General features: G+C 43.2%; 54 protein-coding genes and 3 pseudogenes (2 of these 57 running past the window's edge). 38 read left to right on the forward strand and 19 right to left on the reverse strand.

Annotated elements, in window-relative coordinates; genetic code table 11:
• Positions 1 to 215, reverse strand: the start of a protein-coding gene (slmA, locus tag OCV56_RS00800; RefSeq protein ID WP_004741428.1) for a nucleoid occlusion factor SlmA. The gene continues 376 nt to the left of window position 1, outside the view; the window shows 215 of its 591 coding nt (coding positions 1–215); its start codon is at positions 213 to 215; its stop codon lies off the left edge, out of view.
• Positions 216 to 354: 139 nt separating this feature from the next.
• On the reverse strand, positions 355 to 1596 hold the full coding sequence (gene coaBC / locus OCV56_RS00805) for a bifunctional phosphopantothenoylcysteine decarboxylase/phosphopantothenate--cysteine ligase CoaBC (RefSeq protein WP_086711731.1): 1242 nt from the start codon (positions 1594 to 1596) through the stop codon (positions 355 to 357).
• Positions 1597 to 1820: 224 nt separating this feature from the next.
• Here coaBC and radC point away from each other — a divergent pair, with 224 nt between their 5' ends.
• The 7 genes from radC to OCV56_RS00840 all read left to right on the forward strand — a co-directional run bounded on the left by radC (position 1821) and on the right by OCV56_RS00840 (position 7593).
• Positions 1821 to 2495, forward strand: coding sequence for a RadC family protein (gene radC, locus OCV56_RS00810; protein WP_086711734.1), 675 nt, complete (start codon positions 1821 to 1823; stop codon positions 2493 to 2495).
• Positions 2496 to 2786: 291 nt separating this feature from the next.
• Complete coding sequence (gene rpmB / locus OCV56_RS00815) at positions 2787 to 3023, forward strand: 50S ribosomal protein L28 (protein WP_004728407.1); 237 nt, start codon at positions 2787 to 2789, stop codon at positions 3021 to 3023.
• Between the two features lie 13 nt (positions 3024 to 3036).
• Positions 3037 to 3204, forward strand: a complete 168-nt coding sequence (rpmG, locus tag OCV56_RS00820) for a 50S ribosomal protein L33 (protein ID WP_002535344.1) — start codon at positions 3037 to 3039, stop codon at positions 3202 to 3204.
• Positions 3205 to 3439: 235 nt separating this feature from the next.
• Positions 3440 to 3928 (forward strand): hypothetical protein, encoded by a 489-nt coding sequence (locus tag OCV56_RS00825; RefSeq protein ID WP_086711737.1) that lies wholly within the window; start codon positions 3440 to 3442, stop codon positions 3926 to 3928.
• 108 nt (positions 3929 to 4036) lie between these two features.
• The gene (locus tag OCV56_RS00830) at positions 4037 to 4630 is read left to right on the forward strand and encodes a hypothetical protein (RefSeq protein ID WP_086711740.1); all 594 of its coding nucleotides are present in this window, start codon (positions 4037 to 4039) and stop codon (positions 4628 to 4630) included.
• Between the two features lie 57 nt (positions 4631 to 4687).
• A complete protein-coding gene (gene mutM / locus OCV56_RS00835; RefSeq protein WP_086711743.1) occupies positions 4688 to 5497 on the forward strand; it encodes a bifunctional DNA-formamidopyrimidine glycosylase/DNA-(apurinic or apyrimidinic site) lyase in 810 nt (269 codons plus the stop codon).
• 101 nt (positions 5498 to 5598) lie between these two features.
• Entirely contained in the window at positions 5599 to 7593 is a 1995-nt protein-coding gene (locus OCV56_RS00840) for an LTA synthase family protein (protein ID WP_086711746.1), read from the forward strand.
• Between the two features lie 32 nt (positions 7594 to 7625).
• On the opposite strand, the gene coaD is transcribed toward OCV56_RS00840, so the two are convergent.
• On the reverse strand, positions 7626 to 8120 hold the full coding sequence (gene coaD, locus OCV56_RS00845) for a pantetheine-phosphate adenylyltransferase (RefSeq protein WP_086711749.1): 495 nt from the start codon (positions 8118 to 8120) through the stop codon (positions 7626 to 7628).
• A gap of 106 nt (positions 8121 to 8226) precedes the next feature.
• Between coaD and OCV56_RS00850 the strand changes: the two genes are divergently transcribed.
• Positions 8227 to 9261, forward strand: a complete 1035-nt coding sequence (locus OCV56_RS00850; RefSeq protein WP_086711907.1) for a glycosyltransferase family 9 protein — start codon at positions 8227 to 8229, stop codon at positions 9259 to 9261.
• Here the strand turns inward: OCV56_RS00850 and OCV56_RS00855 are convergent.
• Entirely contained in the window at positions 9230 to 10018 is a 789-nt protein-coding gene (locus OCV56_RS00855) for a glycosyltransferase family 2 protein (protein ID WP_086711751.1), read from the reverse strand. The genes OCV56_RS00850 and OCV56_RS00855 overlap by 32 nt on opposite strands.
• A gap of 3 nt (positions 10019 to 10021) precedes the next feature.
• Positions 10022 to 11065 (reverse strand): glycosyltransferase family 9 protein, encoded by a 1044-nt coding sequence (locus OCV56_RS00860; protein WP_086711754.1) that lies wholly within the window; start codon positions 11063 to 11065, stop codon positions 10022 to 10024.
• A 102-nt stretch (positions 11066 to 11167) separates the two neighbouring features.
• On the opposite strand from OCV56_RS00860, the gene OCV56_RS00865 reads away from it, so the two are divergent.
• From OCV56_RS00865 to OCV56_RS00875, 3 genes are read left to right on the forward strand one after another with little or no spacing between them, the layout of a single operon-like run.
• Positions 11168 to 11554 carry a diacylglycerol kinase gene (locus tag OCV56_RS00865; protein WP_086711757.1) on the forward strand — a complete coding sequence of 129 codons (387 nt, stop codon included), beginning with the start codon at positions 11168 to 11170 and terminating at the stop codon, positions 11552 to 11554.
• A 9-nt stretch (positions 11555 to 11563) separates the two neighbouring features.
• Positions 11564 to 12280, forward strand: a complete 717-nt coding sequence (locus tag OCV56_RS00870) for a 3-deoxy-D-manno-octulosonic acid kinase (protein WP_086711760.1) — start codon at positions 11564 to 11566, stop codon at positions 12278 to 12280.
• A gap of 30 nt (positions 12281 to 12310) precedes the next feature.
• Entirely contained in the window at positions 12311 to 14149 is a 1839-nt protein-coding gene (locus tag OCV56_RS00875; RefSeq protein WP_086711763.1) for a DUF3413 domain-containing protein, read from the forward strand.
• A 423-nt stretch (positions 14150 to 14572) separates the two neighbouring features.
• Here OCV56_RS00875 and OCV56_RS00880 read toward each other — a convergent pair whose 3' ends face one another.
• Positions 14573 to 15319 carry a methyltransferase domain-containing protein gene (locus OCV56_RS00880; RefSeq protein ID WP_086711766.1) on the reverse strand — a complete coding sequence of 249 codons (747 nt, stop codon included), beginning with the start codon at positions 15317 to 15319 and terminating at the stop codon, positions 14573 to 14575.
• 2 nt (positions 15320 to 15321) lie between these two features.
• Positions 15322 to 16464 carry a glycosyltransferase gene (locus OCV56_RS00885; protein WP_228761220.1) on the reverse strand — a complete coding sequence of 381 codons (1143 nt, stop codon included), beginning with the start codon at positions 16462 to 16464 and terminating at the stop codon, positions 15322 to 15324.
• Positions 16465 to 16696: 232 nt separating this feature from the next.
• Between OCV56_RS00885 and OCV56_RS00890 the strand changes: the two genes are divergently transcribed.
• The 16 genes from OCV56_RS00890 to OCV56_RS00965 all read left to right on the forward strand — a co-directional run bounded on the left by OCV56_RS00890 (position 16697) and on the right by OCV56_RS00965 (position 34172).
• The gene (locus OCV56_RS00890; RefSeq protein WP_086711772.1) at positions 16697 to 17887 is read left to right on the forward strand and encodes a UDP-N-acetylglucosamine 4,6-dehydratase; all 1191 of its coding nucleotides are present in this window, start codon (positions 16697 to 16699) and stop codon (positions 17885 to 17887) included.
• An 8-nt stretch (positions 17888 to 17895) separates the two neighbouring features.
• Positions 17896 to 19053: a LegC family aminotransferase gene (locus tag OCV56_RS00895; protein ID WP_086711774.1), complete on the forward strand. Its 1158-nt coding sequence runs from the start codon at positions 17896 to 17898 to the stop codon at positions 19051 to 19053.
• Positions 19053 to 20219, forward strand: a complete 1167-nt coding sequence (gene neuC, locus OCV56_RS00900) for a UDP-N-acetylglucosamine 2-epimerase (RefSeq protein ID WP_086711778.1) — start codon at positions 19053 to 19055, stop codon at positions 20217 to 20219. The genes OCV56_RS00895 and neuC overlap by 1 nt, the downstream gene beginning before the upstream one ends.
• A 51-nt stretch (positions 20220 to 20270) precedes the next feature.
• Positions 20271 to 21344 (forward strand): N-acetylneuraminate synthase, encoded by a 1074-nt coding sequence (gene neuB / locus OCV56_RS00905; RefSeq protein WP_086711782.1) that lies wholly within the window; start codon positions 20271 to 20273, stop codon positions 21342 to 21344.
• Positions 21337 to 21990 (forward strand): acetyltransferase, encoded by a 654-nt coding sequence (locus OCV56_RS00910; protein ID WP_086711788.1) that lies wholly within the window; start codon positions 21337 to 21339, stop codon positions 21988 to 21990. Before neuB ends, OCV56_RS00910 begins: the two co-directional genes overlap by 8 nt.
• A gap of 47 nt (positions 21991 to 22037) precedes the next feature.
• Positions 22038 to 23099: a nucleotidyltransferase family protein gene (locus tag OCV56_RS00915; RefSeq protein ID WP_086711791.1), complete on the forward strand. Its 1062-nt coding sequence runs from the start codon at positions 22038 to 22040 to the stop codon at positions 23097 to 23099.
• 3 nt (positions 23100 to 23102) lie between these two features.
• Positions 23103 to 24083, forward strand: a complete 981-nt coding sequence (locus tag OCV56_RS00920) for a Gfo/Idh/MocA family protein (RefSeq protein ID WP_086711794.1) — start codon at positions 23103 to 23105, stop codon at positions 24081 to 24083.
• 8 nt (positions 24084 to 24091) lie between these two features.
• Positions 24092 to 24781 carry an acylneuraminate cytidylyltransferase family protein gene (locus tag OCV56_RS00925; protein WP_086711797.1) on the forward strand — a complete coding sequence of 230 codons (690 nt, stop codon included), beginning with the start codon at positions 24092 to 24094 and terminating at the stop codon, positions 24779 to 24781.
• Positions 24781 to 25554, forward strand: a complete 774-nt coding sequence (locus OCV56_RS00930) for an oxidoreductase (RefSeq protein WP_086711800.1) — start codon at positions 24781 to 24783, stop codon at positions 25552 to 25554. Before OCV56_RS00925 ends, OCV56_RS00930 begins: the two co-directional genes overlap by 1 nt.
• A gap of 11 nt (positions 25555 to 25565) precedes the next feature.
• A complete protein-coding gene (locus OCV56_RS00935) occupies positions 25566 to 26768 on the forward strand; it encodes a glycosyltransferase (protein WP_086711803.1) in 1203 nt (400 codons plus the stop codon).
• Positions 26769 to 26839: 71 nt separating this feature from the next.
• Positions 26840 to 27070 (forward strand): acyl carrier protein, encoded by a 231-nt coding sequence (locus OCV56_RS00940; RefSeq protein ID WP_086711806.1) that lies wholly within the window; start codon positions 26840 to 26842, stop codon positions 27068 to 27070.
• 6 nt (positions 27071 to 27076) lie between these two features.
• A complete protein-coding gene (locus OCV56_RS00945; protein ID WP_086711809.1) occupies positions 27077 to 28498 on the forward strand; it encodes an AMP-binding protein in 1422 nt (473 codons plus the stop codon).
• A 9-nt stretch (positions 28499 to 28507) separates the two neighbouring features.
• Positions 28508 to 29632, forward strand: a complete 1125-nt coding sequence (locus OCV56_RS00950) for an iron-containing alcohol dehydrogenase (RefSeq protein WP_086711812.1) — start codon at positions 28508 to 28510, stop codon at positions 29630 to 29632.
• Complete coding sequence (locus OCV56_RS00955) at positions 29623 to 32100, forward strand: LuxE/PaaK family acyltransferase (protein WP_086711816.1); 2478 nt, start codon at positions 29623 to 29625, stop codon at positions 32098 to 32100. Before OCV56_RS00950 ends, OCV56_RS00955 begins: the two co-directional genes overlap by 10 nt.
• Positions 32101 to 32147: 47 nt before the next feature.
• Positions 32148 to 33188 (forward strand): hypothetical protein, encoded by a 1041-nt coding sequence (locus tag OCV56_RS00960; RefSeq protein WP_086711818.1) that lies wholly within the window; start codon positions 32148 to 32150, stop codon positions 33186 to 33188.
• A 9-nt stretch (positions 33189 to 33197) separates the two neighbouring features.
• Positions 33198 to 34172 carry a polysaccharide deacetylase family protein gene (locus OCV56_RS00965; RefSeq protein ID WP_086711821.1) on the forward strand — a complete coding sequence of 325 codons (975 nt, stop codon included), beginning with the start codon at positions 33198 to 33200 and terminating at the stop codon, positions 34170 to 34172.
• A 14-nt stretch (positions 34173 to 34186) separates the two neighbouring features.
• Here OCV56_RS00965 and OCV56_RS00970 read toward each other — a convergent pair whose 3' ends face one another.
• The 5 genes from OCV56_RS00970 to rfaD are packed head-to-tail and all read right to left on the reverse strand — an operon-like array spanning position 34187 to position 39492.
• Entirely contained in the window at positions 34187 to 35170 is a 984-nt protein-coding gene (locus tag OCV56_RS00970) for a polysialyltransferase family glycosyltransferase (RefSeq protein ID WP_086711824.1), read from the reverse strand.
• Positions 35171 to 35185: 15 nt separating this feature from the next.
• On the reverse strand, positions 35186 to 36454 hold the full coding sequence (gene waaA, locus OCV56_RS00975) for a lipid IV(A) 3-deoxy-D-manno-octulosonic acid transferase (RefSeq protein WP_086711827.1): 1269 nt from the start codon (positions 36452 to 36454) through the stop codon (positions 35186 to 35188).
• Complete coding sequence (gene waaF / locus OCV56_RS00980; protein ID WP_086711830.1) at positions 36448 to 37506, reverse strand: lipopolysaccharide heptosyltransferase II; 1059 nt, start codon at positions 37504 to 37506, stop codon at positions 36448 to 36450. Before waaF ends, waaA begins: the two co-directional genes overlap by 7 nt.
• The gene (gene lpxM, locus OCV56_RS00985) at positions 37503 to 38498 is read right to left on the reverse strand and encodes a lauroyl-Kdo(2)-lipid IV(A) myristoyltransferase (RefSeq protein ID WP_086711833.1); all 996 of its coding nucleotides are present in this window, start codon (positions 38496 to 38498) and stop codon (positions 37503 to 37505) included. Before lpxM ends, waaF begins: the two co-directional genes overlap by 4 nt.
• A 52-nt stretch (positions 38499 to 38550) precedes the next feature.
• Positions 38551 to 39492 (reverse strand): ADP-glyceromanno-heptose 6-epimerase, encoded by a 942-nt coding sequence (rfaD, locus tag OCV56_RS00990; protein ID WP_086711836.1) that lies wholly within the window; start codon positions 39490 to 39492, stop codon positions 38551 to 38553.
• Positions 39493 to 39758: 266 nt separating this feature from the next.
• On the opposite strand from rfaD, the gene OCV56_RS00995 reads away from it, so the two are divergent.
• Positions 39759 to 40397 (forward strand): TetR/AcrR family transcriptional regulator, encoded by a 639-nt coding sequence (locus OCV56_RS00995; RefSeq protein WP_086711839.1) that lies wholly within the window; start codon positions 39759 to 39761, stop codon positions 40395 to 40397.
• 246 nt (positions 40398 to 40643) lie between these two features.
• Here OCV56_RS00995 and OCV56_RS01000 read toward each other — a convergent pair whose 3' ends face one another.
• The 5 genes from OCV56_RS01000 to OCV56_RS01020 form a co-directional block, all read right to left on the reverse strand.
• Positions 40644 to 41795 carry a murein hydrolase activator EnvC family protein gene (locus OCV56_RS01000; protein ID WP_086711842.1) on the reverse strand — a complete coding sequence of 384 codons (1152 nt, stop codon included), beginning with the start codon at positions 41793 to 41795 and terminating at the stop codon, positions 40644 to 40646.
• Between the two features lie 132 nt (positions 41796 to 41927).
• On the reverse strand, positions 41928 to 42749 hold the full coding sequence (gene cysE, locus OCV56_RS01005; protein ID WP_048612489.1) for a serine O-acetyltransferase: 822 nt from the start codon (positions 42747 to 42749) through the stop codon (positions 41928 to 41930).
• Between the two features lie 184 nt (positions 42750 to 42933).
• On the reverse strand, positions 42934 to 43998 hold the full coding sequence (gene gpsA / locus OCV56_RS01010; RefSeq protein ID WP_086711844.1) for an NAD(P)H-dependent glycerol-3-phosphate dehydrogenase: 1065 nt from the start codon (positions 43996 to 43998) through the stop codon (positions 42934 to 42936).
• Positions 43999 to 44180: 182 nt separating this feature from the next.
• Entirely contained in the window at positions 44181 to 44648 is a 468-nt protein-coding gene (gene secB / locus OCV56_RS01015; protein ID WP_004741403.1) for a protein-export chaperone SecB, read from the reverse strand.
• Positions 44649 to 44775: 127 nt separating this feature from the next.
• Positions 44776 to 45210 carry a rhodanese-like domain-containing protein gene (locus OCV56_RS01020; RefSeq protein ID WP_048612491.1) on the reverse strand — a complete coding sequence of 145 codons (435 nt, stop codon included), beginning with the start codon at positions 45208 to 45210 and terminating at the stop codon, positions 44776 to 44778.
• Between the two features lie 250 nt (positions 45211 to 45460).
• On the opposite strand from OCV56_RS01020, the gene yjbE reads away from it, so the two are divergent.
• The 7 genes from yjbE (at position 45461) to OCV56_RS01055 (ending at position 54173) form a co-directional block, all read left to right on the forward strand.
• Complete coding sequence (yjbE, locus tag OCV56_RS01025; RefSeq protein WP_048612492.1) at positions 45461 to 45679, forward strand: exopolysaccharide production protein YjbE; 219 nt, start codon at positions 45461 to 45463, stop codon at positions 45677 to 45679.
• 101 nt (positions 45680 to 45780) lie between these two features.
• Complete coding sequence (locus tag OCV56_RS01030; RefSeq protein WP_086711845.1) at positions 45781 to 46494, forward strand: YjbF family lipoprotein; 714 nt, start codon at positions 45781 to 45783, stop codon at positions 46492 to 46494.
• A 5-nt stretch (positions 46495 to 46499) separates the two neighbouring features.
• Entirely contained in the window at positions 46500 to 47330 is an 831-nt protein-coding gene (locus OCV56_RS01035; RefSeq protein WP_086711847.1) for a capsule biosynthesis GfcC family protein, read from the forward strand.
• Positions 47330 to 49621: a YjbH domain-containing protein gene (locus tag OCV56_RS01040; protein WP_086711849.1), complete on the forward strand. Its 2292-nt coding sequence runs from the start codon at positions 47330 to 47332 to the stop codon at positions 49619 to 49621. The genes OCV56_RS01035 and OCV56_RS01040 overlap by 1 nt, the downstream gene beginning before the upstream one ends.
• Before the next feature lie 587 nt (positions 49622 to 50208).
• Complete coding sequence (locus OCV56_RS01045; protein ID WP_086711851.1) at positions 50209 to 51345, forward strand: polysaccharide export protein; 1137 nt, start codon at positions 50209 to 50211, stop codon at positions 51343 to 51345.
• An 82-nt stretch (positions 51346 to 51427) separates the two neighbouring features.
• Positions 51428 to 51868: a low molecular weight protein-tyrosine-phosphatase gene (locus OCV56_RS01050; RefSeq protein WP_086711853.1), complete on the forward strand. Its 441-nt coding sequence runs from the start codon at positions 51428 to 51430 to the stop codon at positions 51866 to 51868.
• A 133-nt stretch (positions 51869 to 52001) separates the two neighbouring features.
• Positions 52002 to 54173, forward strand: a complete 2172-nt coding sequence (locus OCV56_RS01055; RefSeq protein WP_086711855.1) for a polysaccharide biosynthesis tyrosine autokinase — start codon at positions 52002 to 52004, stop codon at positions 54171 to 54173.
• 145 nt (positions 54174 to 54318) lie between these two features.
• Here the strand turns inward: OCV56_RS01055 and OCV56_RS01060 are convergent.
• Together OCV56_RS01060 and OCV56_RS01065 are read right to left on the reverse strand one after the other, a co-directional pair.
• A pseudogene (locus OCV56_RS01060) lies at positions 54319 to 54873 on the reverse strand (N-acetylmuramoyl-L-alanine amidase).
• A 187-nt stretch (positions 54874 to 55060) separates the two neighbouring features.
• Entirely contained in the window at positions 55061 to 55375 is a 315-nt protein-coding gene (locus OCV56_RS01065) for a hypothetical protein (protein ID WP_228761222.1), read from the reverse strand.
• Positions 55376 to 55663: 288 nt separating this feature from the next.
• Here OCV56_RS01065 and OCV56_RS01070 point away from each other — a divergent pair.
• The 3 genes and pseudogenes from OCV56_RS01070 to rfbB form a co-directional block, all read left to right on the forward strand.
• Positions 55664 to 56763, forward strand: a pseudogene (locus OCV56_RS01070) (helix-turn-helix domain-containing protein).
• A gap of 49 nt (positions 56764 to 56812) precedes the next feature.
• Positions 56813 to 57118, forward strand: a pseudogene (locus tag OCV56_RS01075) (hypothetical protein).
• 403 nt (positions 57119 to 57521) lie between these two features.
• Positions 57522 to 57671 carry the beginning of a dTDP-glucose 4,6-dehydratase gene (gene rfbB, locus OCV56_RS01080; protein WP_086711857.1) on the forward strand. Its footprint extends 948 nt past the window's final position, so only the first 150 of its 1098 coding nucleotides appear in the window; it begins with the start codon at positions 57522 to 57524; its stop codon lies beyond the right edge, outside the window.

A 57671-nucleotide genomic window follows, 5' to 3' on the forward strand; every position in this document is an offset into this window, starting at 1 on the left:
ATGCGAGACATCAACGCTTCTTCAATGAACTCGATGAGGCCTTCAAACATGCGGGCTTTGCTTGGGAAGTGGCGGTATAACGCAGCTTCAGAAACACCAACTTGCTTGGCTAACTTTACCGTTGTGATACGAGAAGCACCTTCGGTCGATTCCAACATTTGTGCGAGAGCTTGTAGGATTTCTTCACGACGGTTTGATTTTCGAGTACCAGCCATCTATTTACTTCCTTTCCTAAAGATGAGGATTGAGTGAAGAAGGATTATAAACACCATTCAATTCTGTTTCCTAGTTTTGTAAGCCCTAGGTCAACAGAATCGAGAGGTGTCAGCAGATTGTCAGAGCCAATTTGTGCGTTTATGCATCAATAAGCTGTTGGATCTGCTCGAGGATCTGGAAACCAAGTATGTCTTTGCTGTCCAGTGGCAGAGATTTATCGCCGCCCTTCCAATAAAGGTGCAACTCATTGCTACTGCTATTGAAGCCTTGGCCTGCGACTGAGACGTCGTTGGCACAAATCATGTCGAGGTTCTTTCTTTCTAGTTTGCCGCGCGCGTATTTCTCAACATCTTGAGTTTCTGCTGCGAAGCCAACAGTAAATGGACGACCTTCAGTCATTGAAGCGACAGAAGCGACGATATCTGGGTTCTTAACCATTTGAATGTTCATGTCATCTTTACCGTCGACTTTTTTAAGCTTCTGATCTGCAACTGTCTCAGGACGATAGTCTGCAACTGCAGCACAACCGATGAAAATGTCGTGCTGGGCAGCGCGTGAAGAAACGGCATCTAGCATCTGTTGAGCGCTATCAACATCAACGCGAGTGACATTATTTGGTGTCGCGAGTGATACTGGGCCACTGACTAAAGTAACCGCAGCGCCTTGTTTAGCTGCTGCTTCGGCCAGTGCATAGCCCATTTTTCCTGAGCTGTGATTGGTAATGTAGCGCACAGGATCGATCGCTTCTCGAGTCGGGCCAGCAGTAATAAGTACAGAGTGGCCTGCAAGTGGTTTAGGTTGGAAGAAGTCTTCACAGCGATGTACAAGCTGCATAGGCTCTAGCATGCGGCCCATGCCCACATCACCACACGCTTGTTCGCCAGCTGCCGGCCCCCAAATCTCACAACCACGACGTTTTAGTGTCGCGATGTTCTCTTGAGTAGCAGGGTGGCTGTACATCTGTTGGTTCATTGCCGGAGATACCGCAACTGGCGCATCGGTTGCTAGAACCAAAGTTGTCAGTAGGTCGTTACCCATGCCAGCTGTCATGCGAGCAATCAGATCAGCGGTTGCAGGCGCTAGTAATACCAAATCAGCCCACTTTGCGAGCTCGATGTGCCCCATGGAAGCCTCAGCAGCAGGATCAAGCAAACTATCAGACACTGGCCTTCCAGAGACGGCTTGCATGGTGAGAGGAGTAATGAACTCCTTGGCTGCATTCGTCATCACGACTTGTACTTGTGCTCCACGTTCAATTAAGCGTCGAGTCAGTTCGGCACATTTATACGCAGCGATACCACCACTAATGCCAAGTAGGATTTTTTTCCCAGCCAGGCCTTGTAGGTCAGCGTTATCCAGTTGATTAACCAATGTTTGCATGATTCTGTTCCTTAATTTCTCTGGGACTTACGATATCAGAACAAAGGATGAGTGCCTAGAAGCAGAAGTAGGACAGATTTGACGCTCATCAAGTTGGTGTTATCAAACTTATCAATTACATGATTTTGCTAGTGACTCGTTTCCTTTTATCGTAATCAAAGGATCTCTGATTACGATCTCATTAAGGTCATGAGTCATGTTTATGACAAGTGATTAGCTTTTATATGCCAATAGACAAAATGCCAGTCGAATCGATGCCAAGAGAAAAGTTATTGAGTCGAGGGCCTGATTCTTTGAGTGATGCGGAACTGCTCGCGATATTTCTGCGAACGGGGACACAAGGAATGAACGTCTTGGAGCTAGCTGACAAGCTGATCAAAGATTTTGGTTCGCTCCGTCATCTTTTTTCAGCAACGCAGGAAGAGTTTTGTGCTCATAAAGGGATGGGGCAGGCCAAGTATGTTCAACTGCAGGCCGTGTTAGAGATGACGCAGCGTTATCTAGCAGAGACTTTATCTCGTGGAGATGCGCTCACTAGCCCAAGTCATACTAAGCTTTATCTTTCGAGCATGTTGCGCGATCGCCAGCGAGAAGCCTTCTATATATTGTTCCTTGATAACCAAAATAGGGTAATCAAAGACGAAGTTATGTTCGAGGGAACCATCGATGCTGCATCTGTTTATCCGCGGGAAGTGGTTAAACGGGCACTTCATCATAATGCGGCAGCATTAATTTTAGCTCATAACCATCCTTCGGGTGTTGCAGAACCAAGCCAAGCCGATAGGCGGATTACACGTCGATTAACCGATGCACTGGCGCTGGTGGACATACGAATACTCGATCATTTTGTGGTTGGAGATGGCGAAGTTGTCTCTTTTGCAGAGCGTGGATGGATTTGAATCACATTTTAGGTTGTTAGTTGCGTTAAATCTGCTATTATTCCGCCCACATTTTTAGACCTAAAATCAGCTCTGATTACTCAAGCAAGCTGCGCTGCACAAAAAAAGATCACGAAATCCGTAAAAAGGATCTGTTCGGGTCTTGAGCAATGCGTGTCAAGTTAGTATAATGCGCGACCTTTGATAGCCTTGTATGGATTTTCCATAACGGTTTTTACCTTCTATTTTAATTGATAGAGAGGTTCGGCCACCAAGGTTGATATCGAGCTGAAACGATTGGAGAAGACATTCATGTCCCGAGTATGCCAAGTAACTGGTAAGCGTCCAGTAACGGGTAACAACCGTTCACACGCACGCAATGCTACTAAGCGCCGTTTTCTGCCGAACCTACAAACTCATCGTTTCTGGGTAGAGAGCGAAAAACGTTTTGTTAAACTACGTCTAACTGCTAAAGGCATGCGTATCATTGATAAGAAAGGCATCGATGCTGTTCTTGTTGATATCCGTGCACGTGGCGAAAACGTTTAAGAGGAATTAAGCAATGGCTAAAGGCATTCGTGAGAAAATTCGTCTAGTATCTTCTGCAGGTACTGGTCACTTCTACACAACTGATAAGAACAAGCGTAACATGCCAGGCAAATTTGAGATCAAAAAGTTTGATCCAGTAGTTCGCCAACACGTTATGTACAAAGAAGCTAAAATCAAGTAATTGATGCTTTTTTTGCTCTTCTTCAGTAGAAGAAAGAATTGAAAAACCCAGCTTAATCGCTGGGTTTTTTTATATCTAAAATTTGAGTTACTCAATTGTTTTGAGCGATATAGCATCTAATCGATAGAAGCTGCGTTTAATTGAGGGGCTATTTAGTAGAAAATCGCACAACATAGAAAGTATCGCCACTTTCACGATATACTGATTACTCAATAGGTTAGATGAGTAGAATTAGATGAGATATCGCGGGCGTAGGTGGAACAACATACTCATGTTAAGCGTGATCGCTTTTATTGGCGTGTTAAACCTTCCAACATTGATCAAAGCGTACCTTATCGAACCTGAACCTCAGGTTGATAGCCCTTATCCTTATCTTCTGAATCCAGCAGCAGAGCTTCAAGCGTTACACTTTGCTAAGTGGTCTATCGTTCAACAAGACAATCAATGGGTTTACCAGCTCAAAGGTACTGGCTTCCCTCAAGCCACCAATGCACAAGAGTTGTCACAACGTTGGAAAGAGCTTGTGGGCACGGAAGTCGACTCTCAGACCTATACAGACCTTACTCCTCGGTTAAATACACCGCACACCATTGAAGTATGGTATCAAGACCAAGAAGAGCCCCAACGTATTACCTATTATCAATTGCCTGAGTTCTGGTTACTAAAAAACTGGAATGATCAGTGGTTGGCGGTGTCGGTTGATAGAGATTTCCTTTTTCCTTAACTAGCAGAATATTAATAGTTTTACTCATTTATTTTTCTGCTTTTGTGATTTTCTTCCTACACTTAAATAGCAATTCTAGGTTTAGAATCTGTTTTTGAGAGTAGTAATATGAAGAGATTTACCTTTGCTTTATCCACTTTTTTACCATTCTTTGTTCATGCACACACTTTTGAAGTTAGCACTAACCTTCAAGACGGTACTTATGTTGGCGAGCCGGGTTTCTATCACACCAAAAATAGTGTTGAGGGAGGCTTAGGTATTCGCTTTATCTACGAACTTGAGGTATGGGATATCTTCGCCAAGTACGCGATGGGGAATTCAGACTTTCGTGACTCAAAAACCTACGCGGGCGGCGTCCGATACAGAGTGAACGATCAACATTGGATCTCTGCTGAATACAAAGGGTTGTATGCGAAAGAACAATACGAAGTCGACGATAGAATTTTAGACCCTACCCATCAGAATGCCATTACCAACGGTGAATGGGGGACATTTGCTATTGCGCGTTATCAATACAACTTAGCCAGTGAGGATTATCCATTTTACTTTGGGTTTGAACTCGCAACGGATACGACCACCACTGCATTAGTCGAAGACGATGCATCGGTTTTGGCTGGATACAACAACGATAAGTATTTTGCTGAAGCAAAAGTAGGGGAAGAACTAATGTGGCTTTCTTTAGGGTTAACTTTTGAGTTGTAATCTATGGGTTTACGCGAGAACATCGTGTTAAACCTTTGTGATTAAAAAGAGTGTGATATGCCAGAGTTGCCTGAAGTTGAAGTAAGCCGCATGGGTATAAGCCCGCATTTAGTTGGCCAAACGATTAAATCAATTACTTTTCGAACGCCAAAGTTGAGGTGGGATATCCCTCAAGAACTTAAACATCTGGAAGGAGAGGTAATAGAACAGATAACTCGTCGTGCGAAATATTTGATCATTCAAACTCAGGCAGGTAATGCAATTGTCCATTTAGGCATGTCTGGCTCATTAAGGGTGCTTGATGCGGGATTGACTCCCGGTAAACATGACCATATCGATCTCAAATTAACAAATGGAAAGATCCTGCGATATAACGATCCTCGTCGATTTGGCGCGTGGCTGTGGTCCAAACCGGATGAAGTACATTCAGTGTTACTAGGCTCAGGCCCTGAACCTTTAACTGAAGAGTTTAATGCCGCTCACCTTGCTGAAAAGGCGAAAGGACGCAAAGTTGCTATCAAACAGTTTGTTATGGACAACAAAGTCGTGGTTGGTGTCGGTAATATCTATGCTAATGAAGCTCTGTTCTCTTCGAAAATTCATCCTTTTCGTCCCGCTAATAAAGTGACATCTGCTGAATGGGAGCTAATCACCCAAGAGATAAAGCAAGTATTGGCAACTGCCATTAAACAAGGCGGAACAACACTAAAAGATTTTGCTCAGGCGGATGGTAAGCCTGGCTACTTTGCGCAAGAGCTGCAGGTGTATGGTAAAGCGGGTGAGCCGTGTCCAAGTTGTGGTGAATTATTGCAGGAGCAGAAAATAGGTCAGAGGAACACGTTTTTCTGTGATTCTTGCCAAACATAATACCTTTCGAACTCCCATTTTTCTAATATGATCCGAGCATGGTATTGAGCTGTGATATCATGTTGCGTTTTATTTAACCACCCCATCCAGAAGCGTGAAACATGGATTTTGACCAAAATTATCGTAAGTTAACTCGCACACTTATCGTGCTCTTTATTGCGGGTATTGCACTCCTGTCTCTTTCTCGTGCATTGTTCTACTTGCAGATTGTGGACCCTTCAGAATTAGTCGGTATAGAAACCGATGTCTGGCGTGCTTTCTGGGTTGGGCTTCGTTTTGACGCAAAAGTGGTCGCAATTGGATTTGCCCCTTTGTTATTGATAGGACTTATTCTTTCTAGCTTCTCTTCCATTTATACAAAGTTCACTCGAGCTATCCCTAGCTATAGCGCCTTGATATTTTTCTTATTGTCGGGAATGTCGATTGCCAATTATTACTATTACGTCACTTATGGGACCTATATTGATGTCTTTGTTTTTGGGCTAATAGATGATGATACCGAAGCGGTACTAGAAAATGCTTGGGCAGATTACCCAATCTTACGCTCTTTTTTGACGGCTATCTTTGTTGGACTATTAGGCTATGTTGGCTCAAGCAAGCTCATTGCCTATTTCGAGAATAAAAGCTGGGGTACTCGTCGTTGGTGGCAAGTTACTGTGTCTGTTGCCGCTATGATTGCTGTGACAGTGGTTATTGCTCGAGGTTCTGTCGGTACGCTGCCTTTGAAGCGCTATCATGCCAACGTATCTCAATATGCTCCGCTTAATAATATTACTCCTAACGCATTTATGGCGCTTGATTGGGCCAAGAGTGACTACAAAAAACAATCTAAATTTGAGCCTATTTCTAAACAAGCTTTAGATCAGCAAATGATCAAAGTGTTAGGGCAACCTAATCCGATTTATACGACGCCTAAAAATGATTACCTAGAAGCCCATCAACCACATGTTGTTATGGCATTGATGGAGGGACTTGGAAACAATGTGCTTGTGGAAGATGATCCAGAAAACAATGATTTGTTGGGCTCTTTAAGAAAGCACTTTGATGAGGATTTTGTCTTTGAGCGTTTCATGGCGGGTACCTCTGCGACGATAGACAGCATTGTTATGATGCTGTTCCATAGTGATATACCGACAATCAGTCACTCAAGTGCACAACGTGTTAAATTACCAAGTTCTGCTGTCTTGCCGTATAAACAGGCGGGCTATGATGTTGTGTTTATATATGGTGGCAACAGTATGTGGCGTAATCTCGCTAACTATTTACCTCGCCAGGGGTTTGATGTTGTTTATGACGAAAATAGTATTATTAAAGCATTCCCAGAAGCTAAAAAGGAAGCGGATACCTGGGGAGTTCCAGACGAATTTACCTTTAAGTTTGCTCGTAAATTGCTTGATGAAGCAGACAAGCCGCAAATGATATACATCATGACTGTGACCAATCATTCTCCATTTAGAGCGCCTTCAGGTTATCAAGCTAAACCAGTACGTGAAAGCGAACGCCTAAAACAGTTACTCGGCTCAATGGAAGAGGAAGCGAAAGATCTGCTTCAGGTTTACCAATATGCGAACGACTCTTTGGGGCAATTTATTACTGGTGTGAAGGCATCGCCGCTAGGGAAGCAAACCTTGATAGCTGCTTCAGGCGATCATCGTATGCGTTATTTAGCGACGGATTCTAAAGAGGAGTTCGGTCTTACGTTTGGTGTGCCATTTTATATGTATGTTCCAAGTGAAGTTTTAGAGCATACAGAGTATGAATATGATGGAAATAGGATCGGTTCACATCGAGATGTTTATCCAACGCTGTATCATTTCAGTTTGTCTGATCAAGAATATGTTTCTCTAGGTGGGGAGAATATGCTGTCTCAAAATGGTGTGAGTGACATTGGGTACAACAACGCTCGTACGATTACGAATCATGGGGCGTTTGCCAATACGAATGCAGAAAGACTGTTTCCTTGGCGTGATGAAGGTAGCTTGTTTAACTTGAATAGCAGTGTTGAAAACCCAGACCAGCTCTGGGCTCAGGAGTATCATAAACTGCAGAACTACTATTTACGCTATCAAGTGATGGCTGACCCTGAATCTAAATAGTACAACGGCCTTCAGAATTGAGGGCCGTTTTTTTAAATATGCTTTTTATTATGAAGTGCCCCTGCGATCACTTCCGGTACAAATTGAGTTACGTCCCCACCATGAATGGCGACCTCTCTGACGATTGTGGAAGAGATAAAGGCGTACTCTTCTGCAGGCGTTAGGAATACGCTCTCTAGGCCTGGCATGAGTCTACGGTACATGTTGGTTAGTCCAAATTCGTACTCAAAGTCGACCGTTGTGCGCAGACCTCTGATTAAGACGTTTGCTTCGACTTCTTTCGCAAAATCGACCATGAGTCCACTGAACCCTTGTGCTGTTACATTATCAAGGTGCTTAGTGACTTCGATACAAAACTCTACACGTTCTTCTAATGTGAACATGGTGTTTTTACTCGGGCTGGCAGCAACAGCGATGATCACTTCGTCAAACATCTTTGATGCTCGCTCGATAAGATCAAGGTGTCCATTAGTCAATGGATCAAAGGTTCCTGGGTAAACGACACGCGATAGAGTTTTATTTGACACAATCTTTTCTCAATTGATTAATCTGAACTAATGCTAACAAATACACTCCTATTTCACTAACTTAGTCGGTATGATTGAGGAAGAAAAATAGATGGTAAGCACCGAAATGAAAAAAATTCTAGTTATTCGTAACGATAAAATTGGTGATTTTATGCTCGCTTGGCCAAGTTTTGCGATGCTGAAGTTATCGATGCCTCAGGCTCATATCACTGCTCTAGTGCCTAAATATACTGTGCAACTGGCTGAACTCTGTCCATGGATCGACGATGTCATCGTGGATTGCACCAAAAATGCAGGCAAAACGGAGCAAAAGGCACTGATTGATGACATTAAATCTAGAAAGTTTGATGCGTCTATTAATCTGTTTTCAACCACTTACAATGCACTGCTTGTATGGAAGTCGGGAATAAAGTACCGATTGGCACCAGCAACCAAATTTGCGCAGATATTTTATAACCGTCGTATTAAGCAGAGACGTTCTCAGTCTGCGAAACCAGAGTACCAATATAATCTCGATCTTATTAGAGCTTTTTTAAACGAACAGTCGGTCTCGGTGGTAGAGCCTCAGGCGCCTTACTTCGCTTTTCCAAAAGGAGCACTAGATGAGCAAAAAGTGAAATTGACAGAAGTGCTTAATATCGACGCCAGTAAACCATGGCTGTTTGTTCATGCGGGAACTGGTGGGTCAGCGAATAACCTAACATTAGAGCAATATGCAACTATGTTAACTGGATTGGAGCATACGCACGAGCTTGTGGTTACTGCAGGGCCGGGGGAAGAGAAAAAAGCACAACAACTCCTCGAGTTAGTCGTGAAGAAAGGTGGCAAAGGTGCTGTTTATTCAAAGAACGATGGTTTGATTGATTTTACCCGCTCGATTGCGTGTGCAAGTGTCTTCATTGCTGGTTCTACTGGACCGCTGCATATTGCAGCCACGTTGGATGTGCCAACAGTCGGGTTTTTTCCGAGCAAGCGCTCTTCTACTCCTCTTCGTTGGCGTCCTCTAAACTCTGATAAGCGCCATCTTGCATTTTCTCCGCCAAAAGGTGGGGGAGAGGCAATGGAAGCGGATATGAGCCGTATTGATATCAATACGACTCTAGAACAACTTAATCCTTGGGCTTCTCAGTACTTGTCCTAATCCAAAGATCTGCATATTTCACAAGGGTGGAGTGTGCAGATAATACCGAAAGCAGGAAGCCTTGTTTTCCATCCAAAAAGCCTGCTTTAAATACATACATTTTCAGAAAGCATGCAACAGCATGAAACATGCCCTCTAGAATGCTACTCTTTTTGCCGCGTTTTTCTCGTTGTTCCGCCCAAGCTTGAGCGTAGCCAGCAGATTTTACCAAGTAGTGATGTAAGTCGTTGTAGGTGTAGTGGATAGCATCACCAGACAACTCTTTTACATTCATATCTGTAGAGATTTCCACTTTTTCGTGGACTAGTGAGTCATCATATTGGGTTAATTGAGTCGGGTACAACCTTACGACTCTATCTGGGTACCAACCACAGTGACGAATATAGCGACCAAATACCCAGCTCAAGCGACATATATTGTAAAGCGTGTTTTGTTCATTTTTTTCAACGGCTTGTTGAATACTGACCTTTAGCTCATCTGTGATACGTTCATCTGCGTCCAACCACAAAATAAAATCTGACTCGACATATTCTTGGGCAAGACGTCGTTGTGGGCCAAACCCAGGCCAATCTTTGTTAACGTGGAACTTTTCCGTGTACTTACGAGCGACTTCTTCTGTCTCATCTGTACTGCCTGAATCCAGAATAACGATTTCATTAACCCAATCTGCGACTGTTTTAAGGCAAGCATCGAGGTTTTTTGCTTCATTTTTAACAATGAGCGCGACTGCCAATGTTGGTTTTACTAGGCTTGTCATGAGTTATTTACCTTGTATGATATTTTTAAAAGATTGCACAACTGATTCAACAGAGATGTCTGCCATTATATCGTTACCTTTTACCCGAGTACTCCAAGGTAGTTCAGAGACAGGTTTTCCGTGTTGTTTTTCTGCATGTTGATTATAAACACTCACGACATGGTCTAAATTGTTATAAGGACCTGTTCTTAGCGGGTTGCTGTGACCGTATAAGCCGATAACCGGTGTGCCCTGAGTTGTGGCTATGTGAGCTGGACCTGAGTCAGGAGCAACAACAACAGTGGCTTCTTTGAGGACTGCTGCTAGCTGTTTTAGGGAGGTTTTTCCAACCAAGTTTAAAGCGGAGTGAGTCATTTTGTCCGTGATCACTTTTGCGAGAGTCACCTCTCGTTTAGCTGGTGAGCCGCAGATTACCACCTGATAACCTTGGTATACTGCATAATCGGCAAATTCGGCGTAGCGCTCAGGCAACCAGTTACGCTCATCTTTACTTGCCGCTGGGCTAATGACAACCGTAGGGTTTGAGCCCAATGACTCTTTGGCAAACAGAGTATCTTCGGCACCAATAGGTAAGTTCCATTCGGGTATAGAACGAGGCACACCTAAATACTCGATAAAAGAATAGAAATTGTCGAGAACATGCTGAGATTGAACATCCCCGATTTTTTTATTCGTAAAAAGCCATTGAGCTTCTTTAGCTCGCTTGAAGTTAAAACCGATTTTATGATTGGCCTTGATGCCTAAAGTGAGCAAACTCGCTCTTAAAGCTAGCTGCATATGAACTAAAGCATCGAACTTGCGGTCAGATAACTTTTTCCATACGTCTTTCATACCAGTAAAACCAGCTTTCTTATCAAAGACAATAAGCTCTACACCTTCTAGCCCCTCCAGTAGTTGGGCTTCAACCTTGCCAATGATCCAAGTGACCTTGGTTGTAGGCCATTGTTTTTGCAAGGCTTGTACTACTGCGACCGCGTGACAAACGTCACCGATGGCAGACAAACGCAAAAAACAAACAGATTCAGGTGCTTGAGTAAAAAGGGGCATAAAAATCGCTCGCAAATTTAATTGCCTAAGATTATGCAGAGAGTACCGATAAATGTAAAATAGTGCTCGTTTTACACCAACCAAATAGCAGATGACTCACACATGACAATAGAAAACCAAGGAAAACCAGGAAATACCGGTCTGAAACGGATCATCAAAGCAACAGGATACTCAATTCAGGGCTTAAGAGCCGCATTCAAATATGAAGCTGCTATTCGACAAGAGCTGGTTTTACTGTGTGCTGCGATCATTGCGCTAATTTGGTTAGATGTCAGCCCTATAGAAACAGTTCTCATGTTGGGCGTTGTGGTTCTGGCGTTAATTGTCGAGTTGGTGAACTCTGCTATTGAGGCTGTTGTCGACCGAGTGAGTGTTGAGCACCATGAGCTTAGTGGCAGAGCCAAAGACATAGGCTCTGCAGCGGTACTTGTTGCTCTACTATTTGCTGGTTTTACTTGGGCTTTTATTCTGATCAGTCACTATTGGTAATCATGAATCATGATCAAAAAAATCCACGCAAGTAACTCTGTAGTATGGTTCGACGATCAGTTGCTGGATCATCCTCCTGAGTTAGTGTTTGATATCGAATACTGGCAAGGCCAAGAGGGTGTGATAGGCAGTGCAACAGGCCGAGGTACAACATGGTTTGTCGATACTGGGAAATTACCAGCAGCGCTTCGACACTATCGTCGCGGTGGTCTATTTGGTAAGTTGGTTCAAGATAGTTATTGGTTTAGTGGTTGGGATAAGACACGTAGCTATATGGAAATGCAGCTGCTTAATGATTTGATCGAAGCTGGTGTAAATGTTCCGAAACCTATCGCCGCGAGAGCGACCAAAGCTGGATTCTCATATCGAGCGGATTTGTTGAGTGAGAAGATTGCTGGTGCCACAGATCTTGTCGATATCCTAACAACAACCTCACTCTCGGCAGGCTTGTATCGTGAGATTGGACACCAAATAGCGAAGATGCACTGTGTGGGTGTTAATCATACCGATTTAAATATTCATAATATTCTCATCGATAAGCGCGATCGAATTTGGATTATCGATTTCGATAAGTGTGGTTATGGTAAAGGAAGCTCTTGGAAGCCATCCAACCTCGATCGTCTGAAGCGCTCTTTCTTTAAAGAGTTAAATAAACGTCAAATACATTGGCAAGAAGAGGAGTTCGATACTCTTCTTGCAGGATACAATGATTATTTTGCTAAATAGTCATCCATAAAATTAGTTAGGAAAGTAAATATGTCTTTGAAACAGAGGCTACATGCACACGGGTGGTTTATTCTGGTGAATGCTCTCGTTGCCATGTTGATTGCGTGTCGTTATTTCTCATTTTTGCCTGAGTTTCCTTCAGAGCCATTAGCCGTCGTTTTTATTATAGTGTCTGTTTTTGGGCAAATGACGTTGATTGCGGCGTTAATAGGTCTAGTAGCGCTACCTAGCTTATTCCTACCCAAGACTCCAAGAAACTTATTACAAGCAATCATTGCTTCAATTGGTGTCGCAACACTGTTCATCGATACGATAGTTTTTTCGCAGTACCGTTTTCATATCAATGCCGTTGTTCTTGAACTGGTACTCTCTGGACAAATTGTCAGCTTCCCACTGATTACTTGGGTGATGGTGATAGGTGGTATTGCGTTATTGCTTGGACTACAGTGGGCTTTAATCCGCTGGTTGGAAAACGATGCATCAGTACGTTCGTACAAGCTAGGTCGTAAGTTTGCTTTTATTACTTTCCTAACGCTGTTAGCAACTCACGGTATTCATATTTGGGCCGCTGCGCATGCGTATCAACCAGTGACTATGGTTAAACGCTACTTGCCTTTGTTCTATCCGGCTACATCAAATAGCATGATGAAAAAATATGGCTGGATTGATGAAGAAGCGATTGCTCGTCAAAAGTCACTGACGTTAAATCGTAAGAGCGACCTTAACTATCCGCTATCTCCTCTGAAAGCAGCAGAGAGTGTCGAAAAACCGGTCAACATTATGTTCCTTGTTGTCGACTCTTGGAGGTATGACACATTTAATGCTGACAATACGCCAGTCATGTGGGAGTACGCTCAAGACGGTTTAATCTTTGAAAACCATATGTCTACAGGTAACGCGACTCGCACTGGTATTTTTGGTCTGTTTTACGGTATTCCTGGTACATATTGGCATGGTTTTTTGGCTAATCAACAAAGCCCTGTTTTCATCGATCGCCTACAGGAACTCGATTACGACTTAGGCATCTTTACTGCTGCACAGCTAAGAAAACCTGAGTTTAACCAAACAGTATTCACCAATGTTGAAAATCTTCGCATTGGCTCGAAAGGTAACCGACCGTCTGAGCTCGATGCTAACCTGACGAAAGATTGGTTAGACTGGTACGAGAAGCGTGATCAATCGAAACCGGCATTTTCATTCCTGTTCTATGATGCACCGCATGGTTATGACTTTCCTAAGGGCTTCGCACCTCGTTATGAACCAATGCTACAAGTGGTTAACTACTTGAAGCTGAGCAACGAGACCGATCCACAACCATTCTTTAATCGCTATAAGACAAGTGTGCGTTACGTAGACTCTGTGGCGGCACAAGTGCTGAACAAGCTTAAAGAAACGGGCGACCTTGAGAATACGCTTGTAATTATCACAGGTGACCATGGTCAAGAAATGAATGATAACAAGATGAACTTCTGGGGGCACAACAGCAACTTTACCGATGCTCAAGTAAAAGTGCCTTTTGCGATATTTGGTCCGGGCATTAATAAACTAGACACGAAGTGGTCTTCACAAAGCCTGACTAGTCACCAAGATGTTGTGCCAACAGTTATGAAGCATTACCTTGGTGTCACCAATGACGTCAAAGATTACTCAGTAGGAGAGGATCTGCTGGGTGAGCATGTTGATAGAGATTGGATCATCTCATCGAATTATAGTGGGTATGCTGTGATCTCAGATGACAATATCTTAGAAGTCGGTGCTGGTGGTCAATATCAATTTATGGACAAAACAAATCGTCAAGTTAAAGGAGATCAACCTAACTTTGCTCACCTTCAAGGTGCTTTAGAGCAAATAAGTCGATTTAGTAAGTAGAGTGTAAAGTTACAGGTCGAAGTATCACTGAACCTCGATTATTACAATAATAATCGAGGTTCAGTGTTCAGGTTATAATGTTATCAAACGCTTGATTAGCCAAAAGCCTCGATCTAGTTCATCGAGTGTTTGTATTTTATAACTATTTTATAATTAGAGTATTATATGAATTTTTACATTTAGCCTTTAACTATCGACTTTTGTGATTGAATTAGCTGTATACATATTCTGCATCAATGGCTTTTGATGTTAATGCGATGATTGAAATGAAAGTACACGAGTATCTGCATATCGTATAAGAAGAAGTTGATGTGTATTTTGTTAAGGTAATCACGATGCGCTGAATAGATATCTCAAAACTATAATCGTAACCAATTCCAAGGTGTTGCTGACTTATCAGCAGCACCTTGAATAAACTATGACTTATTTTGCTGTCAAATATAGAAAGCGCATGTACTTTGATCGTCTTTCATCAAAAATTAGTTTAAATTCTGAATCATTAGGAGAAACAGGGAATTGATATGGTTTGACTCTGTTTGGGTAATCAATGATCATCGTAATGTTATGAGAATCTTTAAATCTTGAAATGAGTTCTTCGGTGATATTCGGCACTATGCAATCATGTGATTCGATAATCAAATCTACCTTTTTTAAGTTAGGGATATACTCAGGAAGCAACAAATCTTTTTCCCCTCCCTCAATATCACAAAATACTAGGGTACCTTCTTGACATAGTTCATTTAACCTGTCGCTTGAACATATTCCTCCTACTGTAACATTAGTTAGAGCATTCTTTTGGGCTAACTCCTGAGTTAATTTTTGTGCTTCTTCACTAATGTCAAATGCCCAAATATTAGTATTTGGCATCTTGAGTGCGAATCCACAAGCATAGTAACCTTCTGCACAACCAATATCTATAAGATCTTTGTATTCTTTATTATGGATAACATCCTCAACCCAATGTTGAATTGGTTCTTCATAGGAGCCTGTAATCTTAGGTAATAGCATACTTCCATGAGAGTCTGGAATATAAGACATACCTTTAAAAGGACCGTTTCTAACGGTAGTGTCATCAAGGAAAATGTCTTTTAAGATTCGACGTTGCTCTAATAAGCGCTCTTTTTTTACTCTTTCGTGTTTTCTTTTTTTTATTAATTTAAGTAATTTCATAACTAACCTTTTATTTTTTCACTATGAGCTGAGCGCTTTGCAATGCTTTCCCAACTTGACACTATGCTTTCTTTGCTAAACTGAGATATTTGTTCTGGCATTATTTGGGGTGGAGACTCTAAGATATTACTCATAGTAACAGCAATATCATCTACTATATCACTCTCTGAACGATCTTTCATTTCTATCAAGTATTTTTTCAAGGGACCTTTGAGTATTTCATCCGGTCCACTAGGACAATTGGTGCTTAGTACAGGTGTTCCGCAAGCCAATGCCTCTACCAATACTAGGCCAAGTCCTTCGTAATCCGAAGTGAATGATAACATCTTCGCATGTTTCATATATGGTTTCGGGTTTTCAATGAATCCTAAAAATTCGACTTTATGAGATATCCCCAAATCTTCAACGAGTTTGATAAGTGATTTTTTCTCTTCACCCTCTCCAAGAATAATCAAATGTAGATCATTATCTTTTAATTTATTGAATGCTTTTATAGTTCGATCAATTCTTTTTCCAGGAGCTAAAGATGAAACAGTGATGATATACTTTTTATTTTTTAATGAATCAGGAACATCAAAGTTTGATAATTCTTCTATTTTGTCAAGATCTAGAGGGTTGTATACTGTAGATACATTTGCTTTAGGGAAAAGTTCGATCATTTCTTGACTTACACCTCTTGATACTCCAATACAATGTGTTCCGTCATAATAATATGAGAGAGGTAGTAGTGTCTTTACTGTTCTATCAATAAATACTTGATTAGGTGAATTATGTAGGACGACACAAAAATTCTCCCTATTATAAAATAGGTAGTGTTCTAAAAAATAATACATATTATGACTTATAACTAAGTCAGGTTTTATTTCTTTGATTAGTTTACTTATTACTATTTTTTTTGATGGGTATGTTAGAACCTTCAATAAGTATTTCTTCCATTCATTAATAGAATCTATAACTTTATATTTATGTCTTAATTTTACTTTTTTTGGCTTTTTATTTTTTTTCTCAGAGTGTTTTTTGAAGGCTTGTGTGTCCCCCGTGTAAAGAGGGGTGATGTTCTTCAATTTAAATTCTTTAAGCAGTAAAACTTTAACTTTAGGATGAAGTGGGAAAGCGACTCTATTTCTGTCGAGTACAATAGTCACATCGTGCCCCTGCTCACATAGATAAGAAGCTAGATTACACACAACCCTGCTTCCGCCGGAGGACGTTAAGGATAACGTATGAAAAAGAAACTGCATGGTATAGGGCTCTGCTAAAAAAATGAGCTTTGATTATGGCTTGCGTATTGCGAAAAAACTAGTTCTGAAGCAGACTATTTTGGTCAAAATAATGCTAAGATTACTGTTCATCTTTTGAGAATGTAAAGCTTGTATTATGAATTTCATCCTACCTCTTATTGGTCGCACTGATGCATTGTTTACTCAAGACATTGGCCAGCATGAAGCTGAGTTATCTCGCATTGTTTCAGATTCCCGTTTTCTTGTACTTGGTGGTGCAGGCTCTATTGGTCAAGCCGTGACTAAAGAGATTTTTAAACGTAACCCAAAGAAGCTGCATGTTGTAGATATCAGTGAGAACAACATGGTTGAAGCTGTGCGCGACATTCGTAGCTCATTTGGTTACATCGATGGTGACTTCCAAACCTTTGCTCTTGATATCGGCTCGATTGAGTATGATGCGTTCATAAAGGCGGATGGCCAATACGACTACGTATTGAACTTGTCGGCACTTAAACATGTTCGTAGTGAAAAAGACCCGTACACGCTAATGCGAATGATCGATGTGAATGTGTTTAATACTGATAAAACCATTCAACAATCTATCGATGCTGGCGTGAAAAAGTATTTCTGCGTATCGACAGATAAAGCAGCAAACCCTGTCAATATGATGGGAGCATCAAAGCGTATTATGGAAATGTTCCTAATGCGTAAGAGCGAAGAGATCGCTATTTCTACTGCGCGATTCGCAAACGTCGCATTTTCTGATGGCTCATTACTGCATGGCTTTAATCAGCGGTTACTGAAAAACCAACCTATTGTGGCGCCGAATGACATCAAACGCTATTTTGTTACGCCGCAAGAGTCCGGTGAATTATGTCTAATGTCTTGTATTTTCGGTGAAAACCGCGACATCTTTTTTCCTAAACTAAGTGAAGCGCTTCATCTCATCTCATTTGCTGATATTGCGGTGAAATACCTTAAGCAACGTGGTTACGAACCTCATCTTTGTGAAAATGAAGACGAAGCACGTGAGCTGGCTAAGACCTTGCCTGCTCAAGGTAAGTGGCCGTGCTTGTTTACCTCGAGTGATACCACGGGTGAAAAAGACTTTGAAGAGTTCTTTACCGACAAAGAAACACTCGATATGGCGCGTTTTGCTAACTTGGGTATCATCAAGAACGACCCTCTTTATCAACAAGAACTGCTTTCACTTTTTGAAGATACAATCGACCAGATGAAATCTGATCGTGCTTGGACAAAAGAGCAAATTGTAGAGCTGTTCTTTACCATGATCCCTGACTTTGGGCACAAAGAAACAGGTAAATACCTAGACAGTAAAATGTAGGAAAAACTATGAAACCTGCATCGTTAGTAGAATTTGTACGCGATACGTATCAGACCAGCGAGTTCATTCCTCTTCATGCGCCTACCTTTGATGGTAACGAGAAGGCTTATGTAACAGAAACGATTGAAAGCACCTTTGTTTCTAGCGTTGGTAAATTTGTTGATGAGTTCGAACAGAAAATTGAAGCATACACTGGCAGTGCCAAAGCCGTGGCGGCCGTAAATGGCACGGCCGCCTTGCATGCTGCGCTTTACATGGCTGGTGTCGAGCGTGGTGACTTAGTAGTAACACAGGCTTTGACGTTTGTGGCAACCTGTAATGCGCTCTATCACATGGGGGCTGAGCCTATTTTCGTGGATGTATCGCCAGTAAGCTTGGGTTTGTGCCCAAAGGCGATGGACCAATATCTAGCACAGAATGCTGAGGTAACTGAAAAAGGTTGTATTCATAAACAAACGGGTAAGCGCATTCGTGCTGTAGTACCAATGCACACCTTTGGTCACCCCGTCGAGCTTGATGAGTTGATTGCGGTATGTTTGAAGTGGCAGTTAATCTTGGTAGAGGATGCTGCGGAAAGCTTAGGCTCTTTCTATAAAGGCCAACACACAGGCACATTTGGTGATTATGCTGCGATAAGTTTTAACGGTAACAAAGTGATTACGACTGGCGGCGGAGGTATGATCCTTTGTAAGACCCAAGAGCAGGGCGCACGCACTAAGCATGTTACCACAACCGCTAAGGTTCCACACCCTTTCGAGTTTTATCACGATGAGCCTGGCTTTAACTATCGAATGCCGAATTTGAATGCGGCGTTGGGCTGCGCGCAAATGGAAGTATTGGAATCCTATTTAGTTCAAAAGCGCCAATTAGCTGAACAATACCAACACTTTTTCGCGGGTTCAGATTTTACTTTTGTGACAGAGCCAGAGTACGCGACATCGAACTATTGGTTAAACGCGATCATCTGTCCTGATACCGCATCGCGAGATCGCATGTTAGAGCAGACCAATTCTGCTGGTGTTATGACGCGTCCGATTTGGCAGTTGATGCATCGTCTTCCTATGTTCGAGAATGCACTGCGTGGTGACTTGAGTCAGTCTGAGTTTATTGAAGCTCACTTGATCAATATCCCAAGTACTCCTATTGACTTATCCAAGGGCGCTTAATGGAAAATAAGACGCAGAAAGTCGCTGTTTTTACAGGAACAAGAGCAGAGTACGGTCTGCTTTTTTGGCTTTTGAAAGATATTCAAAGTGATCCTGACTTAGCACTGCAGTTGCTGGTTTCAGGGATGCACCTTTCACCTGAATTTGGTGAAACGTATCAGCAAATCGAAAAAGATGGATTTAAGATTGATGAAAAAATTGAGATCCTTCTTTCGTCGGACTCTGCAGTCGGAACTGCGAAAAGCATGGGGCTTGGTGTTCTCGGCTTTTCAGATGCACTGGCGCGCTTGCAACCGGATGTATTGGTTATTTTGGGCGATCGCTTTGAAGCTTTAGCTGCTGCTCAAACAGCGATGATTATGCGTATTCCTATTGTTCATTTACATGGTGGTGAGATCACAGAAGGTGCCTACGATGATGCGATTCGCCATGCGATTACTAAGCTAAGCTATTTGCATGGCACATCGACGGACGAATATCGTCAGCGTGTTATTCAATTAGGTGAAGCGCCGGAACGCGTTCTGAACGTAGGTGCAATTGGCCTTGATCACCTTAATCGAGCTGACTTCATGTCGGTCGATGAGTTAGCTGAGTCTCTTAACTTTTCGCTAACCAAACCGTTTTTCTTAGTGACTTACCATCCTGTGACACTAGGAGATGAAGCGCCAGAAGCATCCTTTCAAGCTTTGCTCGATGCTTTAGAGGCTTTTCCTGAGCATCAAGTTATTCTGACTTACCCTAATGCCGATGATGGTGGGCGTCGCATCATTCCAATGTTGGAAGCCTACGCTGCAAGCCAACCAGAACGCGTATTGGCAATACCTTCGTTAGGGCAGGTGCGTTATCTGAGCGCAGTGAAGCATGCTACGGCGGTTATTGGTAACTCTTCTAGTGGTATTATTGAAGTGCCAGCGTTTGACGTCCCGACTGTCGATATCGGTGCACGTCAGAAAGGGCGCTTGGCCGCTAAGAGTGTTTTGCATTGTGAAGCAAACCAAGCCGATATTGAGCGAGCGATGCTCTCCGCAGTGGCTCGTGACTATAAAGAGCCGACGGAAGCGATAGATAACCCTTACGGGCTGGGAAGCACCAGCGGCAAGGTCATTGAAATGATCAAAACATTGGATTTTAATCCATGTAAGACATTCCACGATTTGCCGAACTAACAAAGCTGAAAATTGAGCTTTTAGTCACTTAAAAATTAAAGAGAGAGCGGTATGACTCTGATTATTGCCGAAGCAGGCGTGAACCATAATGGTGATGAAAAACTGGCATTTGAGCTGGTTAACGCAGCGCATCAAGCGGGGGCTGATATTGTAAAATTTCAGACGTTTAAAGCGAAAAATCTCGTCACTGAAGAAGCTAAGCAAGCAGACTATCAGGTCACGAATACACAAAAGCAAGAGTCGCAATTAGCCATGCTAAGTCGCTTGGAACTCTCCTATGATGCCCACCATGAATTGGTAAAACACTGTGAGAAACTCGGCATAGAGTTTTTATCAACGGCTTTTGATTCTGAGAGCTTGGATTTCTTAGTCAACGACCTTGGTTTAACCCGTTTAAAGCTACCTTCTGGTGAGCTAACCAATGCGCCTCTTGTACTAGAGCATGCTCGCACAGGGTGTGATTTGATCGTTTCTACCGGTATGGCGACGCTGTCTGAGATCGAAACGGCGCTGGGAGTGATTGCATTCGGTTATACTACGGATGACAGCGCGACACCTTCAGTGCAAGCATTCCAAGAGGCTTATGCTTCTGATGAAGGTCAGCAGGCTCTAAAGAGTAAAGTGACCATTTTACATTGTACGACAGAATACCCAGCGCCAATGGAAGAGATAAACCTGAAAGCGATGGATACCTTAGGGCGTGCTTTTGATTTACCTTCTGGATACTCAGATCATAGTCAAGGTATCACTATTCCTATTGCTGCCGTTGCTCGTGGTGCCGTGTTGATCGAAAAACACTTCACGTTGGACAACAACATGGAAGGACCAGATCACAAAGCTTCACTTGAGCCTCAAGATCTAGCTGCAATGGTGAACGCTATTCGTCAAGTCGAGAAAGCACTAGGTAGTCGCGTAAAAACACCCACGGTCTCAGAGGTGAAAAATAAAACGGTGGCGAGGAAAAGCCTGGTCGCAGCTCGTAATATAAACGAAGGTGAAGCATTTTCACCCGAAAACATGACAATCAAAAGACCGGGCAACGGTATGTCACCTTATCGCTATTGGGACATGCTTGAGCGCACTGCTTCAAAGGCGTATCGAGCTGGAGAGCTGATTCTTGAGTAACCCCGTTTCTAATTTGCCAATTGTATTAATTGGTGGGGGCGGTCATGCTAGTGTGCTTGCCGATATATTAATTCGCCAAGGGCGTGAGATATTAGCGGTGATTTGTCCTGATGACATTTCTCAGCGTCGAGTCTTCTCTGGAATCAAGCAGTTTCATAAAGACAGTGACATAGAGCAGTTTTCTCCTCAGGGTGTGAGTTTAGTGTTAGGTATTGGCGCTATGCCCAAATCTAACTTGCGGGAAAAAATCGCAAAATACTTCATTGCATTAGGCTATCGCTTTGAAAACGTAATTGCTGAAACTGCATTTGTCTCTGAGTATGCAACTATAGAAAATGGTGTTCAAATTATGGAAGGAGCCGTTATACAAACCGGTGTGTTCATAGGGCAACATAGCATTATCAATACGAGTGTGCTTGTAGAGCATGACTGCCAGATTGGCGCCTACAATCATCTTGCTCCGAAAGCGACTTTGTGTGGTCAAGTTAAAACTGAATATGGCTGTTACGTAGGGGCGAATGCAACGGTGATACAAGGTGTAACATTAGGCACACTTTCTATTGTCGGAGCGGGTGCTATTTTAACGAAACCCCTACCACAACAAAGCATATGTTATCCTTTTAGAAGTATTATCGAATCATATTAGCTTGCTGTAAGTTACCAAGCATTCAAGAAATTAAAACTAGGTGTGCCATGAGTCATTGTTGGAATAACGTGCTAATTAAACCTGATAACACCATTCGAGACGCGTTAGAAATCATAAATAATGAAGCGTTGCGAGTCGTGTTGGTTGTAAATGAAGAACAAGTATTGCTTGGTGTCGTGACAGACGGTGATATTCGACGAGGCTTGCTAAATAATCTACCTTTGACTGAATCTGTATCAAAGGTGATGAATATCAGTCCAACGACTGCGCTTGAAGGCTCTTCTCGAGAAGAGCTGATTGATCTGATGGAAAAACTCGATATTTTGTCGGTTCCGTTACTTGATGCAAGCGGTAAGGTCATTGGGCTTGAGACTCTCCATGGAGCTCTTCATCAACCGAAACACCAGAACCCAGTATTTATTATGGCAGGTGGGTTTGGCACACGCCTTAAACCGCTTACCGATACATGCCCTAAACCTATGCTGCATATAGGCAATAAACCAATCCTAGAAACTGTTATTCGCAGTTTTATCAAAGCAGGCTTTGTTAACTTCTACATTTCAACTCATTATATGCCAGAGCAAATTCAAGCGCATTTTGGTGATGGGAGTGAAATGGGTGTGAACGTTACTTATGTTCATGAAGAGCAGCCTTTAGGTACTGGTGGTGCATTAGGGTTATTACCTAAGGATTTACCAAAAGATCTGCCATTGATCATGATGAATGGCGATGTTCTGACTAAGGTCGACTTCCAACGTCTTCTTGATTTTCATGTTGATAACGGCGCTGACGCGACAATGTGTGTGAGAGAATACGACTATCAGATCCCATATGGTGTGATTAATGGCGAAGGCAAAAAAATCACCAGTATGATAGAGAAACCGGTTCAGCGCTTTTTTGTCAACGCTGGTATTTATGTTGTGTCACCTGAAGTCATTGCTTCTGTACCTAAAAATCATCGAGTGGATATGCCGACGCTGCTTGAAGAGCATATGAATGAGCGTGATAACGTTTTAATGTTCCCAATTCATGAATATTGGTTGGATATCGGTCGTATGGATGAATTTAATCGCGCGCAAGCAGATATTCATACACTAGGGCTGGACTAAGTTTTGAAAACTGTTGCAGTCATTGGGTTAGGTAATATTGCTACCCGACATCGAAGAAATTTAAAGCTATTGTTTCCGCAGTGCAGATTACTGGCAATGTCGGCGAGTGGCAGAGTTCCAGCAGAACCTGTCTCTGATTGCGATGGAGTAGTCTCTAATATCGATGACATCATTCGCTCAAGCGCTGAACTTGTCATTGTTGCATCTCCTGCTCCTTTTCACGCTGAGCATACTATTCCTTTGCTGGAGGCGGGCATTCCAACCCTGATTGAAAAGCCAGTGACTACATGTGTTGAAGAGGCCAAGTGTTTAGAAGCTATTGTTGAAAAAACGCAAACTCCGGTTGCTGTCGGTTATTGTTTACGTTACTTGCCTTCAAGTTTGGAAGTAAAAGCTATATTAGACAAAGGGTCAATTGGAGAGCTTTACAATACGTATATTGAAATAGGGCAGTACCTACCTGATTGGCGTCCAAGTAAAGATTATCGAAGCAGCGTATCAGCCAATGCAGAGCTAGGCGGTGGAGCGTTGTTAGAGCTCAGCCACGAGTTAGACTATGCACAGTGGCTTCTTGGTGATTTAACCTTACAACACGCGTATCTGCGTTCTTCAGATGAACTGAGCATAGAGGTGGAAGATTTGGCTGATATTGTCACAACCACCAAGAGCGGTGCTTTGGTCAATATTCATTTGGATTTTTTACAACGCCAAGCATATCGACGTTGTCGCTTTGTAGGCAGTAAAGGCACGGTTGAATGGGACCTGATTAAAAATGAGGTTAAGCAGACTAACCATACTGGTGAAAGTACTGTTTATAGCGATCCGGCTTGGGACAAAAACAAAATGTACCTCAATATGTTGCAAGACTTCATCAATATGATCAAAGACAATAAGCATAGCTGTATCGACCTTCAACAGGCTGGTCAAACGGTCGAGTTAATCGAAACAATTAAGCAGTATGCCAAAACTCAAACCAAAGGCTAGGCGACCTAATGAAAAACTATGCATTTATTTTTGTTCGCGGGGGCTCTAAAGGCTTACCTGGCAAGAACATTAAACCACTTGCTGGAAAACCCCTATTGCAATATTCGATTGAAACAGCGAAAGCCTGTGCATCGATTAGCGATGTTTTTGTGTCTACTGATGATAGTGAAATTGCCAAAGTCGCCGTGGATTGTGGTGCAACATTGATCGAACGCCCACAAGAACTAGCAACAGACACAAGCCCTGAGTGGCTTTCATGGCGTCATGCTGTTGAGTGGGTACAAGCCAACTATGGCGACTTTGCTCACTTTATTAGTCTGCCAGCAACGAGTCCTTTACGCAGTGTTGAAGACGTGGAATCGTCAATTCTACAACTTCAGAAAGATTCCGCTGATATTTGTATTTCCGTGACTCCCGCAAGTCGCAGCCCATTTTTTAACATGGTAAAGAAAGATGAGCACGGCTTGGTTGAATTAGTGAATAAGCCAAGCGGTGAAGTGGCGAGACGACAAGATGCCCCAGAAGTGTTTGATATTACTACCGTTGTTTATGCGACAACCCCTCGCTTTGTATTGGATAATTACGGACTGTTCAGTGGTAAAGTGACGAGCATCGAGGTACCGAAGGAAAGGGCCGTAGATATCGATGATATTTATGATTTTAAACTAGCAGAAGCTATCGTTATGGGTGAAGAGTGATGAATGAACTTCTAAAGAGTAAGACGGTATTAATTGCTGGAGCTGGGGGCTTATTGGGATCTCGTTTAGTTCCTGCTGTGCTTGCTCAGGGGGCAAAAGTTATTGCTGCCGATATCAATGTTGATGCGACGAAAGAACGCTTAGAGAGTGTAGGGATTGAACTGGATAACGAATCACTCTCGTTAGTTGAATTGGATGTGACTAATGAGCACTCAGTTAAGGCTTTTTTCGAGGGTTGTAATGTTCAGTTAGATGGGGCCGTAAACACGACTTACCCAAGAAACAAAACCTACGGTAAGCATTTCTTTGATGTGAGCTTTGACAGTTTCAATGACAATTTGTCTCTGCATTTAGGGAGTGCGTTTTTGTTTGTCCAGCAAGCTGCTGCTTATTTCAAGCGCACAGAAAACCCTTTATCGCTAGTAAATATATCCTCGATATATGGTGTTGTTGCTCCGAAGTTTGATATTTATGACAACACTCCGATGACGATGCCAGTTGAGTATGCCGCAATTAAATCAGCGATTCAGCATTTGAGTAAGTACGCTGCAGCCTACGTTAATGACAGCCGTTTTCGTATAAACTGTGTAAGCCCAGGTGGGATCTTTGACCATCAACCAGACGCATTTTTAGAGGCTTACAAAAATAACACCCATGGTGCAGGTATGCTCGATGTAGAAGAGGTTGTTGGTTCTGTGCTCTTCTTGCTCTCTGAGCAATCTCGTTATGTAACAGGGCAGAATATCGTCGTGGATGACGGGTTTAGTTTGTAAAAGGCAAGTGTATGAAAATTGTTCAAGTGATGATTCATGGTTCAGCTCATGGTTTTGCCGGAGGCACTCAAAAAGTAATGGTTGAGCTTGGAAATAATTTCGCTCGTCGTGGCCATGATGTTGTGTCTTTATATAATGATACTGAACCGGGTGAGCTTTTTTTTAAGGCTGATTTTGGTGCTAAGATAGTGAACCTAGAATCACCTGCTTATGGGAAGGCACATAAGCTTTGGAAAGCGTTGAGAGAAGTGATCAAGCCTTTTACGAAAAGTAAAACACTAGGTCAATTCTTTCCTAACCCTGTCCACCTAGAAAAGGCAAGAATGCTATCACAGCCATTAGCAACCGAAATTGAGAGAATAGAGCCTGATATTATCCTTGTTTATGGCATGCAAGATCATAACTCGACATGTATCGGCCTTAAAGGCTCTCCGCTAGAAAATACTCCAATTGTCCACATGGTTCACTGTGAGGTTGAGTCGTACTATAATGACTTGTCTTACATTGATAAACGTAGGATAAAAAGTTGTTCTGCGGTTCAAGCGCTAACTCCTGATTTTGCTGCAACACTCGCTAGTCTACTAGACATAGAAGTACATCCAATTGCTAATATAGTTGAAAAAACAGATAAAAAAGCGGACTTGAAATCGGAAAGTAGACGCAAGCGTATCATGATGCACTCGAGACTCGATAAAAAAAAGCAACAAGATATGCTTTTGAGATCTTTCGCCTTATTAAAAGATGACTTTCCTGATTGGGATCTTGTCGTATTTGGAGGAGAGAATACAAAAGGTTACTTGAAGAAACTTGAGGGTATTGTTGCTAACCATGACATGTCCAGACAAGTTAAAATTTGTGCGCCGACTCCACATGCTCTTGAAGAGTTAAGCCAGTCAGACATATTTGCATTCCCCTCGGTCCATGAAGAAGGCTGGGGACTGGTATTGACTGAGGCAATGTCAGTAGGCCTGCCTTGTATTGGTATTAACAGTACATCTGCGATTAATTATCTAATTACCTCTGAAGATGCGGGTATCACAGTTGAAAATGATGTACGAGCATTTTCATTAGCTATGCGTCAATTAATGGATAGCAGTGAGTTGAGAGTTAAATTTGGCAAGAATGCAGAGCAAGGTATGCAAAAATACTACCCAGATGAAGTATGTAGTCAATGGGAAAGCTTATTTAACCAAGTCAGAAAAAGCATATCATAGCTCGTTGCTATGATATGTGTGTTTGAAATATATACGACGAAATCATTTTGTTTACTATCAGAGAAGAACGAATGCCAACTAAAGAAACAGTTAAAGTCCTTATTGCTAAAGTATTAAATGTATCAGTAGATATTGTTGATGATGAACTTGCAGTCGGTGATATCCCTGAATGGGACTCTCTTGCGCACATGCGCATCATTGCCGCGTTAGAGTCAGATCTAGGCGTAGTGTTAGATATCGAGCAGACGTTAGAGATCGAAGATGTAGAAGACATTGTCGACGCTGTTTTAAACAACGAGTAACGCTTTATGTCGGTAGTCGAAACAATACTAGCTCACGCAGTATCTCGCCCTCAGCATGTCGCTCTCTACGAGAAAGATAAAGCTGTTACTTATATGCAATTAGCTGAGACTATCAAGTGCACTGCTTCTAAATTAATGAATGAAGTAGGGCCTGGAGATGCTGTAGTTGTGACGGCATCTAACAGCTACGCTTTTGTGGCTGTGTATTTTGCGATCCATTTTATAGGCGCAAAAGTGGTTAACGTGGCTGCCGACGCAGATGAAAGTTACAAGCAATTTATCGATAAAATGGTTAATCCGAGCCTATCGATTGAAGACTGTCAAAACTTCATAGCGGATATTCATCCTTTAGAGGCCGGCAAAGAAGTTACTAGTAATATTTCCAATGGTATCGCCGACCTCATGTTTACGAGCGGGACAACAGGCGAGCCTAAAGGTGTCGCTTTGAGTCATGAGCAGTTGTTGATAGCTACTCAGCATATTGTCGGTGAAGTAGGCAACACACCAGAAGATGTTGAGCTTCTATTAATGCCTCTTAGCCATTCTTTTGGTATGGGACGCATGCGAACCACTCTTTTTGTTGGTGGTACGTTGGTATTAGGTTATCCGCTGCAGCGTTTGAAAAGTGTTTTTAAGGCAATTGAGAATCATAAGGTAACAGGGCTCGGACTGGTCCCATCTGCTTGGACATTTATTACTACAATGTCTAAAGACCGCATCAGTAAATATGCTCCTCAACTAAACTATATAGAGCTTGGAAGCGCTCGCTTGTCTCCTGAGGATAAAGCACTGTTAATACAATGGTTCCCATCGACTCATATTGTTATGCACTATGGTTTGACGGAAGTGTCTCGCGCGGTATTCACTCATTTCCATACTGATAATTTAGAAGCTGTAGGCCATACCTCTCGAGGCGCTGAGTTTGCTATTCTTAATGAATATGGACAGCATTTACCTGAAGGTGAGATTGGTGAAATAGCATTTAAATCGCCATGGATGCTAACAGAGTACTACCAGAATCAAGACTTGACGTCTGCAGCGTTTTCGAACGGCTACTTCCGAACAGGTGATTTGGGGAAATATGAAGGCGAGTATTTGTTCTTAACTGGACGACTTAAAGAGATCATCAATGTAGGGGGCAAGAAGGTAAGTCCTTACCAAATTGAAGAAGTGCTGAATTCTGATGATGGTGTAATAGAATCCGCCTGCGTTCCATGTGCAGACGCAAGCATGGGAGAAGTCGTTCAAGCGTTTATCGTTGTTGAGCCTTCCATTATTGATGAAATTCATACATTAGAATCTCGACTAAGGGAAACTGTTGCACAACGACTTCCTGTTCATATGCGCCCTGAAAAGTACCAAGTCATTGATGAGTTACCAAAAACATCCACAGGTAAAATTCAACGTCTACACTTGACTAAAATGTAAGAGAACTCCATGTTAAAACTTCGATTTCCTTTGCCCGTATTTCGTAATGCTAGTGAAATTGCGAACGGAAAAAATGCAAGAATGGCACTCAAAGGCCTCGTGGCAAATCGTGTCGCACTAATAATCAGCCCCTCATTTCGTAAGTCAAAGTTTTTTGAACAAGTTGTTCGTTTAGTCAACGCGACAAGTGTTCGTGTGATTGAAAAATCTTGGAAAGGTGAACCGACGGTTGATGAACTTTCAGGTGTGGTTGGTGAGCTTGAGTCATTCCAACCTGATTATATTGTCGCACTTGGTGGCGGCTCTATCATTGATGGTGCTAAGCTGGCGTGGTTGCTTTATGAATGCCCAACGATTGCCCCAGATGTCTTATTCCGACCATTTGCAATACCACCACTGCGTGGACGTGCAAAATTTGCAGCGATTCCTACTACGGTAGGGGCCGGGTCCGAAGTGTCATCGGCAGCTGTCATGTTAGATAGTACAACTCAAAGTAAAAAAGCGGTCGTTACACACGATTTCCTTCCTGACTTAGTGATCCTAGACCCTGAGCTTGTCTCTGAGGTCCCATTAAGTATTTTAAGAACCACTGTCGCCGATGCGCTCTCGCATGCGATTGAAGGCTATGTGTCTAAAATCCCTCACCCATTAATGGAGACATTTTCGGAACAAGCCGTATCGATTGTTTATCGTTATCAGTCACAGTTGGATCAGGATGAGTGGCATATCGATATGCTCTCAGAATTACAGTACGCTGCAATGCTTGCTGGTTGGGTTCAGAACCACTGTGTTGTCGGCCTTTCACATGCTATCGCCCACCAATTAGGACAATTCAATATTGGGCATGGATTAGCAAACGGGCTACTGATGCCAGCCGTTATTGAGTTCAATTCTCAAGACCAGGCCGTTGAACAGAAATATGAACAATTAATTAAGAATGCTGGTTTACCAAGCAGACAGGCTCTTCTTGACCTGTTTGAGGGCTTAACCTCGGGGCAAGGTGTTTCTTTGAATTTATCGAATGAGCAACTAGACAGCATTGCAAAGAACGCATTACTTGATCCTGCTGCTGCGACAAACCCAGTCGCTTTCGCTGAAGATGACGTTAAAGAGATAGTAAAGAAATGTCTATAAAGAATGAAAGCCTAACGAGCGTATTGGATGCCCGCCCTTTCGAGTTATCTGAAGCTCAAAAGCAACCCCTATTTAAACAGAACTTGCTTGAAGAGCTAGTGCATCACTATAACAGCAATGAGATGTACCGTAAGTTTTGTGTGAAAAATGGGTTCAACCCAATACAGTTCAGTGGAAGCTTGGAAGACATACCGGCGATCCCTGTACATATTTTTAAAGCTCTTGGTCATAAATTAGCGTCGGTTAGTGAAACGGCTATCAAGACTAAGCTTCAATCTTCGGCGACAAGTGGGGTACCAAGTACCGTTCTTCTTGATAAGGTTACGGCTCGTCGTCAAACCAGAGCAATGGCTCGCGTGATGCAAGAGGTTTTAGGACCGAAAAGGCGCCCGTTTTGTATCATGGATATCGATCCAACGAGCCCAAATGCAAGCAACTTAGGCGCTCGTATTGCAGCCGTTAAAGGCTATTTGAACTTTGCGTCATCTTCTTATTACTTTATTGATGCCTCTAGCCCTTCTGCTCCCTTAGAGTTTTTAGAACAGCAGTTTGTTGAGCATTTAAATGGGTTAGACAGTGAAGAGCCGCTTGTCATTTTCGGTTTTACTTTCGTTCTGTACCATACGGTTTTCAAGAGCCTGAAAGAAAAAGGGGTGTCCTTTAAACTTCCGGCTGGCTCTCAAGTTATCCATATCGGTGGTTGGAAGAAACTCGAATCAGAGAAGGTTGATAAGAAAACATTCAACCAAGACATCGCTCACGTGTTGGGTATCTCCCCCGATAATGTTATTGATATTTACGGTTTTACCGAGCAAATGGGGTTGAACTACCCAGACTGTAAAGCGGGCTGGAAGCATGTACATGCTTACTCTGACGTAATTATTCGAGATGAAGCTGATCTATCACCTTGTCCGAATGGTGTGGTGGGCTTATTGGAGTTTGTTAGCCCACTGCAGCACTCTTACCCAGGTAACGTTGTTTTGACCGATGATCTTGGTGTTGTCGAAGATTCTGTGTGTGAGTGTGGGCGGGTTGGAAAGCGCTTCAAAGTGATTGGTCGAGCTAAGAAAGCTGAAGTTCGTGGCTGTGGTGATGTCATGTCTGAAAAAGTCACCAAAAAGCCAACGTCGAAGCAATCTGCAGAACAAGCTGAACATATGGTGGTGTATCACGCTCCGGTGGATTTGAATGAATCTGACTCACCTTCTGAGCAGTTGAATGCGATTCTGGCACACCTTAAGTTGAAGCAACAATGGTTAGCGAAACAGCCTGCTGAAGCGATACTCGGTCTTTTCGATACCGCGCGTAAAACTTGGGCTGAAAACCCAGAGTTAGACCCTTATCGTCATACTGGGCTTAACTTCTTGGCGGATTGGTGTGAGCCTAATCGCTTACGTAGTTTGCTTGATTCTGCGCTGCACGGGCAACGAGGCTTTCTCGACAACTTTATGCCTCGCAAAGACATCAGCCACAGTTCGCTTAAAGCGATGCCTAGAGGAGTCGTATCTCACTGGCTATCTGGTAACGTGCCACTGCTTGGTATGTTTGCGTTGGTTCAGAGTATATTGAGTAAAAATGCGAATATCCTTAAGGTATCGGTAGATGAGTCTCAAGCGCTTCCTGTGTTGCTAAGTACCTTTAAAGGCATTAGTTACACCACACCTGGAGGGTATACCATTTATGGTGATGACTTATTAGAAACACTGGCTGTTGTATACTTTGACCGTCATCAAACAAAGATAGCAGAACGTTTTTCTGCGAATGCCGATGTGCGTATTGCTTGGGGTGGTCGAGAGGCAATAGAAGCGGTAAGTGCTTTACCGAAAAAATATAACAGTCAAGATATCCTTTTTGGGCCTAAGTTGTCGATGATGGTGATTGGTAATGACGCCTTAGACTCCGAAAAGGCCATTCGAAAACTGATACGTCGAGCAGCAACGGATTCAAGTGTATTTGACCAGTTTGCTTGTGCTTCGCCTCACACTATCTTTGTTGAAAAGGGCGGTGACATAACGCCGAAAGAATTCGCTGAAAAGCTAGCTGCAGCAATGGATAAGGCTCTTGTGCGCTTACCGACTCAAGTGCCAGACATTGGACAGGCAAACAAGATACGTTCAAAAATTGCGGAGTATGGCTTCATTGGTGAATCTTGGAATGACCGTCATTTACGCTGGACGGTATTGTTCGATGAAGGCACTGATTTGGTTGAACCAACCTATCAACGCGTGATTACCGTTAAAGCCGTAGATAATGTCTTTGACGTTATTGGTAGCGTGCATGAGGATATTCAAACGGTTGGTTTAGCAATGCATGGTGAGAAGAAGCTCCAGTTTGCTAATGAGATTTTAATGCAAGGCGCGATGAGATGCCCTGATGTTGGGTACATGACGCACTTTGATTCCCCATGGGATGGATTATTTGCGTTAGATCGCCTCGTTCGCTGGGTATCACTTGGTGGTCCAATTTAATCAAAACGAAAGCACTTTAAGTGCTTTCGTTGTTTTGGAAGTTTGAAATGGCTAGATTTACATTTGAAGTTTGTAAGCAAGATCAGGTTACTGATCTGGTTAAGTATATTGATGAGCATTGGGCTAAGAACCACATCCTCGTAACCTCTCGAGAGTTGCTAGATTGGCAGCATAAAAATCTCGATACGGGCGACTACAATTTTGTTATGGCTAGACATAACAAAAGCGGTGAGATATGTGGTGTGCTCGGCTTTATCCCAACGTCTCACTTTTCGGCTGAGCTCGAATCAGAGAAAGAAGTTTGGTTAGCGATCTGGAAAGTCAACGAAGGACCGAAATACATCGGTTTAGGTTTAGGGCTTCTTAACTTTTTGAAGCGCGAGTTCTCGATTAAGAATATTTGTTCTATTGGTATTAGTCAGATTGTTTTCCCTATGTATGAAACACTCGGTTTCGCCGTGGGGAAAATGAACCAACTAGCTCTATTGAATAATACCCTTTCTGATTACCGTATAGCTAAGGTTCCAGAGACGTTTACCTCCTCTATAGGTCAGACAAATGACCAGTATAAAGTGGTAGATATTGCGAAAGAGCAAGTGGCTTCTGCATTGTCAGACAGTGACTTATATACAAATAAAACACAGAAAGACGGACAATATTTTACTACTCGTTTCTTGGAGCACCCTAAGTTCGAATACCGTTTTCTCGGGGTTTACAAAAAAGACACATTAGAGAGTTTTCTTGTTGTTCGTGTGGTTACTCAGAGTGAATCTAGTGCTATGCGGGTCGTGGATATTCAAGGCGACCTGTCTTCAATTAGCCGAGTTACGGCTCATTTGCACGAGTTGCTTGTTGCGGAAGGGCATGAGTATTTAGATATCATGCAATATGGTATGGACGAAGAAAGCCTTGTCGATGCTGGTTTCTTGCAAGTTGATACGGATGGGGAATTAATTATTCCTGATTACTTCCAACCGTTTGTGCAAAAAAATATTCCTATTTATTTCGCGCGCCAAAGCCAGGAAAGCGAGCCGTCGTTCGTATTATTCAAAGGCGATGCGGATCAAGACCGACCAAATATAATGTAGAGGAGCAACATGTCTCAGCCATTAACCGTTGTTATGTACCACTATGTTCGTCGAATCGCGGAGTCGCGGTACCCAGAAATTAAAGGCTTAGAACTTGAACTCTTTGTTGAACAACTCGAGTTCTTTGCTAAACATTATAATGTTGTAACGATGGAGCAAGTGTTAGCCGCCAAATACCGTAATCAAGCTTTACCAGAAAGAGCTTTGTTGCTTACTTTTGATGATGCTTATGCCGAGCACTTTACTCACGTATATCCTATTTTGAAGAAAATGGGTATGCAGGGCTCTTTTTATGTGCCAGCAAAAACAGTGCTTGAGCACAAAGTGCTAGATGTGAACAAAATTCACTTCATCTTAGCGTCTACCTCCGATATTCAACAGCTTGTTGGCTCTCTTAAGATAGAAGTTGAGCGCTATACAAGCGATTATGATCTAAAGTCATTCGACGAGTACTACGCGGAGTTTGCGGTTGCGAATCGCTTTGATTGCAAAGATGTGATTTTTGTGAAGAGAATGCTTCAGCACGCATTGCCTGAAGAACTCAGAAATATTATTTCTGATAAGCTTTTTGCTCAATATATGGGTATGGATGAAGCTGCGTTTTGTCGAGAGTTGTACATGGATAAGTACCAACTTGAGCAGTTAGTTCGAGACGGAATGCACGTTGGTTGTCACGGTTATGATCATTATTGGTGGAATAAGCTTGATGAAAAATCCTTAGAGATTGAACTAACCCGCTCTAAAGAATTTTTAGCCTCGCTTGGTTGTGACATGCAAAATTGGACAGCCTGTTATCCTTACGGTTCTTCTAGTGAAGAGGTTGTGGTCGAGCTAGAAAAGCAAGGATGTAAAGTCGCATTTACCACCGAAGTACGGGTTGCTGATTTAGCGTTGGATGGCCCACTCTTGTTGCCTCGCCTAGATACCAATGACTTACCTAAAGATAACAAAGCCAGTGTAAATCATTGGTATGAGAGTGCTTAGTAAAATATGCGCGCTTAAATACTAAAGTTTCGAGCGCGTTTTTCAAAATGATTAACAAGGAAAGTCGCCATATCGTTGCCTATATGAGAGTCATAGGTGTGCGCATCGATAGGTACTTCTTTGTAAAGCAGAGACAGTGTGTATAAAGCCGTAGACGTTACCCCGGTAATTGAAGATATCTTGATGCCTTTATTTGCTAACTCAAGCTCAATAGGTGACTCACTTTTATGATAAGTGAGATTAGGCAATGCTTTAACGGCAGTAGTCACTTCTTCAGACTCGGTTCTGTGTGGAAAGTAGATCACAGGGGCATTTTTTTTTGCAATGACTTGTTCTAGTTTGGAAATATAAGCATCAACACTTGGTTGGTTCTTATCTCCAATAGATCCCTCACCAATAAATGCAACGGGTGCTGAAGGGTCGTTGCAGTTTGAAGCTCCAATACTTTTTCTGATCGAGTCGAGCGTGTTGAGCTTTAGAGGACACACTGGGTTTTCTATATCGAAAATAGAGAACATTTCGAAATTCTCAGCATAAGGTATTGTGCCAATCTTTTTACATCCCTGTAATTGGATCAACAGGTCTTGTAGAAAGCGAGTTCGACTAAATGATTTTTTGTCTTTGATGTATTTGAAGTATTCGTATAAGTTGCCCATTCCATCGTCAATGAATACTAGCTTTTTGGCAGGCAGGTTTCTTTGGAACATACGAGTGCGCCAAGATGTATATTCAGAGAAAAAGAAATGCTCAATTGACTCGCCATTTGCTAACTTTTTGACTTCTTTTAGAACACGCGGAATAACAAAAGTACGGTTTGAGCGACCAACTTCAATAATATGGTCCCATTTACTTTTATCATAAAGTTGGGCGAGGTGTTGTTTACCTTTCTCTGTGTTTTGCTGAACTAAAACTAGGAGATTGTTTTTGGTTTGATAGGCATCTCTGGCTTCATTTGCGCAGATGTATTGAAATGGGGATGTTACGAGAAATACGTTCATAAAAGACCTTGTTCATTAACCTAATTCAGCATACTGAATTGAACGCTCCAAAGAGCCTTTGTTTCTTTTAAAGACAGAGTGGGCTTGGTTAGCCATGTTGGTGGCGCTATGCTTATCTTCGAGTAACTGGATCACTTTAGAGTCTAAGCTATGACCTTCACAAATCATTATGCCATCTGTTGATAATAGCCTTTCAGTGATCTCTTTGAAGTTGAAGTAACTTGGTCCAGATATGGTCGGGATTCCTAAAGCCGCTGGCTCGAGTACATTGTGACCACCAACCTTATCACCAATTAAGCTGCCTCCCATAAAACAGATATCTGCAGCACCAATTAGAATCAGCATCTCTCCCATTGTATCACCTACATAAACTTGCGACTTTGCACAAGATTGCATGTCAGCGTTCGTTCTACGAGTGGTTGTAAAACCTGAGGATTGACATAACTGGACAACGCTATCAAATCGCTCTGGATGGCGCGGGACTATAATGAGTAAAGCATCCGGATAGATTTCCAATACGTTTTTATGTGCATTGAGTATCTGCTCGTCTTCACCTTTATGGGTGCTAGCGGCGATCCATATTGGACGGTGCTCCCCAAGCTCTGACCTTAGTGCCTTTGCTTTCTCTTTTACGGTGTCGGCAATCTGTATATCGAATTTGATGGAGCCAGTAATGGCGAGTTTACTCTTTGCAACACCAAGTGATTCAAAGTGGTCCGCGTCAGACTGACTTTGGCACAAAATCTTAGCTAGATAAGGTTCTATAATATTGAAAACTGGCTGAAATTTTGCGTAGTTATTTCGAGACTTTTCAGATAACCGTGCGTTTACAACTGTTATTGGTACACCAAACTTAGAAACTTGATGAAGCGTGTTCGGCCATAACTCCGTTTCAATGATCAGCATCTTCTTCGGCTGTATCGCTTTAAGAAAACCTTTTACAGCGAAACCGAAATCAATAGGCATGTACCTGTGCTCAACTAAACTACCAAGCTTCTCAATCTGCTCAGCACCAGTACTGGTGGTTGTAGTGATAATGATAGACTGCTTTGGATTTTGCTTTTTGATCTCTTTAATAAGAGGTGTAGCTGCGATACTTTCACCAACAGATACTGCATGAATCCAAATAGGCCGCTGCTTTGATATTAGTTTAGGTGTTATGCCAAAGTGCTCTTTCCAGCGCTTGCCAAACTTGGGTTTGTTTGGCTTACTTTTGTATAAGCCAAATAGAAGCAGAGGCGAAACAAGTGCAAGGATCAGCGTGTAGAAAAACCGAATTAACATGCGCTTACCGAAATGGCTTCTAACTTATGGATACTATTGATGACTTGTTTCGGTGATAGCTCCGTCAGACATTTTAAGTGCTTGAATTCACATTCACGCTGGAAACAAGGACGGCAATCAATGTCGGTATGCACAATTTCGACTCTCTCAGCTAGTGGCGGTGTGTATTTCGGCGAAGTTGAGCCGTAAACAGCAACAACGTTACAACCCACAGCAGCGGCAACGTGCATCAAGCCAGAATCGTTTGCAACCACAGTTTGACAAGCGCCCAGTAGGTCCACAGCTTCAATCAAGCTAGTTTGACCTGCTAGGACATGAATTTGTGATTGAAGTTCATCAGGAACAAGAGCCTTAATGTTGTTACACGTTTCCAAATCTTTTTGAGAGCCAAACAACCAAACTTGCTTACCTGCTCTACTCATCGATGTTGCGACTTCTGCATAATGCGTTTCAGGCCACTTTTTAGCAGGTCCAAATTCGGCTCCAGGACAAAGGCCAGTAATTGCATCATCCAGAGTAAGCTGAAACTTTTCCGCGGTAGCTAACTGTTGGTCTTTGAAAATAGTTAGAGCTGGTCTCGGTAATTGCTCTAATCCACCCAGAGAACTCGCGTCAATCATTTCTGCTTTAGGATGGGCGAGGGCGACATAGCGCTCAACCATGTATTGGAATGATTTTTTATTTGGGCGTAGGTCATTCAACAGACCGTATCGCATCTCACCTTTCCAGCCTGTGCGTTTTGGAATGCCCGCAAACCACGGAATCAATGCTGATTTAGCCGAGTTAGGGCAAATGAAAGCTTGATCATATTGAGCTTCACGCAGTGTTTTACCGATTGCTCGACGACCGAGCAAGTTAAATTCACCATGACCAATCGGCATATCAATCGCTTGGTTGACTTCTGGCATGCGCTCGAGAATCGGTTTACACCAACCCGGTGCAATCACATCGATGAGCGCCTCAGGGTGTTGTTGTTTCAAGGTGATATACAGTGATTGTGACATCACCATGTCGCCCACCCAAGATGGACCAATGACTAATATTTTTTTCATCGTGTGTAGCCTTTAATCCACAGCTTAGCGTCATGGTAAGGTGAATAGTTGCTTTCTGGATCTTTTGGAGTATTTAAGAACTTAAGGATCCACATATACTGCTCTGGGGTCTTGGTGACGGCTTGCTCAATAAATGCATTCATACGACGAGTGTCATGATGTTCGTCTTTTGAAGGGTAATCGTCCCAAGGTGGGTAAATATCGATAACAAATTTACCTGATTCAGCATCAAATATAGAGAATACGGGGATGATTTTTGCTCGACTGACTTTAGACAGTTTACCAAGACCCGGCAAAGTTGCTTTTGGGTTGTTGAAAAAATCAACAAAAATGCTGTGCTCTCGACCATGGTCTTGATCGGGTAAGTAATATCCCAGGTACCCATCTCTCACCGATTTGATAAATGGCTTGATACCATTGTCTCTCTCATAAACTCGACCGCCGTATTGAACACGTTGACGATGCATTAGCCAGTCCATTACTGGGTTTTTCTGACGCTTAGCCATTGCCGAAACTGGCAAGCCTTGAGAAGCCAAATAAATAGCCGGCACGTCGATTCCCCAAGAGTGGGGCACAAGTAAGATAGCTTTATCGCCAGCATCCAAAGTGGACTTTATGTGCTCTAACCCATTCACAGTTGTGTTGTTGACTAGCCATTTTTGACTACGTAATGACAACAATGCAAAGCTCATTAAAAAAGTGCCTGCGGTCACTAGTGTTTTTTCCAACAACTGCTCTCGCTCTTGTTTGGAGAGCTCAGGAAAACAAAGAGTGAAATTTACCCATGTGTTACTAATTGTTCGACTAGGCTTTTGGATGAGTATTTTTGCTACTTTTGTTGCGAGCTTGAGCTTTAGCTTGTGGGGAATTAGGGCTAACGGTAGGCCCACTATTACGACAAGCCAAGTTCCCCAGTGCTTTGGAGCAAGGAAACCCCACTCGAAAGTGGGGTTGTAGGCATTTTCATCGAAGTCGTTACGCTTCTCAGTCATTGAAAACTCTCAGTTATTAAATGCTCTTAGTTTTAGGATAGTAAGAGAATAATTATTTGTTCTTCAGTGCCATGTATTCTGCAACACCTTCGGCAACCGATTTAAATTCGATGTCACAGCCTGTAGCGCGTAGTTTAGTTAAGTCTGCTTGAGTAAACTCTTGGTATGCGCCTTTTAGGTGTTCTGGGAATGGAATAGTCTCAATCTCACCCTTACCGTGGTGCTTGATGACTGCTTTTGCGACCTCTTCAAAAGACTCAGCGTTGCCAGTACCCAGGTTGAAAATACCTGACACGCCATTTTCTAAGAACCACAAGTTTACTGCTGCTACGTCACCAACATATACAAAGTCACGTTTAAATGTTTCGCTGCCAGCGAACAGTTTAGGATTCTCTCCCGCGTTCATTTGGTTATTTAGGTGGAAAGCCACTGAAGCCATGCTGCCTTTGTGCTCTTCACGAGGGCCGTAAACGTTGAAGTAACGGAAGCCAGTGATTTGCGATAGTGTTTCGTTGTGCACTGTTGCATCTTCTTGCAGGCGACGAACGTAGTTGTCGAACTGCTGCTTAGAGTAGCCGTAAACGTTTAGCGCGCCTTCGTACTCTTTCTCTTCAATGAAAGTATCTGTTTCACCATAAGTAGCGGCAGAAGAGGCATAAAGGAAAGGAATCTGACGCTCAACACAGTAATGCAGTAGCTCTTTTGAGTACTCATAGTTGTTAAGCATCATGTATTTGCCATCCCACTCGGTTGTCGCAGAACAGGCGCCTTCGTGGAAAATTGCTTCGATATGGCCGAAATCGTCACCCGCCATAACTTGAGTTAGGAAATCGTCACGATCCATGTAATCGGTGATGTCTAGGTCGACAAGGTTTTTAAATTTCTTACCATTTTTGAGGTTGTCGACGACCAAGATATCGTTGTGGCCTGCTTCATTAAGTGCCTTAACAATATTGCTGCCAATCATGCCAGCACCACCAGTTACGATAATCATATTTTACCTACTCTTTTGAATACAAAACTATCGCGAGTATAGCAAGGAATGAACAATTCGGGCTAGTGCAAACCAAGGTTACTCGAATGTTAGCACCTGAATACGCTTCATATTTTGGGTTATTGAACAGGCAGTTTTATTTCGTAATGAGATACGCATACAGGCTGGGTAAGGGTTGAGCTTCGCTGACCAGATGTTAACAGCTCGATCTATCCGTTTAGTGGCGATATACTGAACCTCTAAACGGATAGGGATACTAATAACTAATGAAAACACGTGACAAGATTGTTTACGCTGCTCTAGAGCTTTTTAATGAGCATGGCGAGCGTAGTATTACGACCAATCATATTGCTGAGCATATCGAGATTAGCCCTGGTAACCTTTACTACCACTTCCGCAACAAGCAAGAAATTGTACGTGATATTTTCACTCTCTATTCAACAGAGCTGCTCGAACGGTTCACACCGATTCAAGGGCAACAAGAAAGCCTAACGCTGCTAAAGACCTACTTAGACTCTATCTTCACACTGATGTGGAAGTACCGATTCTTCTACGCGAACCTACCTGAAATATTGTCACGTGATGAAAAACTCCATCTTGACTACATGGCTGTGCAAGAAAAGCTCCAAACCAATCTTGTAGATATAATGCGAGCCTTCGTCGAGTTGAACTTGCTTAAAGCAACGGATTCGGAAATGAAGTCGATGGTGACGTCTCTTCACTTGATAGCATCCGGTTGGTTAGCTTACCAGTCTGCGATGTCTCCAAAAGCTCAAATTACCGAGCAAGTCGTTCACCAAGGAATGTTGCAGATGATCGCGACGGTTAAACCGATTGCCACAGCACAAGGCTTTGAGCAACTGACATTGTTGGAAGACGGTGTAAGAGCGTTGAACTCTAAGTAGAAAGGTTCGAGTAATGAAGATCGGGAAAGAGCAGATTCGAGTAGCGAGATACGAGTAAACGAAAAGCAGGGTAGAGCGGCGACTAGGCTAGCGTTTTCCATGTAACGTTTTACTCTAACCTTGTATCTGCTTTCATGCTTTTTGTATCTCGGTTACTCGAATCTCGCATCTGTTTTCAAGCTTTTCGCATCTCGGTTACTCGAATCTCGTATCTGTTTTTAAGATCTGCGCATCCCTCATCGGCTCTTACCTGACCAACCAACTCTTCGGGTTTTGAGCTTGGCTGTTTCTACGAATCTCAAAGTACAATGATGGGCGGGTTTGGCCGCCAGTGTCACCTGCAAGTGCGATAGCTTCGCCAGCCTTAACTTTGTCACCTTCTTTCTTTAAAAGTGCTTGGTTAAAGCCATAGAGCGTCATATCGCCTTTACCATGGTCCAGCAGTACTACTAAGCCATAACCACGTAGATACTCGGCGAATACAACCGTTCCGGAGTAAACAGACTTGACCTGCTGACCGTACTTGGCGTTGATCACCATGCCTTTCCAATTTATTTGGCCGGTTTGGCGTGAACCGTAGTTATGCAGAACTTTGTCTTTGATTGGCCAAGGCAGTTTGCCTTTACGTTTGGCTAAACCATCCATAGGAACAGCGTTACGTCTTTCACGAGCTGCTTTCTCTGCTTTGGCGATTTCGGCTTTCAGGCGGGTTTCATTTCGCTGGAGCTCTGCTAAGTAATTCTTGTCACCCGAGATGTTTTTCTTGATGCTGCCAACCGTTTTCTTACGCTGTGTTTGCGTTTGAGATAACTTGTTGCGCTTTGTGGTTTGTTGTTTTAACAGGGTCGCAATTTGTTCTTGCTCAAGTTGGCGCTGCTTGTGGCTTTCTTCTAGCTCAAGCTGCGTCTGTTCAATTGTTTTGATTGTTGCAGAGCGGGCCTTAGCAAGGTGTTGGTAATAATGACTAATACGATCTTCTTCAACGCCAGTATTTAGGATGTGCGATGAGGCTTTAGCACGGCTTGTCATGTAGTAAGTTTGAATCAGTTGCTCTAGCTTATCGGTATGGACTTTTTTCTGTGCTGTGAGCGCCTTGATCTTGGTGTCTAAGTTCGCAATATTAGCATTAGCGGTATTCAGCTGCTTTTTACTGTCTAGGATATCTTTTTCAAGCGAAGCGATGGATAGCTCTTGTTTCTTGAGGCTTGCTTGCAAGCTATCGAGTTTTTTCTGTTGTGAGGACAGGTTTTTTTGTTGGCGAGATATTTCACTCGATACGCCCTTAAGTTCACCTTGAGATGCGGCAAATGATGACGAAGATAAAAGAGCAACACAAAGGCTGGTATATATCAGAAGAGTCCGGCTAATGGCTCGAATTTGTTTCATCATTATCGTCATTTAGTTGTATTCATCTGCTCTTAATTTTTCGAATTTCGCTGAATCGAATCCCGCAGCGGCTTTTGAGCTCTTCGTATCTCGTTGCGTGAATCTGGCATCTGCTCTTAAGCTCTTCGTATCCCGAATCTGCTCTTAAATCCCATCACCATGAATAAAGTTCTGCGATCGACCATTGAACCCTTGGTCCATATCCAAAGATGGCTTATCTGTTTTAGGTTTTCCGACAATTTTTGCAGGAACACCTGCGACCGTAGTATGGGGAGGTACGGCTTGTAGAACCACTGAGCAAGAGCCAATTTTAGCGCCTTCACCCACTTCAATGTTGCCGAGAATTTTCGCACCTGCACCAATCATTACCCCTTCACGGATTTTAGGGTGGCGATCACCACCTTCTTTACCCGTACCGCCAAGGGTCACGTCTTGAAGAATCGACACGTCATTTTCAACTACAGCGGTCTCACCAATAACAATGCCTGTAGCGTGGTCGAGCATGATTGCTTTGCCGATGCGTGCAGCTGGATGAATATCTACTTGGCAAGCGACTGAGATTTGGTTTTGTAGGTAGGTAGCAAGTGCGATACGGCCTTGCTTCCATAGCCAGTTAGCGACTCGGTAACCTTGCAGTGCATGGTAGCCTTTAAGGTAAAGCAGAGGCATTGAATACATCTCTACCGCCGGATCTCGAGTAACTGTTGCACAAATATCACAAGCGGCAGCATCAATAATCGATTGGTCCTGCTTAAATGCTTGTTCAACCACCTCACGCACTGCCATTGCAGGCATTGAGGCGGTCTTTAACTTGTTTGCCAGAATATAACTGAGCGCGGCGCCCAAGCTTTCGTGGTTGATGATCGTAGCATGGTAAAAACTCGCAAGCATTGGCTCTTGCTCTGACTGCTGTCGAGCTTCCTTCACAATGCATTGCCAAACTTTTTGTTGTTCACAGTGTTTCATTTTACCATCCATTATTTTTTAAGGGGCAGATACAAGTGACGAGATGAGAGATACGGATAACGAAAAGCAGCCTTCTTTAAGCGCTCAATCTGCTCTTACTCTTTTCGCCCCTCGTTTACCCGAATCTCGTATCCGCTCTTATTCTCTTCGTATCGCGATTACTCGAATCTCTCTACTGCTCTTATTATCTTTCTGACTTTTTGTCTCGTGCAAGTAGATCTTGTGCTGCTAAGTGTGCATCTTTCCCTTGATACAACACTTGATAAATTTGTTCAACAATTGGCATCTCAACGCCCATGCGTTCTGATAGTAACCAAACTTCTTTGGTGTTGCGATAACCTTCTACTACTTGGCCAATTTCTTCTTGTGCGGTGTCCACATCTTTGCCTGCGCCAAGTGCCAAACCAAAGCGGCGGTTGCGCGATTGGTTGTCAGTACAGGTTAGTACTAGGTCGCCTAATCCAGCCATACCCATAAAGGTTTCTGGCTGTGCACCAAGAGCTGCGCCCAATCGACTCATTTCAGCTAACCCACGAGTGATCAGTGCGGTACGTGCATTGGCACCAAAACCAATACCATCTGACATGCCTGCGCCAATAGCGATGACATTTTTAACCGCACCGCCAAGTTGCATGCCAATGAAATCTGAGTTTGCGTATACGCGGAATGTTTTGCCGCAGTGGATTTTTTCTTGAAGTTGTTCAAGGAACTCTTCATCAGGTGAAGCTACAGAGATCGCAGTTGGCATGCCCATCGCTAACTCTTTGGCGAAAGTAGGCCCTGATAGAACCGCTAACGAGTACCCATCACCAAGCACATCGTGCGCGACATCTTTAAGTAAGCGTCCTGTTTCCGGTTCTAGGCCTTTGGTCGCCCAACAGATACGAGAGTCTGAGGCTAAGTAAGGTTTAACGCTATTAAGCACAACGCCGAATACGTGGCTCGGGACGACAAGTAAAAGGTCGCGGCTTGAAGTCACCGCTTTTTCTAAGTCTGATTCAATGATCAGGCTTTCTGGGAATTCTATATTTGGTAGAAACTCATTATTAGCGCGCTCAGATTCAAGGCGAGTCATATGAGCAGGGTCATGCCCCCAAAGAACAACGTTTGCACCGTTACGCGCTAGAGAAATAGCTAAAGAGGTTCCGTAAGAACCTGCACCAATGACAGTCATGGCGATCTCTTTGCCGTAAGCGCTGTCTTTACCGTAAGCGTCTGTCGTGTTGGTCGGGTGAGTTGTGTCTGTCATGCTTCCACCTAAAAATAATGAGGGAAATCGAAGAAAGAATGCTGGAATAGCTTTCCACTAAAATAAGAAGAGCTTTCAACTTTAGTACAGTGTAAAGAAAAAATGCACATCGCAGAAGTTGCGATGTGCATTTAAAAGCTAACTAGCGCTTGAATCGTTAGAGTTAAGTTCTACTTTGAGACTTAAGCCTGTTCGCCTTCAGCTTGCTGAGCTTGGTTCTGTAGGTAGTTCATGAACAAAGCATCGAAGTTTACAGGTGCTAGGTTCAGTTGTGGGAACGTACCTTTAACCACTAGGCTAGAGATTGTTTCACGAGCGTATGGGAATAGGATGTTCGGGCAGAATGCGCCTAGGCAATGTGCTAGTTGGCCCGCTTCCATTTCACTTGCAGAGAAGATACCACCTTGTTGTACTTCACAAAGGAATGCTGTGTCGTCTGCGTTTTTAACTGTAACCGTTAGGCGTAGGATTACTTCGTACACACCTTGGCCAAGTTCACGGCTTTGAGTGTCTAGGTCCAGTTTTACATCTGGGTTCCACTCTTTTTGAAACATATCTGGAGAGTTGGGTGCTTCGAAAGATACGTCTTTTAGAAAGATACGTTGGATTGCGAAGTTTTGTTGTGCGTCTTGTTGTGCTGCTTCAGCCATTTTCTTGTCCTTAAAAATTTATAATTAGTTTTTGTTCGTCATATCAGTCTGTTGAACAAAATCTTAAAGTCATATTGGTGTAATCGGGTCAGCCTACTGCTTGTCTTTAAAGGTTGTTCACCTTTAACTACTTCTTACCTTTAACTAAAGGTAAGTTAGCTTCGCTCCAAGCCACTAAGCCGCTTTTTAGTACGCTTACGTTTTCGAAACCTGCTTTAACCAGCAAGTTTGCGCTTTCTTGAGCTGTTTGACCTGTCTTGCATACTACGATGATTGGGTCTGCTTTACGGCTTTCAAGGCTACCAAAGCTATTTGCTTTAATGTCTGACGGCAAAATGTGAACTGCGTCCGTAATATGGCCCTTTTTGAATTCATCCTTAGTACGAATATCAACCACAACACCGTTTTCTCGGTTAATCATGTGTGTAGTTTGCGCTGCTGTGATCTCTTTATAAGCTGCGTTTGATGTCTTGATAACGTTCGCAATGATGGCAACAACCAAGCCGATCCATACGATGGCTAAAATCATATTCTCTTGAACAAATGGAACTAACTCTTGCATATCTTGAACTCTTATTCGTTATTGGGCGAAAAACTATAGGTCAGAAGTATAGCGAGAAAGGGTAGGAGAATACAGAGGAAGCATGGGGTTGTGATGGTAGGTGAGATATAAAATAATTTCTGTCTAAAAATTATGCATTTACTTGAACACGTTTATTCACTAATATTATCAATTGATTGTTTAAGCTGAACAATCAGTTGAGAGCATTCTTAGCCTCAGCATATAAACGTTTATATCAATGGGAATCATTATGAAAAAAATGGCTTTAGCTGCAGCACTTGCTGTTAGCTTCTCTGGCGGTGTTTTTGCAGCAGCAGAAACGGGTGCAGCAGCAGGTGCTGGCGCATCAACAGCAGCAGCTGGTACAGCAACAACAGTAGCAGTAACAACTGCAGCAGTCGCAGTAGGCGCAGCAGTAGCTGTTGCTTCTAACGACGGCGGCGCAACAACTACAACTACAACTAACTAATTTATAGTTGTAGCCTGTATAAAACCATTTTATGTGAAAGCATAAAATGGTTTTTTTATATTAGAGTGTCCTGAATAGCCTCGCTAGGAAGCAAAATAATCATGTTCAAACCGCTTATCGTATCTTTAGGGCTGCTACTTTCTGGTTGCTCACAACAGTTCCAAGACCTTAATGCCACATTCAATGAAGCTATCTTTGGTGATACCGACGTAAGTACCAGTGCGGAATATATTCAAGATCTGCCTTACGCCAGTATTTATGCTGAAATTAACGACCAAGGTAAGATTTTTATGGTACTGGCTTTTGTTGGCCAAAACCCCGCAACCGGGGCTGAACAACTCAAATGGATGTCATCAGACAAAGCCATGATCGTGACGGAAAATGGACGAGTGGTTCAAACCTTATTCCTGCCTTATGAAAATCTGTCTGGCTTAACAGTTAAACCGGGCAATGCATTGGTGCCGAGTTTTGATATGTCGGTAACTCCGAAAGCTCAAGAGTGGCAAGCAACTTACGATTGGCAACCAGATTACCGATTTGGCTACAGTGCAAACATCGTCCGAGCGTATCTTAATGAAGAAACAGTACAAACCCCGATAGCGAACATAGAAGCGCGCAAGTTTGTCGAGCAGATCAGCTACCCAGCCCTTGGACAAGATATTGAAAATCAATATTGGGTAAACAAAAAGGGACAGGTCGTCAAAACGGTTCAATACCTTGGACCTGAAATGACCCGCTTAGAGCTGACATTGCTAAAGCCTTATCAAACTAATAAGTCAAAGCCCCATCAAATTAAAGAATCAAGTGGTGAGTGAATAAAATGAATTATTTAAAAAAACTAGGGTACACAGCAGTACTTACGGTTTGTAGTGTTCTAGCGCCGCCACTTGTCATGGCACAAAGCCCAGTTCCAGTACTTACGGTCGAGTTACCGGTACAAGGTATCACGCTGCAATATTCGCAACCTACGCGCTTAGATCAAGTATTAACGGATGCCAATGCAAATGGTGCGTTAGGCTACTTTCCGCTGTCTGCTCAGCTATTTGATCGTAATGCTCAACCGCAAATAGCGAACGTAAAACAAAAGGTATTGGATACGCTCGAGCGTTTAGCCTTACAAGAGCCACAAGTAAAATCTATGATCGAGCAGATAGAATCTTTTGACTATCAAGCACGTTACTTTGTTGAGTTAGACCAAAACGCAGTGATGTCTCAGGCAGATAAGAACCCCCTATTGGTTTCAAAAAAAATAACTGTGGTATCAAAACAGTCAGCTTGGAAAGGGATTAGTGCTAAATCAACGGAACAACAGCACTTTGAGTTATATCTAACCGACCGCCCAACCTCTGTATATGTAGTCGGGGCAGTAAAGCAAGCTCACACGCTGCCTTTGGTTGAACACGCTCAGCTAGATAACTATTTAACGCTGTTGCCAAAAGGGCAGCTGCTAGGTATTGCTGATAACAGCACGGCATTTGTCATCCAACCCGATGGGCAGGTGAATGAAATCAGTTATGCCTACTGGAACGGTAAGGCCGCTTATTTTGCTCCCGGTGCTATTATTTTTATCGCCTTTGATTCGCTCCCTTCTGAGTTTTCTACTTTGAATCAAGACATTGTCGAACTTCTACGTCATAAGGTTAATCTGTAATGTCGGCTACTCAATCATTTCCATTAACTCTACTCGCAAGTTCGATTCCGGGTGCTTTACTGGCTGTCAGCAGTTTTGCTGCTAGTGCACAAGACTTTTCTGCCACCATGCGAGAACAGCAACCCTCTGAAGTCGAGATTTCTGGCTTTAGTACGCCAACACTAAAACACTCTCAAACCAATTTTGGTGGGGTGGGTTTAATGCAAATGCCTACCGCGCGCATGGCTCCAGAGGGTGAATTCAACCTAAGTGCATCGTTCAATAACGAATATTATTTTTATAACGTTAGCCTGCAATTGATGCCTTGGTTAGAAACCACCATTCGCTATACCCAAGTTCAGGATCTGCTTTATAGCGGTGGCGGGGATCAAGATTGCTCGCAAAACTCATTTAGTGGTTGTAATACGCTTGCTGACAAAGGTATTGACTTTAAAGTTCGGTTAATGGAAGAAGGCTACTATTTGCCAGAGCTTTCTGTCGGAGTGCGTGACTTTGGGGGGACAGGGTTATTTGATGGCGAATTTTTCGCCGCGAGCAAGCGATTTGGCCCGCTTGATGTCACGTTAGGCATGGGCTGGGGTTACATGGGCACCAGTGGTAATATTACCAATCCATTTTGTAAAGCCAGTGACCAGTTTTGTGAACGACCGTCTGATGTCAAAGGTAATGGGGGCAGCGTTGATTTTGAGCGTTGGTTCAAAGGCGATGCGGCAATTTATGGTGGCTTAGAGTATCAAACGCCATATAAGCCATTAGTGCTCAAACTTGAATACGACAGCAATGACTATTCACAAGATTACCCTGTTAATAGTGGCGTTGATATGACCCAACACACCCCTTGGAATGTGGGCGCTGTATATCGCTTTAGTGATTGGGCCACGGCAAAAGTCAGTTATGAGCGTGGTGACACCTTAACCATGGGCTTTGACTTAACCACCAATTTTAATCAAATAGCCTCCGTGTGGCGAGATACCGAAGCGGCGACTTTGCGACCAAGCGAAGCAAGCAGCATGGGTGAGGTTGAACTGGCTAAGTTGACCCAAGAACTTGAGACCGTTGCCGGTTATGAGCAAGCGCAGATCTTGGTCGACGACAATACCTTTATTGTGAAAGGCGAGCAGGTGAAATATCGCAATCGAGAAGTTGCGCTAGAACGTGGGTTAACGGTTATTGCTAACCATGTTCCTGACTATATTGACACCTATAAGATCGTTGAAACCAGTAACGCAGGTGAGTTAAATCAAACCGCTATCGATGCCAATCAATTTAAGCAAGTCGCTACATACCAGTATTTGGACTCGGATATTCAAGACGCAGCACACCCAAGTGATGTCGAATCGAAATCGGCGATCGCTTATCACGACGGTATAACTTATTACGACGGCAGAGAACGTTTCGATGTGTCTGTCGCGCCTAATTTGGCGCAATCTTTTGGCTCAGCAGAAAATTTTTACCTATATGCACTAGGCTTATACACCAATGCTTCTTTCTGGGCGACCAACAACATTGAGCTGTCTGGTTCTTTGTATATTAACTTGATCGACAACTACGATAAGTTTAATTATGAAATTCCAACAGATGGCACAGCGCAAACGCCACGAGTGCGAACGCTTTTCCGTTCTTACGTTGACGAGCCCGTTCGTTTAGACCGCTTGCAGTTGACGTGGTTTGAAGACTATGGCAGCGGTATCTACACTCAGGCTTACGGTGGTTACCTAGAGAGCATGTTTGCGGGTGTAGGTGGTGAAGTACTTTACCGTCCCTACAACAGTAACTGGGCAATCGGTGCTGATGTGACAGCCATCAGTCAGCGTGACCCAGAAAGCTGGTTTGGTACGTTTGATGAAGAGCTGCAGTATCATGAAAAAGATCAGGCTTACTACAAGGTGATTGATAAAGGCACCACCGGATTTGTTACCGGCTACTACATGCCACAGTGGGGTTTCTTAAGTGACACTTTATTTAAAGTCGGTGTCGGTAAATTCTTAGCGGGAGATATCGGTACTCGTATCGATTTCTCGAAACAGTTCAAGAGCGGTGTTATCGCCGGTGCGTTTGTTAGCTTAACCGACATGACTACCGAAGAGTACGGTGAAGGCAGTTACACCAAAGGCTTTTACGTATCGATTCCATTTGATCTAATCACGGTTAAACCGAGCTCAAGTCGATCACAGTTCACATGGCAACCGCTGACTCGTGATGGTGGTCAAGTCTTGAATAAGCAATACAACTTGTTCGAGCAAACCGACGCTCGCTCGCCTTGGTTCCAAAGACCAAGTAGCGTGAAGTAGAATGAAAAGATAGATATGGGTAGCGGGATTCGAGATTCGAAGAGCGAGAGAAGATAGATTCGGGTAACGAGTAACGAAGAGCAGGGAAAGAGCGGTATCGAATAATCGAGATTTGAACCTGCTCTTATCTCTTCGTTTACTCGTATCTCGATACTGCTCTTTAGAACTCCGCATCTGCTCTTAGGCTTTTCGCTACTCGTTTACTCGCATCCCGCATCTGCTCTTTTACCATTCAACTAGGTTGATAATAAGCATAAATTGTGGATAATGTTCACGAATTAAACTAACTGCATGCGGTAGCATTTTTGCAACGTTTAGTCACTCAGTTAATTAGACAGTCCTATTCAATTTTAAGTGTCTTTTGGGCCTGTTAAGTGAGTCGGATCTAATAGGTTACGCAGTGTGATGTCGCGGAGTATCAAAGGGCGGTAGCGTCCCCTATTATTAATTGTAAATGGGAGTAAGATCTTACTGTTTTTTATTACTCTCTCTAATTTCCTCTTGCTGTAACTGATAAAATCAAAATCCTTATTCTTTGGATGTCTTTTTAGGCGCCAGACACATTCCGTTTCTATGACTTGGTAAATATGAAGATTAATAAAAATCGCCTCCTTTTAGCGCTCCTTCCTGCATTACTGGCAGGGTGTACTACTCCAGGGACTCACCTTTCTACCGGCAATAAGAATGTGATTCTTCCTTCTGAAGAACAGCAAGAATCCGACATCTCTGATGTGGTCAATCTTTATCCATTGACGGCTCAATCTGTATCCAGCTACCGAAATGAATCTTTATTCGTTTCACAAGCTAATCCTGAACTTGATGTTGACATCGTGAAGTATGAATACCAAGTAGGTGTCGGTGATATCTTAAACGTTACCATTTGGGATCACCCTGAATTGACCATTCCTGCGGGTTCTTACCGTAGTGCTGAAGAGGCGGGGAATTGGGTTCGTTCAAACGGCACTATCTTTTATCCATACATTGGTAGCGTTGATGTTTTAGATAAGACTGTGGATGAGATTCGTACTGATATCACGAAGCGTCTGTCTAAATATATAGAAAGCCCTCAAGTAGACGTTAACGTTGCGGGTTTTCGTTCTCAAAAAATATATGTTACAGGTGAAGTTGAGCTACCAGGTCAACAAGCAATCACCAACATCCCTCTAACTTTGTTGGACGCGGTAAACCGTTCTGAGGGATTGTCGGAAGATGCGGATTGGCGCAATGTTTCGTTAACTCGCAATGGAGTACAAGAGTACATTTCTTTGTATGCCCTGATGCAGAAAGGCGATTTGACTCAAAATAGGTTACTGCAAGCGGGCGATATTGTTCACGTGCCGCGTAATGACGCTCAAAAAGTCTTTGTGATGGGTGAGGTCAATGACCCCCAACTATTAAAAATTGATCGTGCGGGAATGAGCCTAACAGAAGCACTCAGCAACGTAGGTGGTATCAACCAACTTTCAGCCGATGCAACGGGTGTGTTTGTGATTCGCACTTCTGATGATAAATCAGAACGCATGGCCGATATCTACCAACTCAATATGGAAGATGCCTCAGCATTGGTAATTGGCACTGAATTTGATTTAAAGCCTTACGATATTGTTTATGTAACGGCAGCACCTATTAGTCGTTGGAACCGTGTGATTGGACAATTGGTTCCGACCATTACTGGCTTCAATGAATTAACCGAAGGTGTGCTACGTATCCGCAATTGGCCTTAGGTTAAGATAGAGCAACCATCAGGTCACATTATGTGTGACCTGATTTTTATGTTTATGAGCCCATTACAGTTAGAAGTCAGTTATGTTTAATAAAATTTTAGTCGTCTGCGTGGGTAATATTTGCCGTTCCCCGACGGGAGAGCGCGTTCTTCAAAAGCTGCTCCCAAACAAAGAAGTGGCCTCTGCTGGTATTGCTGCCGAAAAAAGTCGTTTAATTGGTAAGCCAGCAGACGATACCGCGATTTTAATCGCCGCAGAAAACGGAACCGATGTTGAAAATCATCAATCTCAACAAGTTACACAACAACTTTGTGCTCAGTATGATTTGATATTGGTGATGGAGAAGGGCCATATGGAGGCGCTCACTCAAATCTCACCGGAAGCGCGTGGTAAAACCATGCTGTTTGGTCAGTGGATTGGCCAAAAAGACATTCCCGACCCGCACCGTCAGAGCCGTGAAGCGTTTGAATATGCTTACAAGCTGATTGAAGAAGCCGCACAAGCTTGGGCGAAAAAGCTCTAGAAGAAGGCAGTTAGGCGTTAACTATAGTCAGTTAAGCTATGGTGAATAACCATTAATAGAATCATATAAAAGAGAAGTATATAAGCCGTATTTAACTTCTCTTCAAAATATTAGTTTAGGAAGTAGTAATCTGATGACAACACAACCATCTCAGCAACCACACACAGATAACTCTGATGAGATAGATCTAGGGAAACTACTTGGTATCTTATTAGATGCTAAATGGTTAATTATACTGACCACATTTGTTTTTGCTGTGCTTGGTATTGCGTTTGCTCTGCTTTCGACACCGATATACAAAGCCGATGCCCTGATTCAAATTGAAGAGAAGAGCTCTGGCGGCATTTCATCGATGGTCGGTGATATGGGAGACATGTTCTCTCAAGAATCGTCAGCCACAACAGAAGTGGAGATCATCAAATCGCGTATGATCTTGGGCGAAACGGTCGATAAGTTTAACCTGACTACTGTGACTTCACCCAACTATACACCCATCGTCGGTAAAGGCTTCGCCCGCTTAACCGGTGACATCAATCACATCGCAGTGAGTCGTTTTACCATACCAAGTTATGCGAGTAGTTTTGCTCATACCATTCAGATTATCGATGCTGATCAAGGTGCCTACCAACTGGTTCGTGACGATGAGCGCGTTATCTTAAAAGGTAAAGTGGGTGAGCTAGCCACAGCCGATGACTACAGTTTGTTTGTGGCGGGTTTTGAATCGCATAACGATTTTGAATTTTCGATTGGTAAGCGTAGCCGACTAGAAGCGATAGAATGGTTGAAAGCTTCTTTATCTTTGTCTGAGCAAGGTAAGCAAACTGGTATTTTGAAGCTAAGCTTTGAAGGTGAAAACAAGCAACAGATTTCTGAAATTCTTAATCATATTAGCCAGAGCTACTTCTTACAAAACGTGAAGCGCAACTCAGCAGAAGCAGAGAAGAGCCTTTCTTTCTTAGAAAGCCACCTTCCTGGTATTAAATCTGAGTTGACTGGATATGAAGATACATTAAATAACTATCGCCAAAAGAACGAATCGATCGATTTGGGCTTAGAAGCACAATCAACCCTAAAGGTGATGGTTGAGCTTGAAGCGCAGTTGAATGAACTAACGTTTAAAGAGAGTGAAGTCAGCCAGCGCTTCACTAAAGATCACCCAGCATACAAAGCCTTGCTTGATAAGCGTAAAACGCTATTGGGTGAGAAAGAACGTCTAAACAAGCAAGTACAAAAGCTCCCGAAAACACAACGTGAAGTACTGCGTATGACACGTGATGTTGAAGTAAACCAACAAATCTACATTCAGTTACTAAACAAGGTTCAAGAGCTAAGCATCATTAAAGCGGGTACGGTCGGTAACGTTCGTATCTTAGATGACGCTCAAGTGTATGCTCGCGCCGTTAAACCGAAGAAGCCACTGATTGTTTTGTTAGCAACGTTACTGGGTGGCATGCTAAGCGTTGCGTTTGTATTAGTGAAAGCGGCGTTCCACCGTGGCGTTGAAAGCCCAGACCAAATTGAACAAATCGGCCTTCCGGTTTACGCAGCGGTACCAAAATCTGATTTACAGGTTGAGCTAACCAACCGCTTTAAATCGAAGAAACAGCAAACCAAGGGTACCCAAGCTCTGCTTGCCGAATCTAACCCTGCTGACCTTTCGGTTGAAGCGCTGCGTGGCCTTCGTACCAGTTTGCACTTTGCGATGTTGGAAGCGAAAAACAATGTGTTGATGATCTCTGGCCCTGCACCGGGTATCGGTAAATCATTCATCTCGACCAACTTTGCCGCAGTAGCTGCAAAAACAGGCCAGAAAGTGTTGTTGATTGACGCCGATATGCGTAAAGGTTACCTACAGCAAAGCTTTGGTTTGAAGTGGGACAACGGCCTTTCTGATGTATTGAGCAGCAAGAAAGAATTCGCTCAATCAGTGAAGTCGACACCAGTAGAAAACCTAGAAATCATTACCCGTGGTCAAGTGCCACCCAACCCATCTGAACTCCTTATGCACCCGCGCTTTGCAGAGCTCATGGAATGGGCATCAAAAGAATATGACTTGGTGATTGTCGATACCCCACCTGTACTCGCGGTAACCGATCCAAGTATTGTTGGCGCTTTCGCTGGTACCACATTAATGGTGGCGCGTTACGGTCAAAACACCATAAAAGAGATCGATGTTGCTCGTAACCGTTTCGAACAATCCGGCATTGAAGTGAAAGGCGTTATCTTCAACGCCATCGAGAAGAAAGCTTCAAGCTCGTACGGCTACGGTTACTACAACTACACGTATTCGAGCGACAAGAACTAAAGAAGAGCCGTAACGGGATTCGAGTAGCGAAGAGCAGATACGGGATGCGAGTGGCGAGATACGAAAAGCGCCGCTCTTCGCATCTCGTTTACCCGATACCCGCATCTGCTCTTAAAGCCATAACCGAACACGCCTTATTTACGCCTCAATCTTTATGCCCCTTAATATTCTTATCTGAAATCAAGAAATTCTCTTGCAACACCGCCATCAAACCAAACAGCGCTTTGCGTGAAGTTATCTTTTGGTTACAGCTCGGCATTACAGCCACCGACCATATAAACCCCAATATTGCCCCTGTTGTGTCCTTTCACATGCGCGCCGGTTTGTGACAGTGGCCTGCCAAGTTCGACATCCCCATTGCGACGAGTCACAAAGTGATCCCCGACGTCGCGCCAGCCTTTCTTTTTATGCCATCGGCGAATCTCGGCTACGCCTACATCTTGCTTTGGCGGCGTAGCGCTGCAATGCACCGTAATAAAAGAGAATACCGGGCAATGAGGCAAACGCAGTAAAACCGAAACCAGACTGAAGGCATACGGAGTTAACAGGAAAGGGGGTGCTGAAGGTAAACAAGGCTTTAACGAGGGAATAAGATCCACCTTGCTAGCCTGCTCTTCCGAGCAACCCCGCTTTTGCAAAACAGTAGGCGCTCTAACGACTGGTGTGGAACTCGATCAGTTGTTGGTGGAGTGTTTGACAAAATAAATCCTCGTGTTGTTGTAAATAGGCGATTAAAGACGTTGATAACGATTCTTTTAAATTAGGGTGCAATACGATGTGTTGTCGCAAACTGGTGGCTACGGTTTCTGCATAGCCGGAGTGGTGGTTTACATAGCGTAAGTACATCACGCAATAACCCAGTGGCTGTCTGCGCCGTGCTCGGCTGATCATCCAACAAAGATCCTCATAGCTAGGGTTTTCAAAGTGAGTATCTTCAAAGAACAGATCTTCAAAGTCAGGTTTTCAACATCATGCTCAGCAAAGCGCTGGTCTTCGAAATGCTTACCTTCATAGCCCTTGTACTCATCAGCCTTGTCTTTATAACCCTTATCTTTATAAACTCCGGTCTCACTGCGCTCGTCGCCATATTGGTTATCACACAATAGTGGGTGGCGCGACTGGTTGAGGGAGTAAGGTCGGCATTCGATGCTCGCCATACCGGGTTGGTACGCTGAAACAAAAAGAGAAACTATCGCCTTCATTAAGCACCTTATTGCTGCATGGGGAGGGCAATGTACTTCAAGGTTCTTGATTGGGGGGGGGACGGTAATAACGCCAAAACAGAGGAACACAAAAAAGTGAGAGGTGCTTCGAAGGTTATCAGTCTAGATGATGGTATTGTTGCATATCGATGAGAGCAAGCAGGAGAAACACTTTTTGTTACTTTTTATCTCGCCTTACCTTTGCCCTTAATGCCTAAAAAGTGCTGTCAATGCTCTTTATATCAATGGATTTCTGTACGAATGATCCTTTAACAAGGAGCGTTAACCATGTGTGTTTCTCTTATTCTTTCTTTTATCCCATTAAAAACCGGCTCTCCTATCAGCAAGTTGGTGTTATGAAAATTGGCCGACAATGCAGACGCGCGCTTTCTTTCCCTAAATTACTTAGCGCAATATTGCGAAGTGTCGGTAAGAACAGTGAAACGACACGTTAACGAATTGGAAAAACAAGGCTTTGTGAAGCGGATAAAGCGGATTGATGATTCAGGAAGCCAGCGCAGCAATATATATCAGCTACGCCTACCCAGCGACAGCCACATTCAGCAGGCCGATCTAGAACAAGCAGCTAGAGCTCTCGTTCAAGAAGACAGAGAGCAGACCTAAATGATCAAACCGACCTAGTTAACGCCAATGTAGAACAAACAGACTTACCGCCAGCCTCGCCAGAAAATGTACAGAAGACAGAACGAGAAAACAAAACAGAGCAGGCGCAGAAAATCGATCATTCAGACACTCGCCTAGGTGACGCAAGATCTAATACGGATAGTGATCATCCTGCACACATAATCTTTCATAAAGAACATAAAACAGAGTTGAGTTTGAAAAATGGAATCTTGGATGACACTGATGTTCTTGATCCTCCAAGCGGTTCTGAAGAGCATGAGATCTCCACCTCCAAAAGCACAACCAAAAATGAAGCCGTGATTCACCTGCTCACCAGAGAGAGCAGCGCGCCGATTTATCATGAGTTCACCACCATACTAGAGCGCACCTACCCTAAGTTAGATGTGCTGCAAGAACTGCATACCATGCAAGCGTGGTTATAGATCAACCCCGATAAGCGCAAGCCCTTCGAGCATATTGGCCACTTTGTTAATGGCTGGCTAAGAAGAAGCGCCCAAGCTAAGGCAAAGCGAGACTTATCGCCATTTCCCCATCAAACAAGAGCGGCTAAGCAAACAAAGACGGGTAAACCAGCAAGGGCTTCTACACCGACCAAGGTAGCCAAGCCCATGGTTCCCAAACAACCCACACCTGTCTCTCTGGCCCTAGCGGACTACAAAGCCAAAAGAACCACCAATCCGTTCGAAGCACGTATCAAGGCCCTAGTTCAATCCAAACCATCGAGCACGGACTCTAAGCAGTGACCATTCGATTATTCACCGAATAAGCGCTTGTTCACATAGCCCAAAGCGAATGCAGAAAAAACGTCAAGAAACAAAAGTAATCATTTTAGAGAAAGAGATAGTGCGAGTTGAAGGGCGTATTGGCGGGTTCTTGAAACTGCTGGTTAACCACTACCCACAAGGGGCCAACACGTACCGAAATTAAAGAAATTTTGGTGGTAAACAACAACCCAAGTCTAGTGTCGCTGTACCGAAACGGCAACATTTTATTGACATAGAAAAGCGCTATTGCAAGACTGCACAATAAAACCGCTACTTCATTGGTACTCCGTACCTGCAAGACGTACAATGCTTCCGCTGGGTAAATGCGTGGTGAGAGGTCAGTCCAAGTAGGGTAAATTTCAAACTGGTCAATATGCACTTACTTTGCTAAAATGCGCTCAAATTTAAAATCGTATGAAAACCGCATAAAAGCGAACAACTTGTAACTATTGCCTTTAGGAGCCAAACCTAAGGGCGGTAGCGTACCCAAATGTTGATGGGGGCAAGCCTAAAGGTTGAAAAAATAGTCGTTTTGACGACCTATTTGGGTAGTTTTAAGAATGTCAACAAAATCTAGGTTTTATAAGGGATAGTCTAAACAGCCTGTCTCAAAATGAATAAAAAGTGTCTCAGGGGCTTAACATTGACTGAGATGTTCTCGTGAGATTAAACCTTTAAAATTCAATACATATTCACGTTCGTGAGTTGTTCTAAACAGTATACTACAAGAGAAAATTATGAAGATCCTCGTCACTGGTGGTGCTGGCTTTATCGGCTCTGCAGTCATTCGTCATCTCATCAAGAATACATCTGACAGCGTGGTCAACGTTGATAAGCTCACTTACGCAGGTAACTTAGAATCTCTTATCGAAGTGGATTCGTCTGAA

The organism is Vibrio gigantis (genome assembly GCF_024347515.1).
In the GTDB taxonomy this organism is placed as follows: Bacteria; Pseudomonadota; Gammaproteobacteria; order Enterobacterales; family Vibrionaceae; genus Vibrio; species Vibrio gigantis.

Excerpts from the sequence above, each read along its gene's own strand:
- neuB (WP_086711782.1), top strand. The coding sequence starts at position 20,271 with ATGACTCTGATTATTGCCGAAGCAGGCGTGAACCATAATGGTGATGAA.
- OCV56_RS00865 (WP_086711757.1), top strand. The coding sequence starts at position 11,168 with ATGACAATAGAAAACCAAGGAAAACCAGGAAATACCGGTCTGAAACGG.
- OCV56_RS01055 (WP_086711855.1), top strand. The coding sequence starts at position 52,002 with ATGACAACACAACCATCTCAGCAACCACACACAGATAACTCTGATGAG.
- OCV56_RS00970 (WP_086711824.1), bottom strand. The coding sequence starts at position 35,170 with ATGAACGTATTTCTCGTAACATCCCCATTTCAATACATCTGCGCAAAT.
- OCV56_RS00925 (WP_086711797.1), top strand. The coding sequence starts at position 24,092 with ATGAAAAACTATGCATTTATTTTTGTTCGCGGGGGCTCTAAAGGCTTA.
- OCV56_RS00860 (WP_086711754.1), bottom strand. The coding sequence starts at position 11,065 with ATGCCCCTTTTTACTCAAGCACCTGAATCTGTTTGTTTTTTGCGTTTG.
- OCV56_RS00955 (WP_086711816.1), top strand. The coding sequence starts at position 29,623 with ATGTCTATAAAGAATGAAAGCCTAACGAGCGTATTGGATGCCCGCCCT.
- secB (WP_004741403.1), bottom strand. The coding sequence starts at position 44,648 with ATGGCTGAAGCAGCACAACAAGACGCACAACAAAACTTCGCAATCCAA.
- OCV56_RS01020 (WP_048612491.1), bottom strand. The coding sequence starts at position 45,210 with ATGCAAGAGTTAGTTCCATTTGTTCAAGAGAATATGATTTTAGCCATC.
- OCV56_RS00850 (WP_086711907.1), top strand. The coding sequence starts at position 8,227 with ATGAAAAAAATTCTAGTTATTCGTAACGATAAAATTGGTGATTTTATG.
- OCV56_RS00930 (WP_086711800.1), top strand. The coding sequence starts at position 24,781 with ATGAATGAACTTCTAAAGAGTAAGACGGTATTAATTGCTGGAGCTGGG.
- mutM (WP_086711743.1), top strand. The coding sequence starts at position 4,688 with ATGCCAGAGTTGCCTGAAGTTGAAGTAAGCCGCATGGGTATAAGCCCG.
- OCV56_RS01035 (WP_086711847.1), top strand. The coding sequence starts at position 46,500 with ATGAATTATTTAAAAAAACTAGGGTACACAGCAGTACTTACGGTTTGT.
- lpxM (WP_086711833.1), bottom strand. The coding sequence starts at position 38,498 with ATGACTGAGAAGCGTAACGACTTCGATGAAAATGCCTACAACCCCACT.
- rpmG (WP_002535344.1), top strand. The coding sequence starts at position 3,037 with ATGGCTAAAGGCATTCGTGAGAAAATTCGTCTAGTATCTTCTGCAGGT.
- OCV56_RS00830 (WP_086711740.1), top strand. The coding sequence starts at position 4,037 with ATGAAGAGATTTACCTTTGCTTTATCCACTTTTTTACCATTCTTTGTT.
- OCV56_RS00945 (WP_086711809.1), top strand. The coding sequence starts at position 27,077 with ATGTCGGTAGTCGAAACAATACTAGCTCACGCAGTATCTCGCCCTCAG.
- OCV56_RS00880 (WP_086711766.1), bottom strand. The coding sequence starts at position 15,319 with ATGAAATTACTTAAATTAATAAAAAAAAGAAAACACGAAAGAGTAAAA.
- OCV56_RS00895 (WP_086711774.1), top strand. The coding sequence starts at position 17,896 with ATGAAACCTGCATCGTTAGTAGAATTTGTACGCGATACGTATCAGACC.
- OCV56_RS00915 (WP_086711791.1), top strand. The coding sequence starts at position 22,038 with ATGAGTCATTGTTGGAATAACGTGCTAATTAAACCTGATAACACCATT.
- waaF (WP_086711830.1), bottom strand. The coding sequence starts at position 37,506 with ATGAAAAAAATATTAGTCATTGGTCCATCTTGGGTGGGCGACATGGTG.
- OCV56_RS00965 (WP_086711821.1), top strand. The coding sequence starts at position 33,198 with ATGTCTCAGCCATTAACCGTTGTTATGTACCACTATGTTCGTCGAATC.
- OCV56_RS01045 (WP_086711851.1), top strand. The coding sequence starts at position 50,209 with ATGAAGATTAATAAAAATCGCCTCCTTTTAGCGCTCCTTCCTGCATTA.
- yjbE (WP_048612492.1), top strand. The coding sequence starts at position 45,461 with ATGAAAAAAATGGCTTTAGCTGCAGCACTTGCTGTTAGCTTCTCTGGC.
- OCV56_RS00875 (WP_086711763.1), top strand. The coding sequence starts at position 12,311 with ATGTCTTTGAAACAGAGGCTACATGCACACGGGTGGTTTATTCTGGTG.
- OCV56_RS00870 (WP_086711760.1), top strand. The coding sequence starts at position 11,564 with ATGATCAAAAAAATCCACGCAAGTAACTCTGTAGTATGGTTCGACGAT.
- OCV56_RS01000 (WP_086711842.1), bottom strand. The coding sequence starts at position 41,795 with ATGACGATAATGATGAAACAAATTCGAGCCATTAGCCGGACTCTTCTG.
- OCV56_RS01030 (WP_086711845.1), top strand. The coding sequence starts at position 45,781 with ATGTTCAAACCGCTTATCGTATCTTTAGGGCTGCTACTTTCTGGTTGC.
- coaBC (WP_086711731.1), bottom strand. The coding sequence starts at position 1,596 with ATGCAAACATTGGTTAATCAACTGGATAACGCTGACCTACAAGGCCTG.
- OCV56_RS00840 (WP_086711746.1), top strand. The coding sequence starts at position 5,599 with ATGGATTTTGACCAAAATTATCGTAAGTTAACTCGCACACTTATCGTG.
- OCV56_RS01065 (WP_228761222.1), bottom strand. The coding sequence starts at position 55,375 with ATGAAGGCGATAGTTTCTCTTTTTGTTTCAGCGTACCAACCCGGTATG.
- waaA (WP_086711827.1), bottom strand. The coding sequence starts at position 36,454 with ATGTTAATTCGGTTTTTCTACACGCTGATCCTTGCACTTGTTTCGCCT.
- OCV56_RS01040 (WP_086711849.1), top strand. The coding sequence starts at position 47,330 with ATGTCGGCTACTCAATCATTTCCATTAACTCTACTCGCAAGTTCGATT.
- OCV56_RS00940 (WP_086711806.1), top strand. The coding sequence starts at position 26,840 with ATGCCAACTAAAGAAACAGTTAAAGTCCTTATTGCTAAAGTATTAAAT.
- OCV56_RS00950 (WP_086711812.1), top strand. The coding sequence starts at position 28,508 with ATGTTAAAACTTCGATTTCCTTTGCCCGTATTTCGTAATGCTAGTGAA.
- OCV56_RS00855 (WP_086711751.1), bottom strand. The coding sequence starts at position 10,018 with ATGACAAGCCTAGTAAAACCAACATTGGCAGTCGCGCTCATTGTTAAA.
- OCV56_RS00960 (WP_086711818.1), top strand. The coding sequence starts at position 32,148 with ATGGCTAGATTTACATTTGAAGTTTGTAAGCAAGATCAGGTTACTGAT.
- rpmB (WP_004728407.1), top strand. The coding sequence starts at position 2,787 with ATGTCCCGAGTATGCCAAGTAACTGGTAAGCGTCCAGTAACGGGTAAC.
- OCV56_RS01050 (WP_086711853.1), top strand. The coding sequence starts at position 51,428 with ATGTTTAATAAAATTTTAGTCGTCTGCGTGGGTAATATTTGCCGTTCC.
- cysE (WP_048612489.1), bottom strand. The coding sequence starts at position 42,749 with ATGAAACACTGTGAACAACAAAAAGTTTGGCAATGCATTGTGAAGGAA.
- rfaD (WP_086711836.1), bottom strand. The coding sequence starts at position 39,492 with ATGATTATCGTAACTGGTGGTGCTGGCATGATTGGCAGCAATATTGTT.
- OCV56_RS00825 (WP_086711737.1), top strand. The coding sequence starts at position 3,440 with ATGAGATATCGCGGGCGTAGGTGGAACAACATACTCATGTTAAGCGTG.
- gpsA (WP_086711844.1), bottom strand. The coding sequence starts at position 43,998 with ATGACAGACACAACTCACCCGACCAACACGACAGACGCTTACGGTAAA.
- OCV56_RS00995 (WP_086711839.1), top strand. The coding sequence starts at position 39,759 with ATGAAAACACGTGACAAGATTGTTTACGCTGCTCTAGAGCTTTTTAAT.
- neuC (WP_086711778.1), top strand. The coding sequence starts at position 19,053 with ATGGAAAATAAGACGCAGAAAGTCGCTGTTTTTACAGGAACAAGAGCA.
- OCV56_RS00935 (WP_086711803.1), top strand. The coding sequence starts at position 25,566 with ATGAAAATTGTTCAAGTGATGATTCATGGTTCAGCTCATGGTTTTGCC.
- OCV56_RS00890 (WP_086711772.1), top strand. The coding sequence starts at position 16,697 with ATGAATTTCATCCTACCTCTTATTGGTCGCACTGATGCATTGTTTACT.
- radC (WP_086711734.1), top strand. The coding sequence starts at position 1,821 with ATGCCAATAGACAAAATGCCAGTCGAATCGATGCCAAGAGAAAAGTTA.